Annotated in this window: 56 protein-coding genes, 3 tRNA genes, 1 pseudogene and 1 other annotated feature (1 of these 61 cut by a window edge); of the genes and pseudogenes, 26 read left to right on the forward strand and 34 right to left on the reverse strand. The window is 50.8% G+C overall.

The window, feature by feature from the left end:
* Positions 1-116: 116 nt before the first annotated feature.
* Together C0K55_RS07345 and yaaA are read left to right on the forward strand one after the other, a co-directional pair.
* A pseudogene (locus C0K55_RS07345) lies at positions 117-419 on the forward strand (alanine:cation symporter family protein); the annotation flags it as partial.
* A 69-nt stretch (positions 420-488) separates the two neighbouring features.
* Positions 489-1,265 (forward strand): peroxide stress protein YaaA, encoded by a 777-nt coding sequence (yaaA, locus tag C0K55_RS07350; protein ID WP_000906159.1) that lies wholly within the window; start codon positions 489-491, stop codon positions 1,263-1,265.
* Positions 1,266-1,429: 164 nt separating this feature from the next.
* On the opposite strand, the gene C0K55_RS07355 is transcribed toward yaaA, so the two are convergent.
* The 7 genes from C0K55_RS07355 to yjjY form a co-directional block, all read right to left on the reverse strand.
* Entirely contained in the window at positions 1,430-1,756 is a 327-nt protein-coding gene (locus C0K55_RS07355) for a DUF2502 domain-containing protein (RefSeq protein WP_032159450.1), read from the reverse strand.
* A gap of 213 nt (positions 1,757-1,969) precedes the next feature.
* Positions 1,970-3,256 (reverse strand): threonine synthase, encoded by a 1,287-nt coding sequence (thrC, locus tag C0K55_RS07360; RefSeq protein WP_000781035.1) that lies wholly within the window; start codon positions 3,254-3,256, stop codon positions 1,970-1,972.
* On the reverse strand, positions 3,257-4,189 hold the full coding sequence (gene thrB, locus C0K55_RS07365; RefSeq protein ID WP_105266919.1) for a homoserine kinase: 933 nt from the start codon (positions 4,187-4,189) through the stop codon (positions 3,257-3,259).
* 1 nt (position 4,190) lies between these two features.
* Complete coding sequence (gene thrA / locus C0K55_RS07370; protein ID WP_010378218.1) at positions 4,191-6,653, reverse strand: bifunctional aspartate kinase/homoserine dehydrogenase I; 2,463 nt, start codon at positions 6,651-6,653, stop codon at positions 4,191-4,193.
* A 25-nt stretch (positions 6,654-6,678) separates the two neighbouring features.
* Positions 6,679-6,798 (reverse strand) — a sequence feature (Thr leader region).
* On the reverse strand, positions 6,734-6,799 hold the full coding sequence (gene thrL, locus C0K55_RS07375; RefSeq protein WP_001386572.1) for a thr operon leader peptide: 66 nt from the start codon (positions 6,797-6,799) through the stop codon (positions 6,734-6,736). It overlaps the preceding feature by 65 nt.
* 213 nt (positions 6,800-7,012) lie before the next feature.
* The gene (locus C0K55_RS07380; RefSeq protein ID WP_001517710.1) at positions 7,013-7,699 is read right to left on the reverse strand and encodes a tRNA/rRNA methyltransferase; all 687 of its coding nucleotides are present in this window, start codon (positions 7,697-7,699) and stop codon (positions 7,013-7,015) included.
* Positions 7,700-8,098: 399 nt separating this feature from the next.
* A complete protein-coding gene (yjjY, locus tag C0K55_RS07385; protein WP_001303782.1) occupies positions 8,099-8,239 on the reverse strand; it encodes a protein YjjY in 141 nt (46 codons plus the stop codon).
* A gap of 95 nt (positions 8,240-8,334) precedes the next feature.
* Here yjjY and arcA point away from each other — a divergent pair, with 95 nt between their 5' ends.
* Positions 8,335-9,051 carry a two-component system response regulator ArcA gene (gene arcA, locus C0K55_RS07390; protein ID WP_001194358.1) on the forward strand — a complete coding sequence of 239 codons (717 nt, stop codon included), beginning with the start codon at positions 8,335-8,337 and terminating at the stop codon, positions 9,049-9,051.
* Positions 9,052-9,109: 58 nt separating this feature from the next.
* Here the strand turns inward: arcA and creD are convergent, their stop codons facing one another.
* The 4 genes from creD to creA are packed head-to-tail and all read right to left on the reverse strand — an operon-like array spanning position 9,110 to position 13,119.
* On the reverse strand, positions 9,110-10,462 hold the full coding sequence (gene creD, locus C0K55_RS07395; protein WP_105266920.1) for a cell envelope integrity protein CreD: 1,353 nt from the start codon (positions 10,460-10,462) through the stop codon (positions 9,110-9,112).
* A 57-nt stretch (positions 10,463-10,519) separates the two neighbouring features.
* The gene (gene creC, locus C0K55_RS07400; RefSeq protein WP_105266921.1) at positions 10,520-11,944 is read right to left on the reverse strand and encodes a two-component system sensor histidine kinase CreC; all 1,425 of its coding nucleotides are present in this window, start codon (positions 11,942-11,944) and stop codon (positions 10,520-10,522) included.
* Entirely contained in the window at positions 11,944-12,633 is a 690-nt protein-coding gene (creB, locus tag C0K55_RS07405; protein WP_001188652.1) for a two-component system response regulator CreB, read from the reverse strand. The genes creC and creB overlap by 1 nt, the downstream gene beginning before the upstream one ends.
* A 12-nt stretch (positions 12,634-12,645) precedes the next feature.
* Positions 12,646-13,119 carry a protein CreA gene (gene creA / locus C0K55_RS07410; protein ID WP_061091149.1) on the reverse strand — a complete coding sequence of 158 codons (474 nt, stop codon included), beginning with the start codon at positions 13,117-13,119 and terminating at the stop codon, positions 12,646-12,648.
* A 211-nt stretch (positions 13,120-13,330) separates the two neighbouring features.
* Between creA and robA the strand changes: the two genes are divergently transcribed.
* Positions 13,331-14,200 (forward strand): MDR efflux pump AcrAB transcriptional activator RobA, encoded by an 870-nt coding sequence (gene robA / locus C0K55_RS07415; RefSeq protein WP_000371670.1) that lies wholly within the window; start codon positions 13,331-13,333, stop codon positions 14,198-14,200.
* Here the strand turns inward: robA and gpmB are convergent.
* Positions 14,197-14,844: a 2,3-diphosphoglycerate-dependent phosphoglycerate mutase GpmB gene (gene gpmB, locus C0K55_RS07420; RefSeq protein ID WP_000942336.1), complete on the reverse strand. Its 648-nt coding sequence runs from the start codon at positions 14,842-14,844 to the stop codon at positions 14,197-14,199. The two genes, robA and gpmB, sit on opposite strands and share 4 nt — an antisense overlap.
* Positions 14,845-14,895: 51 nt before the next feature.
* Between gpmB and yjjX the strand changes: the two genes are divergently transcribed.
* The gene (gene yjjX, locus C0K55_RS07425; protein ID WP_000546619.1) at positions 14,896-15,426 is read left to right on the forward strand and encodes an inosine/xanthosine triphosphatase; all 531 of its coding nucleotides are present in this window, start codon (positions 14,896-14,898) and stop codon (positions 15,424-15,426) included.
* Positions 15,427-15,501: 75 nt separating this feature from the next.
* On the opposite strand, the gene trpR is transcribed toward yjjX, so the two are convergent.
* Positions 15,502-15,828 carry a trp operon repressor gene (trpR, locus tag C0K55_RS07430; RefSeq protein WP_000068671.1) on the reverse strand — a complete coding sequence of 109 codons (327 nt, stop codon included), beginning with the start codon at positions 15,826-15,828 and terminating at the stop codon, positions 15,502-15,504.
* Positions 15,829-15,922: 94 nt separating this feature from the next.
* A complete protein-coding gene (gene sltY, locus C0K55_RS07435; protein WP_000409422.1) occupies positions 15,923-17,860 on the reverse strand; it encodes a murein transglycosylase in 1,938 nt (645 codons plus the stop codon).
* 210 nt (positions 17,861-18,070) lie between these two features.
* Between sltY and ettA the strand changes: the two genes are divergently transcribed.
* The gene (gene ettA, locus C0K55_RS07445; RefSeq protein ID WP_000046765.1) at positions 18,071-19,738 is read left to right on the forward strand and encodes an energy-dependent translational throttle protein EttA; all 1,668 of its coding nucleotides are present in this window, start codon (positions 18,071-18,073) and stop codon (positions 19,736-19,738) included.
* Positions 19,739-19,858: 120 nt separating this feature from the next.
* Here ettA and nadR read toward each other — a convergent pair whose 3' ends face one another.
* Genes nadR through serB form a run of 3 tightly spaced genes read right to left on the reverse strand, consistent with a single transcriptional unit; the run spans position 19,859 to position 23,511 of the window.
* Positions 19,859-21,091: a multifunctional transcriptional regulator/nicotinamide-nucleotide adenylyltransferase/ribosylnicotinamide kinase NadR gene (gene nadR / locus C0K55_RS07450; RefSeq protein WP_000093824.1), complete on the reverse strand. Its 1,233-nt coding sequence runs from the start codon at positions 21,089-21,091 to the stop codon at positions 19,859-19,861.
* 20 nt (positions 21,092-21,111) lie between these two features.
* Positions 21,112-22,494, reverse strand: a complete 1,383-nt coding sequence (radA, locus tag C0K55_RS07455) for a DNA repair protein RadA (protein ID WP_001029699.1) — start codon at positions 22,492-22,494, stop codon at positions 21,112-21,114.
* Positions 22,495-22,542: 48 nt separating this feature from the next.
* Positions 22,543-23,511 (reverse strand): phosphoserine phosphatase, encoded by a 969-nt coding sequence (gene serB / locus C0K55_RS07460; protein ID WP_105266360.1) that lies wholly within the window; start codon positions 23,509-23,511, stop codon positions 22,543-22,545.
* 105 nt (positions 23,512-23,616) lie between these two features.
* Here serB and C0K55_RS07465 point away from each other — a divergent pair, with 105 nt between their 5' ends.
* From C0K55_RS07465 to C0K55_RS07475, 3 genes are read left to right on the forward strand one after another with little or no spacing between them, the layout of a single operon-like run.
* Positions 23,617-24,261 (forward strand): YtjB family periplasmic protein, encoded by a 645-nt coding sequence (locus C0K55_RS07465; RefSeq protein ID WP_000124620.1) that lies wholly within the window; start codon positions 23,617-23,619, stop codon positions 24,259-24,261.
* 27 nt (positions 24,262-24,288) lie between these two features.
* Positions 24,289-25,305, forward strand: coding sequence for a lipoate--protein ligase LplA (gene lplA / locus C0K55_RS07470; protein ID WP_105266359.1), 1,017 nt, complete (start codon positions 24,289-24,291; stop codon positions 25,303-25,305).
* 31 nt (positions 25,306-25,336) lie between these two features.
* Positions 25,337-25,600 (forward strand): helix-turn-helix domain-containing protein, encoded by a 264-nt coding sequence (locus tag C0K55_RS07475; protein WP_105266358.1) that lies wholly within the window; start codon positions 25,337-25,339, stop codon positions 25,598-25,600.
* 160 nt (positions 25,601-25,760) lie between these two features.
* Here the strand turns inward: C0K55_RS07475 and deoD are convergent, their stop codons facing one another.
* The 4 genes from deoD to deoC all read right to left on the reverse strand — a co-directional run bounded on the left by deoD (position 25,761) and on the right by deoC (position 30,139).
* Positions 25,761-26,480, reverse strand: coding sequence for a purine-nucleoside phosphorylase (deoD, locus tag C0K55_RS07480; protein ID WP_000224878.1), 720 nt, complete (start codon positions 26,478-26,480; stop codon positions 25,761-25,763).
* A gap of 56 nt (positions 26,481-26,536) precedes the next feature.
* Positions 26,537-27,760: a phosphopentomutase gene (deoB, locus tag C0K55_RS07485; RefSeq protein WP_000816460.1), complete on the reverse strand. Its 1,224-nt coding sequence runs from the start codon at positions 27,758-27,760 to the stop codon at positions 26,537-26,539.
* A 51-nt stretch (positions 27,761-27,811) separates the two neighbouring features.
* Complete coding sequence (gene deoA / locus C0K55_RS07490; RefSeq protein WP_000477830.1) at positions 27,812-29,134, reverse strand: thymidine phosphorylase; 1,323 nt, start codon at positions 29,132-29,134, stop codon at positions 27,812-27,814.
* A 225-nt stretch (positions 29,135-29,359) separates the two neighbouring features.
* The gene (gene deoC / locus C0K55_RS07495; RefSeq protein WP_001295412.1) at positions 29,360-30,139 is read right to left on the reverse strand and encodes a deoxyribose-phosphate aldolase; all 780 of its coding nucleotides are present in this window, start codon (positions 30,137-30,139) and stop codon (positions 29,360-29,362) included.
* 257 nt (positions 30,140-30,396) lie between these two features.
* Between deoC and C0K55_RS07500 the strand changes: the two genes are divergently transcribed.
* Together C0K55_RS07500 and C0K55_RS07505 are read left to right on the forward strand one after the other, a co-directional pair.
* A complete protein-coding gene (locus C0K55_RS07500) occupies positions 30,397-31,947 on the forward strand; it encodes a YjjI family glycine radical enzyme (protein WP_105266357.1) in 1,551 nt (516 codons plus the stop codon).
* On the forward strand, positions 31,919-32,782 hold the full coding sequence (locus C0K55_RS07505) for a YjjW family glycine radical enzyme activase (protein ID WP_001517705.1): 864 nt from the start codon (positions 31,919-31,921) through the stop codon (positions 32,780-32,782). The genes C0K55_RS07500 and C0K55_RS07505 overlap by 29 nt, the downstream gene beginning before the upstream one ends.
* Before the next feature lie 100 nt (positions 32,783-32,882).
* Here C0K55_RS07505 and C0K55_RS07510 read toward each other — a convergent pair whose 3' ends face one another.
* The 8 genes from C0K55_RS07510 to holD all read right to left on the reverse strand — a co-directional run bounded on the left by C0K55_RS07510 (position 32,883) and on the right by holD (position 39,351).
* The gene (locus C0K55_RS07510) at positions 32,883-33,662 is read right to left on the reverse strand and encodes a metal-dependent hydrolase (RefSeq protein WP_000563020.1); all 780 of its coding nucleotides are present in this window, start codon (positions 33,660-33,662) and stop codon (positions 32,883-32,885) included.
* On the reverse strand, positions 33,659-34,732 hold the full coding sequence (locus tag C0K55_RS07515) for a patatin-like phospholipase family protein (RefSeq protein WP_000531526.1): 1,074 nt from the start codon (positions 34,730-34,732) through the stop codon (positions 33,659-33,661). Before C0K55_RS07515 ends, C0K55_RS07510 begins: the two co-directional genes overlap by 4 nt.
* Positions 34,733-34,855: 123 nt before the next feature.
* A complete protein-coding gene (locus tag C0K55_RS07520; protein WP_000490275.1) occupies positions 34,856-35,017 on the reverse strand; it encodes a DUF1328 domain-containing protein in 162 nt (53 codons plus the stop codon).
* 126 nt (positions 35,018-35,143) lie between these two features.
* On the reverse strand, positions 35,144-35,749 hold the full coding sequence (osmY, locus tag C0K55_RS07525; RefSeq protein ID WP_000178899.1) for a molecular chaperone OsmY: 606 nt from the start codon (positions 35,747-35,749) through the stop codon (positions 35,144-35,146).
* A 401-nt stretch (positions 35,750-36,150) separates the two neighbouring features.
* Entirely contained in the window at positions 36,151-37,740 is a 1,590-nt protein-coding gene (gene prfC / locus C0K55_RS07530) for a peptide chain release factor 3 (protein ID WP_000175960.1), read from the reverse strand.
* Between the two features lie 90 nt (positions 37,741-37,830).
* Complete coding sequence (gene yjjG / locus C0K55_RS07535) at positions 37,831-38,508, reverse strand: pyrimidine 5'-nucleotidase (protein ID WP_000870712.1); 678 nt, start codon at positions 38,506-38,508, stop codon at positions 37,831-37,833.
* A gap of 14 nt (positions 38,509-38,522) precedes the next feature.
* Complete coding sequence (gene rimI / locus C0K55_RS07540) at positions 38,523-38,969, reverse strand: ribosomal protein S18-alanine N-acetyltransferase (protein ID WP_001092453.1); 447 nt, start codon at positions 38,967-38,969, stop codon at positions 38,523-38,525.
* Positions 38,938-39,351, reverse strand: a complete 414-nt coding sequence (gene holD, locus C0K55_RS07545) for a DNA polymerase III subunit psi (protein WP_000204034.1) — start codon at positions 39,349-39,351, stop codon at positions 38,938-38,940. The genes rimI and holD overlap by 32 nt, the downstream gene beginning before the upstream one ends.
* 102 nt (positions 39,352-39,453) lie before the next feature.
* On the opposite strand from holD, the gene rsmC reads away from it, so the two are divergent.
* The 4 genes from rsmC to C0K55_RS07565 all read left to right on the forward strand — a co-directional run bounded on the left by rsmC (position 39,454) and on the right by C0K55_RS07565 (position 41,117).
* Positions 39,454-40,485, forward strand: coding sequence for a 16S rRNA (guanine(1207)-N(2))-methyltransferase RsmC (gene rsmC / locus C0K55_RS07550; protein ID WP_105266356.1), 1,032 nt, complete (start codon positions 39,454-39,456; stop codon positions 40,483-40,485).
* 311 nt (positions 40,486-40,796) lie between these two features.
* Positions 40,797-40,883, forward strand: a tRNA-Leu gene (locus C0K55_RS07555).
* A 28-nt stretch (positions 40,884-40,911) separates the two neighbouring features.
* Positions 40,912-40,998, forward strand: a tRNA-Leu gene (locus C0K55_RS07560).
* A gap of 32 nt (positions 40,999-41,030) precedes the next feature.
* Positions 41,031-41,117, forward strand: a tRNA-Leu gene (locus tag C0K55_RS07565).
* Between the two features lie 38 nt (positions 41,118-41,155).
* Here the strand turns inward: C0K55_RS07565 and C0K55_RS07570 are convergent.
* Positions 41,156-41,392, reverse strand: coding sequence for a DUF1435 domain-containing protein (locus C0K55_RS07570; RefSeq protein WP_001468488.1), 237 nt, complete (start codon positions 41,390-41,392; stop codon positions 41,156-41,158).
* Between the two features lie 140 nt (positions 41,393-41,532).
* Between C0K55_RS07570 and fhuF the strand changes: the two genes are divergently transcribed.
* Positions 41,533-42,318: a siderophore-iron reductase FhuF gene (gene fhuF, locus C0K55_RS07575; RefSeq protein ID WP_016262840.1), complete on the forward strand. Its 786-nt coding sequence runs from the start codon at positions 41,533-41,535 to the stop codon at positions 42,316-42,318.
* A gap of 36 nt (positions 42,319-42,354) precedes the next feature.
* On the opposite strand, the gene bglJ is transcribed toward fhuF, so the two are convergent.
* Complete coding sequence (bglJ, locus tag C0K55_RS07580; RefSeq protein ID WP_001517702.1) at positions 42,355-43,032, reverse strand: DNA-binding transcriptional activator BglJ; 678 nt, start codon at positions 43,030-43,032, stop codon at positions 42,355-42,357.
* Positions 42,990-43,715, reverse strand: a complete 726-nt coding sequence (locus C0K55_RS07585) for a helix-turn-helix domain-containing protein (protein ID WP_000936620.1) — start codon at positions 43,713-43,715, stop codon at positions 42,990-42,992. Before C0K55_RS07585 ends, bglJ begins: the two co-directional genes overlap by 43 nt.
* A gap of 627 nt (positions 43,716-44,342) precedes the next feature.
* Between C0K55_RS07585 and C0K55_RS07590 the strand changes: the two genes are divergently transcribed.
* The 6 genes from C0K55_RS07590 to opgB all read left to right on the forward strand — a co-directional run bounded on the left by C0K55_RS07590 (position 44,343) and on the right by opgB (position 50,057).
* Positions 44,343-45,113: a threonine/serine ThrE exporter family protein gene (locus tag C0K55_RS07590; RefSeq protein ID WP_001468486.1), complete on the forward strand. Its 771-nt coding sequence runs from the start codon at positions 44,343-44,345 to the stop codon at positions 45,111-45,113.
* Entirely contained in the window at positions 45,104-45,577 is a 474-nt protein-coding gene (locus C0K55_RS07595) for a threonine/serine exporter (protein WP_000538195.1), read from the forward strand. The genes C0K55_RS07590 and C0K55_RS07595 overlap by 10 nt, the downstream gene beginning before the upstream one ends.
* 106 nt (positions 45,578-45,683) lie before the next feature.
* On the forward strand, positions 45,684-46,223 hold the full coding sequence (gene dnaT / locus C0K55_RS07600) for a primosomal protein DnaT (protein ID WP_001468485.1): 540 nt from the start codon (positions 45,684-45,686) through the stop codon (positions 46,221-46,223).
* Positions 46,224-46,225: 2 nt separating this feature from the next.
* On the forward strand, positions 46,226-46,963 hold the full coding sequence (gene dnaC / locus C0K55_RS07605; protein ID WP_001468484.1) for a DNA replication protein DnaC: 738 nt from the start codon (positions 46,226-46,228) through the stop codon (positions 46,961-46,963).
* Positions 46,964-47,011: 48 nt separating this feature from the next.
* Positions 47,012-47,506 carry a DUF2501 domain-containing protein YjjA gene (yjjA, locus tag C0K55_RS07610; RefSeq protein WP_001517700.1) on the forward strand — a complete coding sequence of 165 codons (495 nt, stop codon included), beginning with the start codon at positions 47,012-47,014 and terminating at the stop codon, positions 47,504-47,506.
* Positions 47,507-47,765: 259 nt separating this feature from the next.
* The gene (gene opgB, locus C0K55_RS07615) at positions 47,766-50,057 is read left to right on the forward strand and encodes a phosphatidylglycerol--membrane-oligosaccharide glycerophosphotransferase (protein ID WP_105224556.1); all 2,292 of its coding nucleotides are present in this window, start codon (positions 47,766-47,768) and stop codon (positions 50,055-50,057) included.
* Between the two features lie 178 nt (positions 50,058-50,235).
* Here opgB and C0K55_RS07620 read toward each other — a convergent pair whose 3' ends face one another.
* The gene (locus C0K55_RS07620; RefSeq protein WP_000106014.1) at positions 50,236-51,258 is read right to left on the reverse strand and encodes a zinc-binding alcohol dehydrogenase family protein; all 1,023 of its coding nucleotides are present in this window, start codon (positions 51,256-51,258) and stop codon (positions 50,236-50,238) included.
* Between the two features lie 138 nt (positions 51,259-51,396).
* On the opposite strand from C0K55_RS07620, the gene C0K55_RS07625 reads away from it, so the two are divergent.
* On the forward strand, positions 51,397-52,302 hold the full coding sequence (locus C0K55_RS07625) for a GntR family transcriptional regulator (protein ID WP_000091590.1): 906 nt from the start codon (positions 51,397-51,399) through the stop codon (positions 52,300-52,302).
* 122 nt (positions 52,303-52,424) lie between these two features.
* Here the strand turns inward: C0K55_RS07625 and C0K55_RS07630 are convergent, their stop codons facing one another.
* Positions 52,425-54,077, reverse strand: a complete 1,653-nt coding sequence (locus tag C0K55_RS07630; RefSeq protein WP_105266355.1) for a Na+/H+ antiporter — start codon at positions 54,075-54,077, stop codon at positions 52,425-52,427.
* A 730-nt stretch (positions 54,078-54,807) separates the two neighbouring features.
* Between C0K55_RS07630 and C0K55_RS07635 the strand changes: the two genes are divergently transcribed.
* The 3 genes from C0K55_RS07635 to C0K55_RS07645 all read left to right on the forward strand — a co-directional run.
* Positions 54,808-55,779, forward strand: coding sequence for a C4-dicarboxylate TRAP transporter substrate-binding protein (locus tag C0K55_RS07635; protein WP_001468480.1), 972 nt, complete (start codon positions 54,808-54,810; stop codon positions 55,777-55,779).
* 62 nt (positions 55,780-55,841) lie between these two features.
* Complete coding sequence (locus C0K55_RS07640; protein ID WP_001210260.1) at positions 55,842-56,315, forward strand: TRAP transporter small permease; 474 nt, start codon at positions 55,842-55,844, stop codon at positions 56,313-56,315.
* Positions 56,312-57,040 carry the 5' portion of a TRAP transporter large permease gene (locus tag C0K55_RS07645; protein WP_000118645.1) on the forward strand. Its footprint extends 543 nt past the window's final position, so the window shows 729 of its 1,272 coding nt (coding positions 1-729); it begins with the start codon at positions 56,312-56,314; its stop codon lies beyond the right edge, outside the window. Before C0K55_RS07640 ends, C0K55_RS07645 begins: the two co-directional genes overlap by 4 nt.

Below are 57,040 nucleotides of genomic sequence, written 5' to 3' on the forward strand. Positions count from 1 at the left end.
TACCCAACTCCAATCAATCAATGCGTTTTAATCGACAATACAAATAATATAAGACGCGTGAGATGTCGCCCGGTGATTCGCTTTCTGGTGTTTTTTCGATCTTTCCGGGTTTTAAATTCCTATCGATGAACAACACTAAAGCGATCTGGTGTCTGCGTATCTGCATCTTTGCCACCGTGATTGGTGGCACGCTACTTAGCCTCCCCATGATGTGGCAACTGGCTGATATTATTATGGCGTGTATGGCGATCACTAATCTGACCGCTATTTTGCTGCTCTCTCCGGTAGTGCATACCATTGCCAGTGATTATCTGCGCCAGCGTAAACTCGGCATACGCCCGATGTTTGATCCGCTGCGCTACCCGGACATCGGCCAGCAACTCGCACCTGATACGTGGGATGATGTTTCGCAGGACTAATCACAACTATCGATCAATTCATCCGCATTTTTTGCTACAGTCGCTGTAAATTTCCTGCAAGGACTGGATATGCTGATTCTGATTTCACCTGCGAAAACGCTTGATTATCAAAGCCCGTTGGCTACCACGCGCTATACGTTGCCGGAGCTGTTAGATCACTCACAGCAGCTTATTCACGAAGCGCGGAAGCTGACACCCCCGCAGATTAGCACGCTGATGCATATCAGCGACAAACTGGCGGGTATCAACGCCGCTCGCTTTCATGACTGGCAGCCAGATTTCACGCCGGAGAATGCCCGGCAGGCGATTCTGGCGTTCAAAGGCGATGTCTATACCGGTTTGCAGGCCGAAACCTTCAGCGAAGAAGATTTCGCTTTTGCCCAGCAGCATCTGCGTATGCTTTCCGGTTTGTATGGCGTACTGCGTCCACTCGATTTAATGCAGCCATACCGTCTGGAAATGGGGATCCGTCTTGAGAACGCCCGGGGCAAAGATCTGTACCAATTCTGGGGTGATGTGATCACCAACAAGCTGAACGAGGCGCTCGAAGCGCAAGGCGATCAGGTAGTAATTAACCTGGCGTCAGATGAGTATTTTAAATCAGTGAAACCGAAGAAACTGAATGCTGAGATTATCAAGCCGGTGTTCCTCGATGAGAAGAACGGCAAGTTTAAGGTTATTAGTTTCTACGCTAAGAAAGCGCGCGGCCTGATGAGTCGTTTTATTATTGAGAATCGCCTGACCAAACCAGAACAACTGACTGGCTTTAATCGTGAAGGTTACTTCTTTGATGAAGCCACCTCCAGCAATAGCGAACTGGTGTTTAAACGCTACGAGCTGCGTTAAGTTTGCAGTAAATGCCGGATACGGCGTAAACGCCTTATCCGGCCTACAAAAGCATGCAGATTCAATATATTGTAGAGATCACGTAGGCCTGATAAGTGTAGCGCATCAGGCAATTTTGCGTTTGTCATCAGTCTCAAATGCCGGAGGTCATCCGGCAGTTATGTTTACCGATGGTGTCTGTCCGGACCTGGACGATGATCGCCGCCGTGATCGTTTCGATGATCTCCGCGGTGATCATTTCGATGATCATTATACCAATTATGGTGCGGCTGCGATCCGTGTGGGTGCCAGCGATTATCTCGCCATTCGTAATTTCTATACCACCAGTTATGGTCACGCCAGTAACCGCCATCCCAGTAGTAACCGCGATGATCGCGATCGCCAATCTGTAATTTCACTGATGGTACTAGCATTATTTCCTCTGCCTGCGCTGCCATAGGAGCGACCAGAATCAGGGAAAGTGCGAGCAGGATAGATTGCATCTTTTTCACAGGTGACTCCTTTTATCATTGCCAGTTATGGGCCGATATCCGGAGCTTACGGTAAAAGAATCCCCGTTGTCATTCTCTACAATTAAAAGAGCTAAGTTACCGCATTTATTGAAAATTTCTCCTTTTTTTCTGTCGATTTTTCTCATATTTTCTCCACAAAAAAGCCGAACTGCATAAACGCAAGCCCGGCCATTTTCAGGAAATTAATGGATACTACTTATGATTCATCATCAGCTTGCGCAGCGCGGCAAAATCAGCGGGCAGATTATGAGAAAGCAGCGGTAAATCAGCACGTTCTGCCAGCTCTTTTGGCAGCTCCAGCGTTTCACCAAGAATTACCTCCACGCTCTCTTTAAATTTCGCCGGATGCGCGGTGCCGAGGAACAGACCATATTCGCCTGGGTGAAGCTGGTCACGCAGCGCACGGTAAGCCACGGCAGCATGCGGTTCTGAGGTATATCCCAGATCTTTTAATTCGCGCATCGTCTGCCGGGTCGATTCATCATCCACCGCCGCATAGCCCAACTCCTTCAATTGCCAAATTTTGCGGCGGAACAACTCTTCCACACGCGGCCAGTTATTCGGCTGGCTAACATCCATCGCATTGGATAATGTCGCCTGGGTGGCTTTTGGCGACCACTGCCCGTCGTGCAGGAAACGCGGCACTGTATCGTTAACGTTAGTGGCAGCGATAAAACGCTTCACCGGCAGACCGAGAGATTTTGCCAGCAGACCTGCAGTTAAATCACCGAAGTTACCGCTTGGCACCGAGACAACCAACTGGTTCCGCGCCTCCTGCGGCAACTGCGCCACAGCCTCAAAGTAGTAGCAAATCTGCGCCAGCAACCGGCTGATATTAATGGAGTTAGCTGAGTTCAGCCCAAGCGCCACTTTCAGCTCTTCATCATCAAACGCCTGCTTCACCAGTGCCTGACAGGCATCGAAATCGCCGTCGATAGCGACAGTTTCAATGTTGCCACCTAATGTACAGAACAGTTTTTCTTGCAGTGGGCTGATTTTGCCGCGCGGATAGAGGATAACCACTTTTACATTCGGTAAACCATAGAACGCGTGAGCCACTGCCGCCCCGGTATCGCCGGAGGTCGCGGTCAGAATAGTCACCGGTTTATCGCCCGCAATATGAGTCAGCATTTGCGCCATAAAGCGACCGCCGAAATCTTTAAATGCCAGCGTTGGCCCGTGGAACAGTTCCAGGCAACCGACATCGCTTGTAACTTTGGCAACCGGAGCCGGGAATGCAAACGCTGCACGCACGCGCTCTTCCAGTGCGTCCTGCGGGATCTCATCACCAATAAACGCTGAGAGGATCTTCGCGCTGCGGGTAACGAAATCCAGCTTCAGCATCTCATCAATTTCGGTCAGACTAAATTCCGGTAGATCGTGCGGAAAAAATAGCCCCTGATTTTTACCCAACCCCTGCGTTACGGCTTGCGCAAAGCTGACCTGTTCGTTGTGATCTTTCAGATTGTAGAGTTTCATTTAGTTTTCCAGTACTCGTGCGCCCGCCGTATCCAGCCGGCAAATATGAACAAAACCTTCCTGATTTTGCAGGTAGTTCTTACCCAACCAGTCAGCAACGCGTTGGGCGGTATCCGGCTTGTCACACAGAGCGAACAAGGTCGGGCCAGAGCCGGAGATACCGCTCGCTACTGCGCCGATTTCCGCTACCGCCTGCCGTGCCTGCCTGAAGCCCGGCAGTAAACGTTCACGGTAGGGTTCAGCGATAACATCTTTCATCAGCTTCGCGGCAAGCTCAGGCTGACGGGAATAGCAGGCGTGAATGAAGCCCGCCAGATGCCGCCCGTGAGCAATGCAATCCTGACGGCGGTACTGCGCCGGTAAAATAGCCCGAGCTTCTGCCGTCGAGACTTTAATCCCCGGATACGCCAGCACCCACAACCACTCATCAAACCCCGGCACCTGCTGGCTGATGATGCCGTTTTCTTCGATCATCAACTGCATACCGCCAAGAAAGCACGGAGCCACATTGTCGTAATGAATGCTGCCAGAAATACGCCCTTCCAGCTCGCCCATCAAGGCCAACAGGCGGGTATCGTTGAGCGGCTTGCCACAGTGCTCATTCATCGCGACCAGTGCCGCGACCACTGAACAGGCGCTGGAACCTAAGCCAGAACCGATCGGCATATTCTTTTCCAGGGTCATCGCCACTGGAATTTGCTTGCCCAGTTCCTGGCAAAAACGCTCCCAGCACTGATAAACGATATTTTCTCGCGGTTCTGACGGTAGTTTGTCGGCAAACTGTCCGAGGTTGTTGAGACTGAATGCCTCTGCCACCTCAACCGTCACCACATCCCCAAGCAATTCGCCATCAACAGGCGTTACCGCCGCGCCGAGCACATCAAACCCGACGCTCATATTGGCACTGGAAGCCGGAGCATAAACTTTAACCATTTCAGACTCCTAACTTCCATGAGAGGGTGCGTAGCAGATCGGCAAAGACACCGGCAGCCGTAACATCATTGCCCGCGCCGTAACCGCGCAAAACCAGCGGCAGCGGCTGATAATAGTGGCTATAGAAGGCTAATGCGTTTTCGCCGTTTTTCACTTTGAACAGCGGATCGTTACCATCCACTTCAGCAATCTTCACGCGGCAGACACCATCTTCATCAATGTTGCCAACATAGCGCAAAACTTTGCCTTCATCACGAGCCTTCGCCACGCGTGCGGCAAAGAGATCGTCAAGCTGTGACAGGTTCGCCATAAAAGCCGCAACATCACCCTCAGCGTTAAACCCGGCTGGCAGCACAGGTTCGATTTCAATATCCGCCAGTTCCAGTTCACGCCCGGTTTCACGGGCGAGAATCAACAGCTTACGCGCCACATCCATACCGGACAGGTCATCTCGCGGATCCGGTTCGGTATAACCCATTTCCCGCGCCAGCGTGGTCGCTTCAGAGAAGCTCATACCTTCATCTAACTTGCCGAAGATAAACGAGAGCGAGCCAGAAAGAATGCCGGAGAATTTCATCAATTCATCGCCAGCGCTGAGCAAGTTTTGCAAGTTCTCAATAACCGGCAATCCCGCACCGACATTGGTGTCGTAGAGGAATTTACGCCGTGATTTTTCCGCCGCGTAACGCAACTGATGGTAGTAATCCATCGACGAGGTGTTGGCCTTTTTATTCGGCGTCACCACGTGGAAACCTTCACGCAGGAAGTCGGCATATTGATCCGCCACCGCCTGGCTGGAGGTGCAGTCGACAATCACCGGGTTCAACAGATGATATTCTTTCACTAGGCGAATTAAACGCCCGAGATTAAACGGCTCTTTGGCTTGCGCCAGTTCTTCCTGCCAGTTTTCCAAGTTAAGGCCATGCACATTGGTCAGCAACGCCTTCGAGTTGGCAACGCCGCAGACACGTAAGTCGATATGTTTGTTCTTCAGCCAGCTTTGCTGACGCTTCAGTTGCTCCAGCAGCGCACCGCCAACGCCACCGACGCCAATCACAAAGACTTCGATAACCTGATCGGTATTGAACAGCATCTGGTGGGTTACACGCACACCCGTCGTCGCGTCATCGTTATTTACCACCACGGAGATTGAGCGTTCAGAAGACCCCTGGGCAATGGCGACAATATTGATATTGGCGCGAGCCAGCGCGGCAAAGAATTTCGCTGAGATCCCACGCAAGGTGCGCATACCATCACCCACCACCGAAATTATTGCCAGCCGTTCAGTGACCGCCAGCGGCTCCAGTAAACCTTCTTTCAGTTCAAGGTAGAACTCTTCCTGCATCGCCCGTTCAGCGCGTGCACAGTCGCTTTGTGGAACGCAGAAACTGATACTGTATTCGGAAGACGATTGGGTAATCAGCACCACCGAAATTCTGGCACGTGACATTGCAGCAAACACACGCGCCGCCATGCCAACCATCCCCTTCATTCCTGGACCGGACACGCTGAACATCGCCATATTATTCAGATTGGAAATCCCTTTTACCGGTAGTTCGTCTTCGTCACGGCTGGCGCCAATAAGCGTACCGGGCGCTTGTGGGTTTCCGGTGTTTTTAATCAGGCAAGGGATCTGGAACTGGGCGATAGGGGTAATGGTGCGAGGATGAAGAACTTTAGCGCCGAAGTAAGAAAGCTCCATCGCTTCCTGATAGGACATCGACTTCAACAACCTCGCATCGGGCACCTGACGCGGGTCGCAGGTATAAACACCGTCAACGTCCGTCCAGATCTCGCAGCAATCGGCGCGTAAACAAGCCGCCAGTACCGCAGCGGAGTAGTCGGAACCATTGCGCCCCAGCACCACCAGTTCGCCTTTTTCGTTACCGGCGGTGAAACCAGCCATCAGCACCATGTGGTCAGCCGGAATGCGGCTTGCAGCAATACGGCGGGTAGATTCGGCAATATCGACGGTAGATTCGAGGTAATGACCGACTGCCAGCAGTTTTTCGACCGGATCGATAACGGTAACGTTGTGACCGCGCGCTTCCAGTACACCGGCCATAATAGCGATCGACATTTTTTCACCACGGCAGATAAGCGCAGCGTTGATGCTGTCCGGACATTGTCCCAGCAGGCTAATACCGTGCAGGACATGCTTAATTTGGGCAAATTCTTGATCGACAAACGTTTTCAGTTGCGCCAGCGGGAATCCCGGCTGGGCGGCGGCGAGTCCAGTCAGAAGTTCGGCAAAAATACGTTCGGCATCGCTGATATTGGGTAAAGCATCCTGGCCGCTAATGGTTTTTTCAATCATCGCCACCAGATGGTTGGTAATTTTGGCGGGGGCAGAGAGGACGGTAGCCACCTGCCCCTGCCTGGCATTGCTCTCCAGAATATCGGCAACCCGCAGAAAACGTTCTGCATTTGCCACTGATGTACCGCCGAACTTCAACACTCGCATGGTTGTTACCTCGTTACCTTTGGTCGAAAAAAAAGCCCGCACTGTCAGGTGCGGGCTTTTTTCTGTGTTTCCTGTACGCGTCAGCCCGCACCGTTACCTGTGGTAATGGTGATGGTGGTGGTAATGGTGGTGCTGATGCGTTTCATGGATGTTGTGTACTCTGTAATTTTTATCTGTCTGTGCGCTATGCCTATATTGGTTAAAGTATTTAGTGACCTAAGTCAATAAAATTTTAATTTACTCACGGAAGGCTACCCGTCCATAAGCTGCTGGCAAGTGCTCTTTTTTTAATCCACACTGAGACATATTTCCCGTTGCAGTCAGAATTAAAACCTAAAGATAACATTCCCTACAGTTTTTTATTTGGTGATATTTTTTTCAATATCATGCAGCAAACGGTGCAACATTGCGGTGTCTCGTTGCTCTAAAAGTCCCAGGCGTTGTTGTAACCAGTCGATCAGTTTTGTGTCATCTGCCACCGCTAACGTCGTTAACAACGACATGACTCGTTCGCGTAAAGCACGCAGTTGATGTTGGTCTGCCGTTGCGTCACTTTTCGTCGGTTGTTGTATTAATGTTGCTAATTGATAGCAATAAACCATCACCGCCTGCCCCAGATTAAGCGAAGGGTAATCTGCCACCATCGGCACGCCAGTAAGAATATCAGCCAGCGCCAGTTCTTCGTTTGTCAGACCGGAATCTTCCCGGCCAAATACCAACGCCACATGATTCATCCACGTCGATTTTTCCTCCAACAACGGCACCAGTTCCACCGGCGTCGCATAGTAATGATATTTCGCCCGGCTACGCGCAGTGGTGGCGACAGTAAAGTCGACATCGTGTAAAGATTCAGCCAGTGTTGGGAAAACTTTAATATTATCAATAACATCACCGGAGCCATGTGCAACCCAGCGGGTGGCGGGCTCCAGATGGGCCTGGCTATCGACAATGCGCAGTTCGCTAAATCCCATTGTTTTCATTGCCCGCGCCGCTGCACCTATATTTTCTGCTCTGGCGGGTGCGACCAGAATAATCGTTATACGCATGTTGCTACTCTTCTTGACCAAATAACCGCGAACAGGGTGATGAATGTCAACTTACTGCGCGGAGAGAATTTACAAAATATTAACGCAAGTCGCAGAAAAAGCCCTTTACTTAGCTTAAAAAAAGCTAAACTATTTCCTGACTGTACTAACCGTTTAATTGTTAAAAAACGCTACATATCTTTCTGTTTACTTAGGATAATTTTATAAAAAATAAATCTCGACAATTGGATTCACCACGTTTATTAGTTGTATGATGCAACTAGTTGGATTATTAAAATAATGTGACGAAAGCTAGCATTTGGATACGATGATTTCATCAAACTGTTAACGTGCTACAATTGAACTTGATATATGTCAACGAAGCGTAGTTTTATTGGGTGTCCGGCACGTCTTAGCCTGTTATGTCGCTGTTAAAATGGTTAGGATGACAGCCGTTTTTGACACTGTCGGGTCCTGAGGGAAAGTACCCACGACCAAGCTAATGATGTTGTTGACGTTGATGGAAAGTGCATCAAGAACGCAATTACGTACTTTAGTCATGTTACGCCGATCATGTTAATTTGCAGCATGTATCAGGTAGGTCAGGGACTTTTGTACTTCCTGTTTCGATTTAGTTGGCAATTTAGGTAGCAAACATGCAGACCCCGCACATTCTTATCGTTGAAGACGAGTTGGTAACACGCAACACGTTGAAAAGTATTTTCGAAGCGGAAGGCTATGATGTTTTCGAAGCGACAGATGGCGCGGAAATGCATCAGATCCTCTCTGAATATGACATCAACCTGGTGATCATGGATATCAATCTGCCGGGTAAGAACGGTCTTCTGTTAGCGCGTGAACTGCGCGAGCAGGCGAATGTTGCGTTGATGTTCCTGACTGGCCGTGACAACGAAGTCGATAAAATTCTCGGCCTCGAAATCGGTGCAGATGACTACATCACCAAACCGTTTAACCCGCGTGAACTGACTATCCGTGCACGCAACCTGCTGTCTCGTACCATGAATCTGGGTACTGTCAGCGAAGAACGCCGTAGCGTTGAAAGCTACAAGTTCAATGGTTGGGAACTGGACATCAACAGCCGTTCGTTGATCGGCCCTGATGGCGAGCAGTACAAACTGCCGCGCAGCGAGTTCCGCGCCATGCTTCACTTCTGTGAAAACCCTGGCAAAATTCAGTCCCGTGCTGAACTGCTGAAGAAAATGACCGGCCGTGAGCTGAAACCACACGACCGTACTGTAGACGTGACGATCCGTCGTATTCGTAAACATTTCGAATCTACGCCGGATACGCCGGAAATCATCGCCACCATTCACGGTGAAGGTTATCGCTTCTGCGGTGATCTGGAAGATTAATCGGCTTTACCACCGTCAAAAAAACGGCGCTTTTTAGCGCCGTTTTTATTAGCCAACATTATTTCCAGATACGTAACTCATCGTCCGTTGTGACTTCTTTACTGATTTTCATTTTCGGCATTGAAAACGCATACCAGTCGATATTGCGAGTCACAAACATCATACCTGCCAGCGCCACCACCAGCACACTCGTCCCCAACAACAGCGCACTATCGGCAGAATTCAGCAGTCCCCACATCACACCATCCAGCAACAACAAAGCCAGGGTAAACAACATGCTGTTGCGCCAACCTTTTAATACCGCCTGCAAGTAAACACCGTTCATTAACGCCCCTATCAGGCTGGCGATTATCCAGGCCACGGTAAAACCGGTATGTTCAGAAAACGCCAGCAAGAGTAAATAAAACATCACCAATGACAACCCCACCAGCAAATATTGCATTGGGTGTAAACGTTGTGCGGTTAGCATTTCAAAAACAAAGAAGGCCATAAAAGTCAGCGCAATGAGCAAAATGGCGTATTTGGTCGCCCGGTCCGTTAATTGATACTGATCGGCTGGCGTAGTGACTGCGACGCTAAACGCCGGGAAATTGTCCCAACGGGTATTATTGCCTGAAGCAAAACGCTCACCGAGGTTATTGGCAAACCAACTACTTTGCCATTGCGCCTGAAAACCGGTCTCGCTGACCTCCCGTTTTGCGGGCAAAAAATCACCTAAAAAACTGGGGTGCGGCCAGTTACTGGTTAAGGTCAATTCGCTATTACGCCCCGTCGGCACCACGGAAAGGCTCCCTGTTCCGCTTAAATTCAGCGCCATATTCAGCTTCAGGTTCTGCTTCAGCCAGTTCCCTTCGGTTAAAGGAATATGCACGCCCTGCCCGCCTTGCTCTAACCCTGTTCCGGGTTCAATGGCCAGCGTCATTCCGTTAAGTTCAGGTGCTTTCACCACCCCAATGCCACGCGCATCACCTACACTAATCACAATAAACGGCTTGCCTAAGGTGATATTGGGCGCGTTGAGTTCGCTAAGACGCGAAACGTCAAAATCGGCTTTTAGCGTTAAATCACTGTGCCAGACCTGACCGGTATAAATGCCTATCTTCCGTTCTTCCACGTTCTGATTGCCATCAACCATCAACGACTCAGGTAACCAAAAATGGATAAAACTTCGTTTCCGCTCCACGGTTTTTTCTTCTTCCTGCACCGTATAAAGCTCAGTTACAGGGATAGCGATGAGCGGCCCGACCAACTTTTGCGACCCACTGGTGCTTTGACGAATTGCATCCTCAACATCACTACGGTAATCGGCACGTTCGACAATCACCTGCCGAATCAACATTAATGGAATTAACAGCAGCAACACGGCACCAAACAAAGTGGCCATTTTCCAGAACAGGGGGGATTTCAACATAGTCTTCTCCTTTGCAATGGCTGCAGTGTATGAAGGCTATGTGGGAAGAATTTGAAGTTATGTGAAGTGACGGTGAAGTCGGAGCGAGGCCAGCACGCCGCCTTGCGGCACGTTGCGCAGTGTGACTTCACCATTAAGCAAACGGGCAACTTCGCTGACAAACGCCAGTCCCAACCCACTGCTTTTTTGTCCATTCTCGCGCGGCAAAGAGTAAAAGCGTTCAAAAATACGCGACAGCGCGTAGTCAGGAATGCCGCTACCGGTATCCTGCACGTTAAGCGTAACTTGCTCCTGATCCACCCCAGCACTAAGCGTTATACAGCCATGCTCGGGGGTAAAATCGATGGCGTTATCCAGTAAATTCCCCAGCGCCTGTTCCAGCAACGCCGGTTCAGCAACAACGTTAACCTCGATGGGCATAACATTCAGAGTGATATTTTTTTCTGCCAACTGTACGGTGCGCGCTTCGCTGACGCGGAGAAATAATGCCGCCACATCAACCGCAGAAAGAACGACCTCCTGACGATTTTCCAGTCTTGCCTGGCGTAGTAGCGTTTCAACCAGCGCCTGCATTCTCGCGTTTTGTGTCAAAATATTGTCGGTAAAACGGGCTACCACTTCCGGTGGCGGTCCTTCGCGTAAGATTTCCGCCGCGCCACGAATTGCCGCCAACGGACTTTTCAGCTCATGGGTTAACGCGTAGACATACTGCTCAATATAGTTTTTCCCTTCCAGCTTCACGCGCATACTTTCCAACGCCTGCGCTAACTTACGCAACTCGCTGCTGCCAAGATCAGGGAGCGGAACGGGTTTATTATCGGTGACGGAATCAGCATAACGGGTGAGTCGGGCAATGGAGCGGTTGATCCACCAAACCATTCCGGCACCAATCACCAGTGCAATTCCCAGCAAAATGCCGCTCGCCCATAATATTCGCCGCTCGCTGCGTTTAATCACCGGCGCCATCGCCGCGTTCGGTTTGCCTACGCTCAAAACACCAATAAGCCGCGAGCCGTCCATAATGGGGGCAGCAACATACATCACAGAACTTTCGGGATCGGCGGGATTTTGCAACGTACTGCGCGCGCCATACTGACCGCGCAACGTTAGCCAGACATCATTCCAGCGTGAGTAATCCTGCCCAACGGCTTTATTTGCCGAGTCGAACAAAACTTTGCCCTGTGCATCAGTCATATAAACATGGTATTCGTTGCGCACTTTGTGAATGCCGCCGATATTGGCGCGAAACGGGCGATTTTGTAGTTGGTCAAACGCCTGTGCCAATTGCCCATGCGCAGGATCGCCAGAGAGCAAATCAGGGCGCGCCAGCTCCGCCAGCAACGTTGCGGTGTCGATCAACGTCCCTTCCGTCGCCCTTCGCACGCCCGGTTTAACTTCTTTGACAAAAATAGCCAGCACGAACCAGGCAGCCACTGCTACCAGTAAAAAATAGCCCAGCAACAGTCGCATGCCGATGCGCATTACAGACTCCTCAGGCTGTATCCCATGCCGCGGTGGGTATTAATCGGTGAAAGCTCGGGATTGATGCAGCGCAGCTTGGCACGCAGCGTTTTAATGTGGGTATCGACGGTGCGATCGTAAGTGTCCTGCGCGTCTTCCCAGACACTATCCATCAATTGCTGGCGTGACCAGACGCGGCCTGGCGACTTGAGTAACGTTTTCAGCAATAAAAACTCGTATCGCGTCAGCGTTAATGGCGTGTCAAACCAGCTTATCTGCGCCGCAGGTTCATTCAGTTCAAAATGACCAATACGGATGACGGGAGGCGGCGTAGAAAATTTCTTCACCCGACGCAGCAAGGTGCGCACTCTGGCGCACACTTCGCGAGGTGAAAACGGTTTAGCCACGTAGTCGTCAGCACCAATTTCCAGCCCAAGCAGACGATCGACCTCTTCACTACGGGCCGTCAGGAACAGCACAGGCAACGCCGGATGGATCGCCAGCAACTGGCGGCATAATTCAAAGCCGCTGATATCAGGCAGACCAACATCGAGAATAATAACGTCGGGAACCCGCTGGCGCGCTTTATCGAGCACCGGCAAGCCCCGCTCAAAAACGTCGACGGCAAAACCTTCCTGCTGCAACATGTAGACCAGCGTGTCGGCTATCCCTTGCTCGTCTTCTACTAACCAGACCGTTTCCCGTTGCATAAATCGCCTCTGTTATTGTCGCCACGGCATGACAGGGACGGCGCTGATGGCATTTTTCGGTGAACCATCGACAACTTTGTCGGAGTAAGCCAGATAGGCGAGCGCATTGCGTTTGGCATCATAGAAGCGCACGACCTGTAACGACTTAAAGACCAGCGATGTACGTTTCTTGAATACCACTTCGCCCTGGGCTTTGCCTTTTTTAATGCGTTCTGACAGTTCAATCGGTCCGACTTGCTGGCAGGAAATAGCCGCGTCGGAAGTATCTTCCGCCAGCCCCAATCCGCCTTTAATACCGCCCGTTTTCGCCCGGCTCACATAGCAGGTGACATTTTTTACATCGGGATCGTCGAAGGCTTCTACGACAATTTTGTGATCCGGGCCGATCATTTTAAATACGGTATCAACCGAACCAATTTCTTCCGCATGTGCCAACGGCCCCAGCATTATCAGGCTTAAAGATAGGATCAAATGCTTGTATTTCATATTGTTACCATTTTTATAAGTTACATTAAGCAATTAGTTCGTCACGGTAAATAACATATTGATTAAGAACAAAATCTCAATACTTTTATTCCCGTAAAGACCTGAAACATACTCTACTAAGAAAAAAACACTGAATGCTAAAACAACAAAAAATGCTATTATCCAATTACCTGATGTCAGGTGCTCGTTGTTGAAAGGATGAGGAAATTTTATGGATCAGGCCGGCATTATTCGCGACCTTTTAATCTGGCTGGAAGGTCATCTGGATCAGCCCCTGTCGCTCGACAATGTAGCGGCGAAAGCAGGTTATTCCAAGTGGCACTTACAGAGAATGTTTAAAGATGTCACTGGCCATGCTATTGGCGCGTATATTCGTGCTCGTCGTTTGTCGAAATCAGCGGTAGCACTACGCCTGACCGCGCGCCCGATTCTGGATATTGCGCTGCAGTACCGCTTCGACTCTCAACAGACATTTACCCGCGCATTTAAAAAGCAATTTGCTCAAACACCTGCGCTGTACCGTCGTTCCCCGGAATGGAGTGCTTTTGGCATTCGCCCACCGCTACGTCTGGGTGAATTCACTATGCCAGAACACAAATTTGTCACCCTGGAAGATACGCCGCTGATTGGTGTTACCCAGAGCTACTCCTGCTCGCTGGAGCAAATCTCTGATTTCCGCCACGAAATGCGCTACCAGTTCTGGCATGATTTTCTCGGCAACTCGCCTTCTATTCCGCCAGTACTTTACGGTCTGAATGAAACGCGCCCAAGCCAGGATAAAGACGACGAACAAGAGGTGTTCTACACCACTGCGTTAGCCCAGGATCAGGCTGACGGCTATGTATTAACCGGGCATCCAGTGATGTTGCAAGGCGGCGAATATGTGATGTTTACCTACGAAGGTCTGGGAACAGGCGTGCAGGAGTTTATCCTGACGGTATACGGAACATGCATGCCAATGCTCAACCTGACACGCCGTAAAGGTCAGGATATTGAGCGATACTACCCGGCAGAAGATGCCAAAGCGGGAGATCGCCCAATTAATCTGCGCTGCGAACTGCTGATTCCAGTGCGTCGTTAACGCTGTAACTCATCTAATGCAGGGGCGTCCAGATGCGAGATGTCCCCTGCAGTTTCAACAACCCAGCCAGACGCCAGCCACAGGCTTTCCTGATAATCCACGCGCGAAATAGAACAGTTACGCAGGCGTAAACGGCGTTCTGCCCACGCCGGTAAGCCCAGAATGGTACTCACCAGACACCCCAGCGCGATACCGTGACTCACCAGCAGCGGTCGACTTCCCTGCGGTAAATCCCGACAAGATTCCAGTGCGGCATTGACGCGATCGCTCAGTTCCTGCATTGACTCGCCTTCAGGAATACGCCCGTCAACGGTGCCATTCACTAACTGGCGACGCCAGTTCTCTTCTTCTTCGGTCAGAGAATCAATATGTCTTTTTTCCAGCACCCCCATATTTAACTCACGCAGGCGGGGATCAAGGATGATGTCACAACCGCAAGCCTGGGCGATGATTTCCGCTGTACGCCGGGTGCGACCTAAATCGCTACTGATAATGTGGGTGATGCCAAGTTCTTTGGCACGGCTCGCCACCTGCATTGCCTGTTGCTCACCTTTTGCGGTTAGCGGGCTGTCAGACTGGCCCTGAATACGCCGCTCGGCGTTCCACTGCGTTTCGCCGTGGCGGACAAGGTATACCTGTAACATGCTTTTTTTCCGTATACTGCTTTAACGTTAATTTTTTGAGTAATCCTGATTATGCACCATGTTGTCTGTGCGACCACTAACCCCGCTAAGATTCAGGCCATTCTGCAGGCATTTCACGAGATCTTCGACGAAGGATCCTGCCATATTGAATCCGTTGTCGTCGAGAGCGGCGTACCGGAACAGCCTTTTGGTAGTGAGGAAACGCGCGCTGGCGCACGAAATCGGGTAGCAAATGCCCGCCGTTTACGTCCAGAGGCTGATTTTTGGGTGGCCATTGAAGCGGGTATAGATGGTGACAGCACCTTCAGTTGGGTGGTAATTGAAAACGCCAGCCAGCGTGGTGAAGCACGTTCGGCAACCTTGCCGTTGCCTGAGGTGATTCTGGAAAAAGTGCGTGAGGGCGAGGCGCTTGGGCCAGTAATGTCGCGCTATACCGGCATTGATGAGATTGGTCGTAAAGAAGGGGCGATCGGCGTGTTTACCGCCGGGAAACTCACCCGCGCCAGTGTCTATCACCAGGCGGTGATCCTGGCGCTAAGTCCGTTTCATAATGCCGTGTATCAGCCATTGCAGGACGGATAAGGCGTTCACGCCGCATCCGGCATTCGGTGCACGATGCCTGATGCGACGCTGATGCGTCTTATCAGGCCTACAAAATCAATCGCTTTTCAGCAACACGCCTTCCAGCCACTGACGTAGCTCGACGGGTGCCGCTTTCAGGCTGTTAGATCCACGCGTAATCGTCGCGATGCCCGCACCGAGTTCATTTTTTAACTCGCGCTGACTCATTTCACCGCGCAATAACTCTTCGACAATACGCACACGAGTCCCTAACGCTTCGCGCTCATCCGGCGTCAGCATCAGGTTTAACAACGGTAAATGGAGATCGTTTTCGTAGGCATTCTTAAGCAGGTCGACAAAACGTAACCACTCCTGGTGACGCTGTTCTGCCATCGCTGCTGAATAGGGTGATTGTTGGGCCATAGTGTGTCGCCATTGTTAGCGGGGGAAGCCTGATGCCTCCCCCGGTTGTACTCGCTAAAGAGTACGATAGCATATCATAAACGTGCAGATCAGTTCAGTAACGACGCCCCCATTCCGTGGCGCTCATCAACGTCGGTTTATCGCCCATGAAATAGCGATAGTACGCGTCATAAGCCAATACGTTCTTCACATAACCACGCGTCTCGGAGAATGGGATACTCTCGACAAATGCCACCGCATCGATACGCCCGGCGCTGTTACCAAGCCAGGTGCGCACCCGCCCCGGCCCGGCGTTGTATGCTGCGGATGAGAAAATACGGTTATTGCCGAACTGTTGATAAACATATTGCAGATAGCTGGTGCCAATGTTGATGTTCGTTTCCGGATCAAGCAATTGTGCCGGGCTGCTGTAACCAGGAATAGAGAACATCTTCACCGTATGAGTCGCCGTACCAGGCATAATCTGCATCAGCCCGCTGGCCCCTACCGGTGATTTCACTTTCGGATTCCAGGCGCTCTCCTGACGGGCAATCGCCATTGCATAGCTTTGCGGGATATCTTTGTCGTTAGTGTAACGTGCGAAGAGATCGTTATAGGCCAGTGGGAATCGTTCTTCCAGATGATCCCAAAGTTTCCCGGCAATCGTCGCCTGAACGCTGAGATCCCACCAGTGGTTGTTAAAAGCATAACGCGCCAGTTGCGCTTGCTCTGCTTTCGACTTGCTCTTCACCAGATTGGCCCACTCGCTACGGGCGGTATTATCGAGGTTCCAGTACATCAACTCGCGCACGCGCGCCATTTCCGCCCCCTGAGTCAGGGCGCTATCGACGTTCTGTGGCACTTTATCAATCTTCAGTTGATACTCTTCGCCTATGCGCTGCGCAGCAACCATTGGGTAGAAGCCACGCTGTTGCATGAGTTGATGCAAAATCTCTTTTGCTTCAGCTTCACGCCCACGTTCCAGCAGCAAATCCGCCTGCCAGTAGCGCCATTCATCTTTCTCTTTCGCTTCCATCGGCAAGCGCGCCAGCCATGTATTCAGCCCCGAACGGTCGCCGGTGCCAAGTGCCATCCTTATACGGCGTTCAATCAACGACGTGGATTGCGAACGCATAATTGCATCATCACGCCACTTCGCCTGTTCGTCGGTGACATCGTTGCCCATCAAACGCCAGGCAACGATATCACGTAGCTCCTGAATCTGATCTTCATTAAGCTGTTGTGCCTGGGCAAGTGAAGGGATCATCAGTCGTGCGTTTTCTACATCCTGCCGCGCCACACTGGCAAACGCCACCGCGGCCATCTGACGGGTAAAATCAGTCGCGCCGGTCGTTCGTGCAAAAGTCAGCACCGTATTGGGATTGTTTGCCAGTGAAATAATTGCCGTAGAAATAGTCTGGTAATCGGCGGGCATCTGCCCTGCCAGCACCGTCACCAGGCCGGTATTACCCGCCTTCATCGCCAGGCGGATACGCTCTAAATACGCCCGCGGATCTTGTTTGCCGGACGCGCGCCAGACGCTAAATAACTTGTCACAAGCGTTAGGCTGGCTCTTTCCTGTCAGCCACAGCTCTTTCGCCCCCTGCCAGGCTTCTTCGCTCTGCCCGGTATTCCATTTTGCATAGTAGTAATTACATTGCGCTTCGGTTGTGCCTGGCTTTTCCGGACTAAAAGCTAACAGGCCGCGCCAGTCTTCACGTCGCGCCAGTTCATTGACGAAACGAGATTGCAGCGTGCGAGCCGGAGGAAGCGTGGGGTTAGCGCGAACAAAGTTAGTGACCGTGACCGCCGGTTGATTCATCAGGTCATCGGTAATCTGGCGGTATTCCAGGTAGGGATAAAGAGGATAATCCTTCAGGGATGGCATCATCTGCTCAACCACATCCATTTGTCGATTATCCCAGGCCTGCTTGATTTGCGCGTAGCGGCTACGCTGCTCATCCAGTGAGTCGGCTCGCGCCACGCTGCTGACCGTCAGCAGACAGACACCGGCAGCCAACAGCCGCCAGGTAACGTGTTTGGCTTTTTCCACAAGCGCTTCCTCTAAGTGTAAATACATCAATGCAGCGTCATGCCGCGTAATAGATTTATGCTAACCAGTCATTGCCGTTTCCGCCACGTTATGGACACTTTTTTACTTTTACTGCGAGGGTGATCGACCGGCTGGGATTAGGCAGGGAAACAGGCTACACTTCGCCTTTGAAAACTCATCATCACGATAAACATAGAGGCGAAGTCCAACGTGGCTCAATTCGTTTATACCATGCATCGTGTCGGCAAAGTTGTTCCGCCGAAACGTCATATTTTGAAAAACATCTCTCTGAGTTTCTTCCCCGGAGCAAAAATCGGCGTTCTGGGTCTGAACGGCGCGGGTAAGTCTACCCTGCTACGCATTATGGCGGGCATTGATAAAGACATCGAAGGTGAAGCGCGTCCACAACCAGATATCAAGATTGGCTATCTGCCGCAGGAACCGCAGCTAAACCCGGAACACACTGTACGTGAGTCCGTTGAAGAAGCGGTTTCCGAAGTAGTTAATGCCCTGAAACGTCTGGACGAAGTGTATGCGCTGTACGCCGATCCAGATGCAGACTTTGACAAGCTGGCCGCAGAGCAAGGCCGTCTGGAAGAGATCATCCAGGCTCACGACGGTCACAACCTGAATGTTCAGTTGGAGCGTGCGGCGGATGCGCTGCGTCTGCCGGACTGGGACGCGAAAATTGCTAACCTCTCCGGTGGTGAGCGTCGTCGCGTAGCGTTGTGCCGCCTGCTGCTGGAAAAACCAGACATGCTGCTGCTCGACGAACCGACCAACCACCTGGATGCGGAATCCGTAGCGTGGCTGGAACGCTTCCTGCATGACTTCGAAGGGACCGTTGTGGCGATTACCCACGACCGTTACTTCCTCGATAACGTCGCGGGCTGGATCCTCGAACTTGACCGCGGTGAAGGTATTCCGTGGGAAGGTAACTACTCCTCCTGGCTGGAGCAAAAAGATCAGCGTCTGGCGCAGGAAGCTTCGCAAGAAGCGGCGCGTCGTAAGTCGATTGAAAAAGAGCTGGAGTGGGTACGTCAGGGCACGAAAGGCCGTCAGTCGAAAGGTAAAGCACGTCTGGCACGCTTTGAAGAGCTGAACAGCACCGAATACCAGAAACGTAACGAAACCAACGAACTGTTTATTCCACCTGGACCACGTCTGGGCGATAAAGTGTTGGAAGTCAGCAATCTGCGTAAATCCTACGGCGATCGCCTGCTGATTGATGATCTGACCTTCTCGATCCCGAAAGGGGCGATCGTCGGGATCATCGGGCCGAACGGCGCGGGTAAATCGACCCTGTTCCGCATGATCTCCGGTCAGGAACAGCCGGACAGCGGCACCATCACTTTAGGTGAAACGGTGAAACTGGCGTCGGTTGATCAATTCCGTGACTCAATGGATAACAGCAAAACCGTTTGGGAAGAAGTTTCCGGCGGGCTGGATATCATGAAGATCGGTAACACCGAGATGCCAAGCCGCGCCTACGTTGGCCGCTTTAACTTTAAAGGGGTTGATCAGGGTAAACGTGTTGGCGAACTCTCCGGCGGTGAGCGTGGTCGTCTGCATCTGGCGAAGCTGCTGCAGGTTGGCGGCAACATGTTGCTGCTCGACGAACCGACCAACGATCTGGATATCGAAACCCTGCGCGCGCTGGAAAACGCCCTGCTGGAGTTCCCTGGCTGCGCGATGGTTATCTCGCACGACCGTTGGTTCCTCGACCGTATTGCCACGCACATTCTGGATTACCAGGATGAAGGTAAGGTTGAGTTCTTCGAAGGTAACTTTACCGAGTACGAAGAGTACAAGAAACGCACGCTGGGCGCAGACGCGCTGGAGCCGAAGCGTATCAAGTACAAGCGTATTGCGAAGTAATGCGTAAAATGCCGGGTGCGGCGTGAACGCCTTATCCGGCCTACAAACACAGCGATTTCAATACGTTGTGAAACTCCAGGCCTGATAAGACGCGGTAAGCGTCTCATCAGGCATTGGGTCTTATCCCTGCTCCCCCATCATCTCCCGCACCAGCTCCACACAACGCAGGAAACGGCTGTCGTAATCGTCCTCTTCGACCCGCACGAATTCGATATTGTTCTCTTCGAGCATCTCCACCAGCAGGTTCTGGAACTCTTTGCGATCCACCGAACTGCCAAGGCTACGTAAACCATCCGCCACCCACGGGGTGTTATTCTCAAGCAGGATCACCAGATCAAAACGGTATTCATCAATCAGCGCCTGCACGAACGGATGCTCACGCCCTTCGTACTTTTTGCAGAACGCCTGAGTAGTGACAAAATCGGTGTCGATAAACGCCACTTTATTAGCGTATTTTACTGCAAAATCAATATATTGTGCGTGTCCCAGCGCGATTTTATCGTAGTCAGAATACTGTAACGCAATCTCGTCACCGCCAAGATGCGAAAAAACATAATCACGACCAAACTCCCACGCACTGGTGGTGTTGAAAATGTTAGCGAGTTTATTTACCAGAGTGGATTTACCGCTCGACTCGCCACCGAGGATCGCTACAGTACGCACAAAGAACGGCTTCACTTCGGTAGGAATATATTCCCAGTAGCGGAACGGGTTTTCGCGGATCTGCGCACCACTGATACTCATAAAGGTGCGTTTCGGATCGATCAGCACCGTTTCGATCCCCAGATGTTCCATATACTGCGGCGCGTCGGCTTCTTCCGAGGTGTAGATCAGATCCGGCTGAATGCCCTTTTCGGCCATAAACTTTTTGATGCCGTTGCTCCACACATCCCATCCGTGCGGATACGGTTCCATGCCCTCTTCATTGAAGGAATGAATGCGGATATTTTTCTGATATTTAAAAGTCTGCAATAACCAGCGCAGACGATCCGGCACCGTTGGTTGCTGCGACATGGCGCTATCTTCAAACAACGCGCGGTCACGGGTGTCGTCAAACCCCATAATGATATGCAGCTCATCAACCTGACTACAGGCACGCTGGATAAGATAGATATGTCCGGTATGTAGCGGATAAAATTTACCGAATACGACACCGATGGTTTTCTTCTGCCGGGGAAATTCCAGCCCGAGGAAACGGTGCAACGCCTCCAGCTTTTGCGCGCTGGGGCTTTTAATTTTGGCATTCAGTAACTGGCTTAAATACCCTTTGGTCATACCGCTGGCATCGGCCACCTGCTGTAGCGTGCAGCCCTGTTGCTTGATGGCAGTTTTCAGGTAATCAAATGACGACATATCTCCCTCCGTATCTCTCATTATAAGTCGTCGAACACGCTAAGCGCGTCGGAGAGTTTTTTAACGCCAAAAATCTGCATCCCTTCCGGCACTTTTTTCGGTACGTTGGCCGCCGGTACAATCGCCCGCCGAAAGCCGTGTTTCGCCGCTTCTGAAATTCGCTCCTGACCGCTGGGCACCGGGCGGATCTCTCCTGCCAGCCCAACTTCACCAAACACAACCAGATCCTGCGGCAGCGGTCTGTCACGCAGGCTGGAAACCATCGCCAGCAGTAACGCTAAGTCGGCGCTGGTTTCAGTCACCTTCACGCCGCCGACCACGTTTACAAACACATCCTGATCGGCCATTTGCAGACCACCGTGACGGTGCAGCACCGCCAGCAGGATTGCCAGACGGTTTTGTTCCAGCCCCACCGCCACGCGGCGTGGATTCGCCATCATCGAGTGATCGACCAGCGCCTGAATCTCCACCAGCAGCGGACGCGTTCCTTCCCACACAACCATCACTGAACTGCCGGACGTCACTTCATCGCCACGACTTAAGAAGATTGCTGAAGGGTTGCTGACTTCGCGTAGCCCCTGTTCAGTCATCGCGAATACGCCCAGCTCATTTACCGCGCCGAAGCGGTTTTTATGGCTGCGTAAGGTGCGAAAACGGGAATCAGCATCGCCGTCCAGCAGCACCGAACAGTCAATACAGTGTTCCAGCACTTTAGGGCCAGCCAGCGAACCATCTTTGGTTACGTGACCAACCATGACGATTGCCACCCCGCGCGTTTTGGCGAAGCGCGTCAGGTAAGCTGCCGTTTCACGCACCTGCGCCACGCTGCCAGGCGATGACTGTACATCCGCCATATGCATCACCTGGATGGAGTCAATTACCATCAGCTTCGGTTGCTCTTCTTCGGCAATCAGGCAGATCTGCTCGATGCTGGTTTCCGACAACATATTGAGATTGTCAGTCGGCAGGCCAAGGCGATGAGCGCGCATTGCCACCTGTTGCAGCGACTCTTCGCCGGTGACATACAGCGTTTTCATCTGCTGGGCCAGTTTGCACAGCGTTTGCAGCAACAGCGTGGATTTCCCGGCACCTGGGTTACCGCCAATCAGAATAGCGCTTCCCGGCACCACGCCGCCGCCTAATACGCGGTCAAACTCTTTAAATCCGGTTGAAAAACGCGGCAGCTCTTCAAGGCTGATATCGGAGAGTTTCTGGACTTTTGCCACCCCGGCGCTACCGGCATAGCCACTGAGACGCTCGTTACGCGCCACCGTTGGCGACGCAGCAAGACGCACCTCGGTGATGGTGTTCCAGGCATGACAGGCACTGCACTGCCCCTGCCAGCGCGGATAATCGGCCCCGCATTCATTACAAACAAAGGCGCGTTTTGGAGCTTTTGCCACGGTGTACCTCGTTAATGCTGTGCCGCCCGCAGGATGACGGGCGGGCAATTACTTCTGATTCAGGCTGCCAGAGAGGATGCAGAACACTCCCATCAGATCAGCGTGACGGATGGTGACTTCCGTCTTTTCATTCACTTTTGGTTTGGCATGGTAGGCAATCCCCAGCCCTGCCGCTTTGATCATCGGCAGGTCGTTGGCACCATCGCCAATCGCCACGGTCTGCGCCAGTGGGATTTCATACTCCTGCGCCAGACGGATCAGGGTTTTCGCTTTGTACTGTGCATCGACGATGTCACCGATCACATTGCCGGTAAATTTACCGTCCATGATCTCCAGTTCATTGGCTACCACAGCAGTGAGTCGCAGTTTGTCACGCAGATATTCGGCAAAGAAGGTAAAGCCACCGGAGGCAATTGCCACTTTCCAGCCCAGCGTTTCCAGCTTCAGCACCAGTTGCGTTAAGCCTGGCATCAACGGTAGATTTTCCCGTACCTGAAGCAAAATGTTCGCATCAGCGCCTTTCAGCGTCGCCACGCGGCTACGCAGGCTGGCGGTAAAATCGAGTTCTCCGCGCATCGCCCGTTCGGTCACTTCCGCCACCATCTCACCTGTCCCGGCCAGTTTGGCGATCTCATCAATACATTCAATCTGGATGGCTGTAGAGTCCATGTCCATTACCAGCAGCCCCGGCGTACGCAAATGTGGAATTTTCCCCAGTGGCGCGACATCCAGTTGTGCTTCATGGGCCAGGCGCGTAGCACGCGCGGTGAGCGAACCTGCCAGACGAATCACCTGATAATCTTCCACGCACCAGGCGGCAACAATCACCATCGCCGCGCCCAGTTTGCTCTGATACTGGGTCAGTCGTTGTTTATCCAGCCCACGACCATACAGCAGCCAGCCGCTACGACCTGCGTGGTAATCCAGTGGCATCACTTCATCACCACTTAATGAAAGAGGCAGACCTGGCCATAAAGAGACATCTTCAGGCAGGTCGCACCAGGTAATGTTAGGCATTAAGGCTCCTGTAAAATCGTTCGAAGCAGGGAAAATAACGCATGAGGCTACCTTGTATCCATTGCTTCTGGCAACATTAAGTCTCAAATTTTCAACGGGTGGAATATGGCTCGCACAAAACTAAAATTCCGGCTGCATCGGGCAGTGATTGTCCTGTTCTGTCTCGCTTTGTTGGTCGCGTTGATGCAAGGTGCTTCCTGGTTCAGTCAAAACCACCAGCGCCAGCGTAATCCGCAGCTTGAAGAGCTGGCCCGCACCCTGGCACGTCAGGTGACGCTGAACGTTGCGCCGCTGATGCGTACCGACTCGCCGGATGAAAAGCGCATTCAGTCAATACTCAACCAGTTAACAGATGAAAGCCGCATCCTTGACGCAGGCGTATATGACGAACAAGGCGATCTTATTGCCCGCGCAGGCGAAAGCGTAGAAGTACGCGACCGTCTGGCACTCGACGGTAAAAAAGCAGGTGGCTATTTTAACCAGCAAATTGTCGAACCCATTGCGGGGAAAAATGGTCCGCTCGGCTATCTGCGCCTGACGCTCGACACCCACACACTCGCCACCGAAGCCAAACAGGTGGATAACACCACCAACATTTTACGCCTGATGCTGCTGCTCTCGCTGGCAATCGGCGTGGTGCTGACCCGCACGCTATTACAGGGTAAACGCACCCGCTGGCAACAATCGCCCTTCCTGCTAACCGCCAGCAAACCGGTGCCGGAAGAGGAAGAAGGCGAGAAAAAAGAGTGACCCATTACAACAAGAAAGGAAATCGTTATGAATACATTACGCCTGCTTATCTCTGACTCTTACGACCCGTGGTTTAACCTGGCGGTGGAAGAGTGTATTTTTCGCCAGATGCCCGCCACGCAGCGCGTTCTGTTTCTCTGGCGTAACGCCGACACGGTAGTGATTGGCCGCGCACAAAACCCGTGGAAAGAGTGTAATACCCGGCGGATGGAAGAAGATAATGTCCGCCTGGCGCGGCGCAGTAGTGGCGGCGGCGCGGTGTTCCACGATCTCGGTAATACCTGCTTTACCTTTATGGCTGGCAAGCCGGAGTACGATAAAACCATCTCTACGTCAATTGTACTCAATGCACTGAACGCGCTCGGCGTCAGCGCCGAAGCCTCCGGACGTAACGATCTGGTGGTGAAAACAACCGAGGGAGACCGTAAAGTCTCTGGCTCGGCCTATCGCGAAACCAAAGATCGCGGCTTCCACCACGGCACTTTGCTGCTCAATGCCGACCTGAGTCGCCTGGCAAACTACCTCAACCCGGATAAAAAGAAACTGGCGGCGAAAGGCATCACATCGGTACGTTCCCGCGTGACCAATCTGACCGAATTGCTACCGGGAATTACCCATGAGCATGTTTGCGAGGCCATAACCGAGGCCTTTTTCGCCCATTATGGCGAGCGCGTAGCAGCGGAAATCATCTCCCCGGACAAAACGCCAGACTTGCCAAACTTCATCGAAACCTTTGCCCGCCAGAGTAGCTGGGAGTGGAACTTCGGTCAGGCTCCGGCGTTTTCGCATCTGCTGGATGAACGCTTCACCTGGGGCGGCGTGGAACTGCACTTCGACGTCGAAAAAGGCCATATCACCCGTGCCCAGGTGTTTACCGACAGCCTCACCCCTGCGCCGCTGGAAGCCCTCGCCGGACGTCTGCAAGGCTGTCTGTACCGCGCGGACATGCTGCAACAGGAGTGCGAAGCACTGTTGATCGACTTTCCTGAGCAGGAAAAAGAGCTACGGGAGTTGTCGGCGTGGATAGCGGGAGCGGTACGGTAGCTCGTTGATTAAAATACCCAAGGAAGGGAATATGATCGATCTGGAAAACCAGGAACGGGAGATTATCAACTTAATGTTCAGCCAGCGTATTTCCTGGCTAGCCGCCGTGCGTATCAGGCATAAATTATCGCTTGCTGAAGTAAGTAAAATGTTAGGTATCTCGATTAATACTCTAAAACGAATCGAAAAGACGGAACGGCTTAGCTCAAACATCAAAAGCAAAATGGCAAGAATTTATGGTTGTCCACCAGAGTTGCTGATATGCCCTTCCTGGATGACGGCTGAACATAAATGAATAGATTCGTGAATAGATACTTGAATGGATTTTATTTTCTATCCATATGAAAAATAATAGTAAATCTATAAATCAGTTGCTATTGATGAATAAATACTAAAAAGCCGGAGCAGTCTCCCACTCCGGCTTCACACGACAATCGCCTTTCAGCGAAACACAATTACTCTTTATCGCCCAGCAGAACAGATTCCAGTGCGATTTTGATCATGTCGTTGAAGGTGGTCTGACGCTCTTCGGCAGTGGTCTGCTCGTGAGTGCGGATGTGGTCAGACACGGTGCAGATAGCCAGTGCTTTCGCACCAAATTCTGCAGCCACACCGTAGATACCTGCCGCTTCCATTTCCACGCCGAGGATGCCGTATTTTTCCATCACGTCGAACATTTCGCCGTCCGGAGAGTAGAACAGGTCAGCGGAGAACAGGTTACCAACACGTGCATCAACGCCCAGTGCTTTAGCTGCGTCTACTGCGTTACGCACCATGTCGAAATCAGCGATAGCTGCAAAATCATGGTCTTTAAAACGGATGCGGTTAACTTTGGAATCGGTGCAGGCACCCATACCGATAACTACATCACGCAGTTTTACGTGCGGCAGAACTGCACCACAGGAACCTACGCGGATAATTTTCTTCACGCCGAAATCGGTGATCAGTTCTTTGGTGTAGATGGAGCAGGACGGGATACCCATACCGTGTCCCATTACGGAAATTTTGCGGCCTTTGTAAGTACCGGTGAAGCCCAGCATACCGCGAACGTTGTTCACTTCACGGGCATCTTCAAGGAAAGTTTCAGCAATATACTTCGCACGCAGCGGGTCGCCTGGCATCAAAACTACGTCAGCAAAATCGCCCATTTCTGCATTAATGTGTGGAGTAGCCATCGTTTTATCCTTTTTGTGACATATTAAAGGCGGAGTCACTGCTCCGCCCAAATCCATCAGAACATGGCTTTGCCATATTCCATATCAGAAGTACCAAAATATTTTGCCAGAGTCTGACCGATATCTGCGAAGGTTTCGCGGTGCCCCAGCGAACCCGGTTTCACTTTCGGGCCGTAAACCAGTACCGGAATGTGTTCACGCGTGTGGTCAGTACCAGTCCAGGTCGGGTCACAACCGTGGTCGGCGGTGAGGATCAGGATGTCGTCGTCGCGCAGCAGAGACATCAGTTCCGGCAGACGGCGGTCGAACAGTTCCAGACCCGCGGCATAGCCTGCGACGTCGCGACGGTGGCCCCAGGAAGAGTCAAAGTCAACAAAGTTGGTGAAGACGATGGTGTTATCACCCGCTTCCTTCATCTCTTTGATGGTGGCGTCAAACAGCGCGTCCAGGCCGGTCGCTTTCACTTTTTTGGTGATACCGCAGTTGGCATAGATGTCTGCAATTTTACCGACCGAAACCACCTGGCCGTGTTTTTCATCAACCAGTTTTTGCAGCACGGTCGGTGCTGGCGGTTCAACTGCCAGGTCGTGGCGGTTGCCAGTACGCTGGAAGTTACCGGCTTTGTCACCGATAAACGGACGGGCAATAACGCGACCGATGTTGTAGCCGCCGTTGGTCAGCTCTTCACGGGCGATTTCGCACAGTTCGTAGAGTTTATCCAGACCAAACGTTTCTTCGTGGCAGGCAATCTGGAACACTGAGTCAGCGGAGGTATAGAAAATCGGCTTGCCGGTTTTCATGTGCTCTTCGCCCAGTTGATCCAGAATGACCGTACCAGAAGAGTGGCAGTTACCGAGGTAACCCGGCAGGTTAGCGCGTTCAACCAGTTTATCCAGCAGTTCTTGCGGGAAGCTGTTTTCGTGATCGGAGAAGTATCCCCACTCAAACAGAACCGGTACACCGGCGATTTCCCAGTGCCCCGACGGGGTATCTTTACCGGATGACATTTCGTGCGCCCATGCATACGCGCCAATAACTTCAGCGTTGCCGTCCATTCCTGCCGGAATGAAACCGGTAGAACCTTCGTGTGCTTTCGCCAGCCCCAGACGGGTCAGATTTGGCAGATTGAGCGGACCTTTACGACCGTGGTCAGCTTCGCCTTTGGCACAAGCTTCTGCGATATGACCCAGGGTGTCAGCCCCGACGTCACCAAAGCGTTCTGCATCTTCTGTAGCGCCGATGCCGAATGAGTCCAGCACCATAATAAATGCACGTTTCATATGTTCTCCGTACTCAGTGCTTCAAATTTAAATGATCAGATCAGTATACCGTTATTCACTGATACGACGATAGACAGTTGGAGTGCTTTCCGGGGCTTTATCGGCAAGTTTAATTGCCGCTTTCACCGCTTTCGCCGCTTCCTGCCAGGTGGTTTCGTCTTTCGCGTGGATCACCGCCAGTGGGCGCTGACCGTCAACCTGGTCGCCCAGACGCGCCATATCAGTAAAGCCGACGCTGTAATCAATGGTGTCAGATGCCTGACGGCGACCACCGCCCATCGCAACCACTGCCATCCCCAGCGCACGGGTATCCATTTCACTGACAAAACCTTCGGTATCAGCATAGACTGCTTTCGTCAGCATCGCTGTCGGCAGATACTTCGCGTAGTTCTCAACGAAGTCGGTCGGGCCTTTTTGTGCCGCTACCATACGTCCGAAGACTTCTGCCGCTTTACCGTTGTCCAGCACAGCCTGCAATTTCGCGCGCGCTTCGGCATCATCTTTCGCCAGTTTGCCGGAGGTAAGCATCTCCACGCACAGCGCCATTGTGACGTCAAACAGTCGCGGGTTACGGTATTCACCTGTCAGGAACTGTACCGCTTCACGCACTTCGACCGCGTTACCAGCGCTGGATGCCAGCACCTGGTTCATGTCGGTCAGCAGCGCGGTGGTGCGTACGCCTGCGCCATTTGCCACGCCAACAATCGCTTCGGCAAGGGCTTCAGAGAGTTCATAGGTCGGCATAAACGCGCCGCTACCCACTTTCACGTCCATCACCAGTGCGTCCAGACCTTCCGCCAGTTTCTTCGCCAGGATCGAGGCAGTGATCAGCGGGATTGAGTCAACAGTAGCGGTAATGTCGCGGGTCGCGTAGAAACGTTTATCCGCCGGAGCCAGTGAGCTGGTCTGGCCGATAATTGCTACGCCAACATCTTTAATGATTTCGCGGAAACGGTTGTCATCCGGGAAGATATCGAAGCCAGGGATTGACTCCAGTTTGTCGAGCGTGCCGCCAGTATGACCGAGGCCACGACCGGAGATCATCGGAATGTAGCCGCCGCAGGCAGCGACCATTGGCCCAAGCATCAGCGAAGTGACATCACCGACGCCACCGGTGGAGTGTTTATCAACAATCGGGCCATTCAGATGCAGGCTTTTCCAGTCGAGAACGGTTCCTGAATCTCGCATCGCCATGGTCAGCGAGACACGCTCCGGCATTGTCATATCGTGGAAGAAAATGGTCATCGCGAGGGCGGCAATCTGCCCTTCGGAGATAGTGTTGTCGCGAATGCCGTTGATAAAGAAACGAATTTCTTCATCGCTCAGCGCATGACCATCACGTTTTTTACGAATAATTTCTTGTGCGAGAAACAAGGTAACCTCCCGTGGAATAAGTTTGAAGGCGTTGTTGCCAGATGGCGGATGTTGTTATTGCCTGATGCTGGCAGCTTCTTATCAAGCCTGCATGGCACTCGCCCCGTAGGCCGGATAAGGCGTTCACGCCGCATCCGGCATCACTGCTGACAGCCTGATGCGACGCTGGCGCGTCTTATCAGGCCTACAGGGGCATCCGGCATCCACCCTCTGGCACAAGGCAGCTTAGTAGCTGCTGGCGCTCTTACCGTCGCCGTGACCCAGCGCTTTCAGCAGGCTTGCCAGCAGGCTGGAAGCGCCAAAGCGATAGTGACGCGCATCTGCCCAGTCAGCACCGAACAGTTCATCGGCAATCGCGAGATATTTCTGCGCATCTTCCGCAGTACGCACGCCGCCCGCCGGTTTGAAACCAACGGTTTTCTCTACGCCCATATCACGGATCACTTCCATCATGATGCGCGCGCTTTCCGGCGTCGCGTTCACTGCCACTTTACCGGTAGAGGTTTTGATGAAGTCAGCACCCGCTTTAATGGAGATTTCAGACGCTTTGCGGATCAGCGCTTCGTCTTTCAGTTCACCGGTTTCGATGATCACTTTCAGCAGCACATTCGCCGCTGCGCAAGCCTCTTTACAGGCTTTCACCAGGTCAAAACCAACCTGCTCGTTACCCGCCATCAGCGCGCGGTACGGGAACACCACGTCAACTTCATCGGCACCGTAAGCAATTGCCGCACGGGTTTCTGCCAGTGCGATTTCGATGTCGTCGTTACCGTGTGGGAAGTTGGTTACCGTAGCAATACGGATTTCCGGGGTACCCTGCTCTTTCAGCGTTTTGCGAGCAATTGGGATAAAGCGAGGATAGATACAGATAGCGGCGGTATTGCCGACCGGAGTTTTGGCCTGATGACACAGGGCGATCACTTTCTCGTCGGTGTCGTCGTCATTCAGGGTAGTCAGGTCCATCAATTTCAGTGCACGCAGGCTGCTTGCTTTCAGATCAGTCATTTCATTCTCCTGGCTTGTCGCCAATAAAATTCACCTTGCGAGTTTGTTAGTATTCTAACATCGACTTCGCAACGCACTTCGATATACATCACAATTAAGAAAATCTACTTACAAATTTGCATTACGGTAATGCGATCTGGTTCAAATAATTCACTTTCAAATGAATGCGTCAGTGGCGGCAAACGCATCAGGATCAAAGTGAACATCACGAAACGTCTTACAATGGCGCATCACCTTCGGCATAAAAGGAAAAGAAGATGCCCACTTCTCATGAAATTGCACTGCAACAACGTTGCCAGCAAATTGTCACCAGCCCGGTACTTAGCCCGGAGCAGAAGCGCCATTTTCTGGCGCTGGAAGCAGAAAACAATCTGCCTTACCCGGAGCTGCCTGCCGAAGCCCGCCGTGCGCTAGATGAAGGTATAATCTGCGATATGTTTGAAGGTCATGCGCCGTACAAACCGCGCTATGTCTTACCCGATTACGCCCGTTTTCTGGCCAACGGTTCTGAATGGCTGGAGCTGGAAGGCGCCAAAGATCTTGATGATGCGCTCTCCCTGCTGACCATTCTTTATCACCATGTCCCGTCAGTCACATCGATGCCGGTCTACCTTGGGCAATTGGATGCGTTGTTGCAACCATATGTGAAAATTCTAACACAGGACGAGATTGATATTCGAATAAAACGTTTCTGGCGTTATCTCGACAGAACCCTGCCAGACGCCTTTATGCACGCCAATATCGGCCCGTTCGATTCCCCCATCACTCGTGCAATACTGCGCGCAGATGCCGATTTGAAGCAGGTTTCACCGAATCTGACCTTTATCTACGATCCCGAAATCACTCCTGATGACCTGCTGCTGGAAGTGGCGAAGAACATCTGTGAATGTAGCAAACCGCACATCGCCAACGGTCCGGTACATGATAAAATTTTCACAAAAGGGGGCTACGGGATTGTGAGCTGCTACAACTCACTGCCGCTGGCCGGTGGTGGCAGCACGCTGGCGCGCCTTAACCTGAAGGCCATTGCTGAACGTAGTGAGTCGCTGGATGACTTTTTTACGCGCACTCTACCGCACTACTGCCAGCAGCAGATCGCCATCATCGATGCACGGTGTGAATTCCTCTATCAACAATCACACTTCTTTGAGAATAGCTTCCTGGTGAAAGAAGGGTTGATTGATCCTGAACGTTTTGTGCCGATGTTTGGCATGTACGGGCTGGCAGAAGCGGTTAACTTGCTGTGCGAGAAAGAAGGGATTGCCGCGCGCTACGGTAAAGAAGCCGCCGCAAATGAAGTGGGTTATCGCATCAGCGCGCAACTGGCGGAGTTTGTCGCCAATACTCCCGTAAAATATGGCTGGCAAAAACGCGCCATGTTACACGCACAGTCGGGGATCAGTTCTGATGTTGGCACCACACCGGGGGCGCGCTTGCCGTATGGCGATGAGCCAGATCCGATCACCCATCTGCAAACCGTCGCTCCACATCATGCATATTACTACTCCGGGATCAGCGACATTCTGACGCTCGACGAAACCATCAAGCGTAATCCGCAGGCACTGGTGCAGCTTTGCCTCGGTGCCTTTAAAGCCGGAATGCGCGAATTTACTGCCAACGTCAGCGGTAACGATTTGGTTCGTGTTACCGGTTATATGGTGCGTTTGTCAGATTTAGAAAAATATCGCGCCGAAGGCTCACGTACCAACACCACATGGCTGGGCGAAGAAGCTGCACGTAACACTCGTATTCTGGAACGCCAACCGCGCGTGATAAGCCATGAACAGCAGATGCGCTTTAGTCAGTAAGATCATCCCCTTCTCCTGCGTTGACGGGCCAGGCAGTCGTCTGGCTCTGTTTTTACAGGGCTGTAATCTGCGCTGCAAAAATTGCCACAATCCGTGGACGATGGGGCGCTGTAATGATTGCGGGGAGTGCGTGCCGCAGTGTCCACATCAGGCGTTGCAGATTGTCGACAGCAAAGTGGTGTGGAGCGTTGCGGTCTGTGAGCAGTGCGATACCTGCCTGAAGATGTGCCCACAACACGCCACGCCGATGGCACAATCGATGAGTGTGGACGAAGTGCTTAGTCATATCCGCAAAGTGGTGCTGTTTATCGAAGGGATAACGGTGAGCGGCGGCGAAGCCACGACCCAGCTCCCGTTTATGGTGGCACTGTTTACTGCCATCAAAAGCGATCCACAACTGCACCACCTTACCTGTCTGGTGGACAGCAACGGCATGTTGAGCGAAACCGGCTGGGAAAAATTACTCCCGGTGTGCGACGGCGCGATGCTCGATCTTAAAGCGTGGGATAGCGCCTGCCATCAACAGTTAACCGGACGCGATAATCAACAGATTAAGCACAGCATCTGTTTGCTTGCAGAGCGCGGTAAGCTGGCGGAACTGCGTTTGCTGGTAATCCCCAATCAGGTGGATTATTTGCAGCATATTGATGAATTGGCAGCGTTTATCAGGCAACTTGGTGACGTTCCTGTACGGCTGAACGCGTTTCATGCGCACGGTGTGTATGGAGAAGCGCAAAACTGGCCGAGCGCCACGCCGGAAGATGTTGAGCAGTTGGCTGGCGCGTTAAAGGAGCGTGAGGTGAGTCGATTGATATTTCCGGCGCTGTATTTGTGACATGCCGGTGGCACAGGCCAGTAGGCATGACAAGACGCGTCAGCGTCGCATCCGGCATTGTGCGCCAACTGCCAGATACGGCGTGAACGCCTTACCCGTCCTACGGCACGTTAAACATCGCATATGTGTTATTACGCAACGCTTCAGCAATCTCATCTTCTGCTTCCGGACGTAACTCGCACAGCACGGCAAACACCCGGGCGGCCTGTTCCGGGCGGTTGGGCTGCCCCTGAAAACCGTTGAGCGGCATATCCGGCGCGTCGGTTTCCAGTAACAACGACGCCAGTGGCAGTTTCGCTATTACATCGCGAGTTTTACTGGCGCGTGGATAAGTAATGGTGCCGCCTACACCGATTTTGTAGTTCAATTGTACAAACCGTTCGGCCTGTTGCAGGCTGCCGGAAAAACCGTGGACTACGCCAGTGCGTGGCAAATCGTGGCGTTTAAGGTGCATCGCCAGTTTGTCATGAGTACGGCGCGAATGGAGGATCACCGGCAGATCATAGCGTTTCGCCAGTTTCAGTTGTTCGTCGAGCAACCACTGTTGGTGATCGAATTGTGGATCATCGCCAAAGAGATCCAGACCGATCTCCCCCACTGCCACCACCTTTGCGGGACGTCTTTCCAGCGCCTGCTGTAACTGTTCCAGCGACTCATCGGTGTGTTGATCCAACATCCCTGGGTGTAGCCCTAACGCGGCGTACAGCGGTTGATAATTTTCCGCCAGCGCCAACACGCGGGCAAAGTTTGCCGCCTCGGTTGCCGGAACAATGATCTTGCCTACGCCCGCTTGTGCCGCGCGTTGCAGGCTGGACTCTTCATCGCCACGAAACGGCGGAAAATCAAAATGACAGTGGGTATCGATAAAACGGCAAATCAAGCCAGATCCTCATTATTAAATGTCGGGTCATTCGCCTGCGGAGCGTCACTCACCCCGGCAACCAGCGTATCGTTGGCGACTGGCGCAGGCGGAATGACGATCGATTCAGGCGTCGCCGCGGGCACCAGATGGCGGGTAAGCGGCGCTTTTTCGGTTAGCATTTTACCGACGGTTGCCAGAAAATAACGACCGCATAAACGCCCGAGTTTATAGTCATCGCGCAGCGCCGGAAGCCGACTTCCCAGGGCGATACTATGCAGCGGCTTCGGCGGATAAATTTCGAATATCCGCAGCTTGCCCGGTGGTTTTTCAATAAATTGCTGGATGTCACGATAACTGGTTTCATGGTGCTGCACCAAATTCACCAGCGGTTGCAGGCTACTGTCGCCCAGCCAGCGTTCCATGCGTTTAAACCACTGCGGTGTGTAATACATTTGCGACGGCACAGTGCGGATCACCACCAGCGTTTTCGCTCCTTGTCTTGCCGCTTCCTTAACCGGGATCGCATCGCTGACGCCACCATCAAAATAGTTAATTCCATCAAGTGAAACTCCGGTGCGATAAAAACCAGGAATCGCACTTGAGGCGCGAATCAAATCCAGCCAGTTTTGTTTGGTCGGCAAAAAGTAGTTCGGCGTGTAATCGTCCTGACGACAGGCACACATATAAAACGATTTGCCGCTCTCAAACAGCCGCGCGGCGGTATCCATCTGCAACGGCATCTGGCTGGCCGTCGCCTCTATCAGCCAGTCCAGATCGATAAGATTTCCGCCACGCACAAAACGCACTGGATCGAAAAATTCGCGTTTTGTGGTATAGCGCATGATGACTTTGCGGGCGTAACCAGGCTGGTTACAAATATACGCCGAAAGGTTCTGCGCCCCGGCAGACGTGCCAAAATAAAGATCGAAAGGATTAAACTGCGCGCGCATAAACTCATCCAGCACGCCAGCCGTGAAGATTCCGCGTTGCCCACCGCCTTCGCACACCAGCGCAATACGCCCGGGCTGGAACGGCCTTAGCGACAACGGCGCAATATTACCAAGCGTTACAGGTATTCGCTGCCCCACCTCTGCCTTCCTGTTTTTTTAATGTGAAAGACTGACAAAGTAACGCAATTTATTATTCGCTAAAACCGTAAAAGCCAGTCCGCTGGACTGGCTTTGTATAAAATTTTCTTAATGGTCTGAAATCTAGGGTCGTTTTCGGCCCATGAACAAACTCACCAGGAACAGAATAATCCCGACGACAAAGACAATTTTTGCTGCACCTGCAGCAGTACCGGCCAGACCACCAAACCCAAGTGCGGCGGCGATTAACGCGATAACCAGAAATATGATGCCCCAACGAAACATAAGCGTCTCCTTTACCATAGTTAATGTCACCGCTTGATATGAGCGTGCAAATCACTCAATGCGATATTTTTAGTGTGGTGCACATCGCGCCTCCCGACAAAGTTCGGGAGGACGAATTACGACGAATTACTTAGTTTTCAGATCATTTTTAACGCTTTTCACACCATCTACCGCTTTAGCGATACTTTCAGCACGGTCGCTTTGTGCCTGGGAATCAACAGTACCGGAGAGCTGAACCACGCCGTCGGTGGTTTCAACTTTCACATGACGGGAAGGGACGATATCGTCTGCCAGCAGTTTGGCTTTGATTTCACTGGTGGTGGCGGTATCACCTGCGTAACCCTTCACAGAGCCTTCTTTAGCGTCGCGAACGTGCAGTTTGTCGCTGACAGAGGTCACACCCTCAACTCCTTTAGCCACTTTCACGGCCTCTTCAGCCTGTGCCTGGCTTTCAACAAATCCGCTCAGAGTCACGACTTTTTGATCGGTTTTAACAGAGATATCGGTGCTTTTGATGTTGTCATGATCCACCAGAGCCGCCTTCACTTTCGCAGTGATGGCGCTGTCATCCATGAAATTACCGACTTTATTCATAGAGCTATCGACTTTTTGCCCTGCGGTTTCGTTGGTGGTCTGCGCGTTGTTTTCCGCAAAAGCAGAGCCTGTCGCCACGGCAGAGGTCAACATTACGGCCAGCAGCGTTTTCGAAATCTTCAGTTTTGTCATAGTCATCGATGTATTCCTGTATGTTTGCTCATAATTTGAGCCTGGCAACACGAGGTTGCATTGCTGAAAGGGAGAGACTTCACCCTGTACAGAAGTCAATGGTCGCCATCACAAAAGCGATGAGTGATGAATAACGACCATCACAGCCTCTGGATCAGTTATTAATATCAATCGAATGACATTTAACGGTTTTAAATACTGATATCCACGAATTGAACGGTATTTAAAGCCGTCACAAATGTCATCACTTTGTTAAATATAGATCACAATTTTGAAACCGCTCGCCGCATCGGCTAAAAAACGCGCAAACATGAGCAAAAGCGAATGTTTTAAGAACATTCCGCAAGCGGCTAATAAGGAAGGGAAAGTGACAGGGCGCAGCGGTTGCCGCGCCCTTGAGGCAAGAATTAATGTTCGCGAGTCTGGTGGAACTGAACATCCGGGTAACGCTCTTGCGCTAAGCGCAAGTTCACCATGCTGGTAGCGATGTAAGCGAGGTTGTCGCCGCCATCAAGCGCCAGTTGGCTTTCGTTCTTACGCTTGAACTCTTCGAATTTCTTCGCGTCCGCACATTCTACCCAACGGGCGGTGGCAACGTTGACCGACTCGTACACGGCTTCAACGTTGTATTCGCTCTTCAGGCGCGATACCACCACATCAAACTGCAGCACACCAACCGCACCTACGATCAGGTCGTTGTTGGAGAGCGGACGGAACACCTGTACCGCGCCCTCTTCGGAAAGCTGTACCAGCCCTTTGAGCAGTTGTTTTTGCTTCAGCGGATCTTTCAGGCGGATACGGCGGAACAGTTCTGGTGCGAAGTTCGGAATACCGGTGAACTTCATCATCTCGCCCTGGGTAAAGGTGTCGCCAATCTGAATAGTGCCGTGGTTGTGCAGACCAAGGATATCGCCCGGATAAGCTTCTTCAACGTGCGAACGGTCGCCCGCCATAAAGGTCAATGCGTCGGAAATCACCACGTCTTTCGCGGTACGCACCTGGCGCAGTTTCATGCCTTTTTCATATTTACCGGACACGACTCGCATAAACGCCACGCGGTCGCGGTGTTTCGGGTCCATGTTGGCCTGAATTTTAAATACGAAGCCGGTAAATTTGTCTTCGCTCGCCTCTACAGTGCGAGTATCTGTCTGACGCGACATCGGCGCAGGCGCCCACTCCACCAGCCCGTCCAGCATATGATCCACGCCGAAGTTACCCAGCGCAGTACCAAAAAATACCGGGGTGATTTCACCTGCAAGGAACAGCTCTTTGTCGAACTCGTTAGATGCGCCTTTCACCAGTTCCAGTTCATCACGCAGTTGTTGCGCCAGATCTTCACCAACAGCAGCATCGAGATCCGGGTTGTTCAACCCTTTAACAATGCGCACTTCCTGAATGGTGTGACCTTTACCGCTCTGATAGAGATACGTTTCATCTTTATAAAGATGGTAAACGCCTTTAAACAGCTTGCCGCAGCCAATCGGCCAGGTGATCGGCGCACAACCGATTTTCAGCTCGTTTTCAACTTCATCGAGCAATTCCATCGGGTCGCGGATATCACGGTCAAGTTTGTTCATAAAGGTGAGGATCGGCGTATCGCGCAGACGGGTAACTTCCATCAGCTTGCGGGTACGATCTTCTACACCTTTTGCGGCGTCGATCACCATCAGGCAGCAGTCCACTGCAGTCAGTGTACGATAGGTATCTTCCGAGAAGTCTTCGTGCCCCGGGGTGTCGAGCAGGTTAACCAGGCAATCCTTATAAGGGAACTGCATCACAGAAGTGGTAATAGAGATACCACGCTGCTTTTCCATCTCCATCCAGTCCGACTTCGCGTGCTGGTTAGAGCCACGGCCTTTTACTGTACCGGCGGTCTGAATGGCCTGTCCGAACAGCAACACCTTCTCGGTAATAGTGGTCTTACCTGCGTCCGGGTGAGAAATAATGGCAAAAGTGCGGCGCTTCGCCACCTCTTGCAAATAAGGAGACAACGTCATAATTCTTTCTTCTTGAGTAAGCGGCATCGCGCCGCGCTTGTTGAAAACGAAAAATTGCGGCTATTTTACCCATCAACGGGGGGGAGGCAATCAGTGTTTACACAGGAGTTGCTCCAGTTCATGCAACGATGAAACGGTCCAGGTGGGTGCGATACCTTCTGGTTGCTCACGGTTGTGCGCATTCAGCCAGCAGGTCGCAAGCCCGGCATTGATACCACCGAGAATATCGGACTCAGCAGTATCACCGACCATCAGCACTCGTGAACGGTCAGGATTGCCCGCCTGTTCCAGGGCATAATCGAAAATTTTCTTATTCGGCTTGGCGACACCAACTTCTTCGGAAATCACCAGCAAATCGAAATAATCACGCAGGCCCGTGCGTTCCAGACGCACCTGCTGCAAGGCGCTAAAGCCGTTGGTGATGATGCCGATTTTGGCGTTGCCGCGAATGGCGTTAAGCAGGGAAACCGCGCCCGGCAGCGGCGTGCAGATTTCCGCCATCGCATTTATAAAGGCCTCGTTGAGTTTACCTGGCTCGACGTTCAGTCGTTCGGCCCAGCTTTCAAAACGCCCGTGCTGAAGCTGTAATGAAGTGATCGCGCCGTTTTGATAATCCACCCACAGTGGCTTGTTAACGGCCTGATAGTCCTGAAAATCTTCAGCGGTAAAGGTGACGCTGTAGTCAAGAAACATCCGCTGCAGGCCGGTGAACGAGTCAAAAGTAAACAGCGTTTCATCGGCATCAAAGAAAATCCAGTCCCACTTCATTATTCCACCTTGTCTTACATACTGATTGGCAACGCCATGATGATGGCGTCTTCGCGACCGTCCGTGGTGGGGTAGTAATTGCGGCGAATCGTCGCCTCGTTAAAACCTAAACTTTCATACAGGGCAATGGCGGCAGCGTTTGAGGCGCGGACCTCCAGCCATAGCGTTGCCACGCCGCGTTTTTCCAGTTCGTCGATCAGATGCTCCAGTAGCGCCCTTCCCAATCCCTGACGCTGATAGTCGGGATCGACAGCAATATTGAACAATGTAGCTTCATCCAGCACCACTTGCGTAATCGCAAACGCCGCCATTTTGCCGTTTTGCGTTAACTGAAAGTTGAGATAGCGTTCGCCCTGGTTGCTGGCAAAGGTTTTTTCGCTCCACGGAAAGGCGTGGGCGCGTTGTTCAATGTTAAAAGCCGCTGGTAAATCAGTCGTTTCGAGGGAAGAAATCGTGTTCATATGTGCAAATTTGTTGCCATAACGCGGCGCGTGCCGTTGGGTTTGCCCGTAATTCAGTGAGCGTCGGGGATGCTATCTGGGCACCTTCCAGTGACAGCGGTTCATCAGTGCCCAGCCGCCAACTGTTGCAGCGACTACCTTGCGGTAGCATCGCGATCCTTTCGGGCGTCAATTGCAGTACCTGCTCGGGGCTAACGGTTAATGCGCGCAAAACGTCACTCACCAGCGGATCGGTCAGGGCGGGAATATCGTTTGCCACCATCACCAGACGAACGTGTGCCGGGATCGCAATGGCTACCTCTCCCTGCAACGCGCCAGGGCGACGCAGCGACCACTGGGTAATGCCCAGTTGCTGTAACTGCCAGTCTCGTCGGGATGTCATAGCGAATCGCTCCTGTTGTCAGGGGCGCAAATATAGCAAATTCGTCGATACCGCGCCAACATATGGCTATAATCGCCGCCAGTATCAATTGAGGAGCATTCCATGTCTGCATTTACCCCGGCAAGTGAAGTCTTGCTGCGCCACAGTGATGATTTCGAACAAAGCCGTATTCTGTTTGCCGGTGACTTACAGGATGACCTGCCCGCGCGTTTAGATACCGCGGCCAGTCGTGCTCATACCCAGCAATTCCACCATTGGCAGGTGTTAAGTCGCCAGATGGGTGATAACGCCCGTTTTAGCCTGATCGCTACGGCGGACGACGTCGCAGATTGCGATACGCTGATCTACTACTGGCCGAAGAACAAACCAGAAGCGCAATTCCAACTGATGAACCTACTGTCACTGCTGCCGGTAGGGACAGATATTTTCATCGTGGGCGAAAACCGCAGCGGTGTGCGCAGCGCCGAGCAGATGTTGGCGGACTACGCACCACTGAATAAGGTAGACAGCGCCCGCCGCTGCGGCCTCTATTTTGGTCGTCTGGAAAAGCAGCCGGAGTTTGATGCTGATAAATTCTGGGGCGAATACAACGTTGATGGCCTGACGGTCAAAACGTTGCCGGGCGTGTTTAGTCGTGACGGCCTGGATGTCGGTAGCCAGTTGCTGCTTTCGACATTTACTCCGCACACGAAAGGCAAAGTGCTGGATGTCGGCTGCGGTGCAGGCGTGCTTTCGGTTGCTTTTGCGCACCATTCACCGAAAATTCGCCTCACCTTGTGCGATGTCTCCGCACCGGCAGTAGAAGCCAGTCGCGCGACACTTTCCGCTAACGGTGTTGAAGGTGAAGTCTTTGCCAGCAACGTCTTTTCCGAGGTGAAAGGTCGTTTTGACATGATTATCTCCAACCCACCGTTCCACGATGGAATGCAAACCAGCCTTGATGCTGCGCAAACGTTGATTCGCGGCGCGGTACGTCATCTTAATAGCGGCGGCGAGTTGCGGATTGTAGCGAATGCGTTCCTGCCTTATCCGGATCTGCTGGATGAAACATTTGGCTTCCATGAAGTCATCGCACAAACCGGGCGTTTCAAGGTGTATCGCGCCATTATGACCCGCCAGGCGAAGAAAGGTTAAGTCTCTGGCACCTGTCGCCGCATGCCGTGTCGGATGCGGCGTAAACGCCTTATCCAACCAACAAAACCTGTACGTTAGCCCTCCGTAGGCCAGATAAGACGCGTCAGCGTCGCATCTGGCATATACAGCCACAAGCCATGTCGGATGCGACGTGAACGCCTGATCTGACCGACAAACGAATTATCCACAATTCACTGATGGCCATTTTTCCAGCAATCACACATCAGGCGACAATTAACTATTGACGAAAAACTGAAAACCACTAGAATGCGCCTCCGTGGTAGCAATTCTTTTTTAAGAATTGATGGTATGCGAAGGTGGCGGAATTGGTAGACGCGCTAGCTTCAGGTGTTAGTGTCCTTACGGACGTGGGGGTTCAAGTCCCCCCCCTCGCACCAAAAACCACGTTGATATTGCTCGCACTGGGCGAAGGTGGCGGAATTGGTAGACGCGCTAGCTTCAGGTGTTAGTGTTCTTACGGACGTGGGGGTTCAAGTCCCCCCCCTCGCACCAACGAGGCGATATCAAAAAAGTAAGATGACTGTGCGAAGGTGGCGGAATTGGTAGACGCGCTAGCTTCAGGTGTTAGTGTCCTTACGGACGTGGGGGTTCAAGTCCCCCCCATCGCACCAATTATCTTTACTTCCTTTCTTGTTTCTTCCCTGTTTTATCATCCTTGATCCCAGCTCGTTATCATCAGTATGACGCTCGCAATTAGCGCCAGGCACGATGGCAACAAAACATAATGCCGTAACTGTTTGTGATACAGCATCAGCGGTGTCACCAATAATCCCATCAGCATGACAATCCGCCACAGTTCCGGCGATAAATCCACATACGTCAGTCCTGCAATCAGCAATCCCGGCAGCAACACTCCCCAACCACTGCCCAGTGTACGTTGCAACATGGTTTCATCTCTTTTATTGATAATGATAAGCAATATCATATGATAATTTTTATCGTTTGCAAGCTAGCAAAATCCCTTGCTATCGTTTAAACCTATCGCTAGGATTAGCAATCATTATCATTTAGATTACTATCACGATTATGGCCTATCGTTCCGCACCGCTTCTTGAAGATGTTATCTGGCGAACGCATCTCCAGCCGCAAGATCCAACACTTGCGGAAACAGTACGTGCGACGATCGCAGAACATCGTGAACATTTGCTGGAGTTTATCCGTCTGGATGAACCCGCCCCACTTAGCGCCCTGACGCTGGCGCAATGGTCTTCTCCAACGGCCCTGCGTTCCCTGTTGGCTGTTTATTCCGATCATATCTACCGCAATCAACCATTGATGCTCCGCGAGAATAAGCCGCTGATCTCACTGTGGGCGCAATGGTATATCGGTCTGATGATGCCGCCATTAATGCTGGCGCTGTTAACACAGGAAAAAGCGTTAGATCTTTCCCCGGAACATTTTCACGTTGAGTTTCACGAAACCGGGCGTGCCGCCTGTTTCTGGATCGACGTGTGTGAGGACAAGAACGCTCCGCATTTGCCACAGCAGCGAATGGAAAAGTTAATCAGTCAGGCGATCGCCCCGGTTGTGCAGGCATTAGAAGCCACCGGCGAAATCAATGGCAAACTTATCTGGAGTAATACCGGCTATCTGATCAACTGGTATTTGACTGAGATGAAGCAGTTACTTGGTGATGCGACAGTTGAATCACTTCGCCATGCTCTCTTTTTTGAGAAAACACTCTCCACGGGTGAAGATAATCCTCTTTGGCGTACGGTGGTGCTGCGCGACGGCCTGTTGGTGCGCCGTACCTGCTGCCAACGTTATCGCTTGCCGGATGTACAGCAATGCGGCGACTGTACGCTGAAATGAAAAACTCTGCCGGGGTGATAACCCGGCATTAGCGTATTAAAAGGAATGCAACACATTGCTTGTTTCTGAAACCCGCATACATAACAGAATGTCTGCAGCCTCCAACAACCCAGCATCGGAACTGACGCCCAGTTTCGACATCACATTAAATTTATGCGCGCGGATCGTTTTAATATTTCGTTTAAGCTGCTCGGCAATTTGTGTCATTGAGTAGCCACGCGACATAAAACGCAATATTTCTCTCTCCGTTGGGCTTAGCGTCCGGCTTTGATTAATGTACCACTGATTGTTCAGGCGATCGGTAGCCTGACGCACGCCATTTAATGACAGAAACAGCTCCTGATAAAAAATGTCCAGCGTCGATGCTTTACTTAATACACCGTCCAACGGTGATGGCGATAATGATCCGATTAATCGTGCTTCAATATCATCATCCGCAATAACTAAACGCCGGGTACGCGGAAATTTAATAGCCAGCTCAGTCAAATAAGATAATCCCTCTCTGCGCTCACTTCTCATGGCAGAAAAAGAAAAAATAACCGCCGCAAATGAGACCCGCGACATCGCATCCTGAAACGCCTCCTGGCTTCTATAGATATGGAGTGTATAAGGGTTACCCGCAAACTTTCTGAATAAGCTTTCAATACCGATACTACTCATGACGCACTTCTCTATGAGTGCGACATTTCTCTTCTTAATTCGGCTGTGTTCCATTCTGCGGCATCTCCATAAACCGAAGGCAAGTTAAGTTCTCTTGCCCCCTGCGCGCTATTTATCCATGCATACATCTCAGCGTTGCTGTGAATTGCCAGCCGACGCATCGCACTGTTTTTTTGTGCGCTGATGGTTTTATTGCTTTTCTTAAGCAATGAAGCTATCTGGTTGATGCCCCATCCTTTGCCTAACAACCGCAGTACCTTGCGCTCTGAAAGTGTCAGAATGACGGTGCGATAGCTAAAATCCTGAGTTTCAGTCATTGCCGGGGAGGTCAGCATGGCGCTGATACGCTCTGCATGCGCATTACCGGAACGAACCGTCTTAACCAGATTCTCAATGGGTTCGATATCGGACAGTAACGTCGCTGCCGGGCACATAAGCAGTTCTACCGCCTGAGAGTACCAGGCACGCGAAACCATGAAAACCCAATGAATTTCCCTGTATTGTGAGATCAATGAATAATAATGTTCACAAACGGAATGTGGATTGTCATTTTCGCCGGTTAAATCGGCAATGACTAATCCGGAGCGACGTAATTGTAATAAGGTAAGATCCTCCGCGGAGGCTCTGGATATTATTTCATATTCAGGGAAGTGAGTCCTCATGACCTCTTTTAACCCTGCTTGCATAACCGGTATTTTACTGATAACAATTCCATTTTTGCAGCATCCTGGCAACATATTTCCTCCACATCCACTGTCTAAAAATCATGATGGTTTATTCAGGATATTCATTCCTTAAATGCTTCCAGCAAATTAATAGATTAAGCGAATAAATTATCCTTAGCATTCACTTTCATATCAGCATACTCCTGCTGCACAATAACTCCACGGCATGTGTCAGAAGGTTAGCATCAAATGATAACCTGGTGAAATAGCCTGGAGACATTTAAAATAACTAAATTAACTTGTTAGAAATACTTAATGGAAACCCTGGAATTCCATTAGTTTAAGATATAATTAAAACACCGCCTTCCCATCGAACAAAAAACATCTCGTCAGCATTTATACAAAAAAAATCAGTAAAATCTGATGATTTTATCTGTTTAAAATTCAAAAGTACGAACGGCCATCCATTACTCTAATCCGTAAGAGACAAATTATAAATTCATTATAATTATAATATTCATATGATAATTTTTTTGCAGCGATAAAAAATTCGCTTTTCGCCACTGAACTTCACCCGCCAACCAGGACTAATCAGCGCAATTTTGATCTTAACCTACCCCAAAACAACCGCTCTTCATGATACAAATGGGGTCTCATTATTTGAACAATACGCAGCACGTCTATGACAAAGGACGAGTTATGCAGACTGAGCAACAGCGGGCCGTAACACGGCTTTGTATCCAGTGTGGATTATTTCTTTTGCAACATGGAGCGGAAAGCGCGTTAGTTGATGAGCTTTCCTCGCGACTGGGTCGGGCGTTGGGAATGGACTGCGTCGAAAGTTCTATCTCTTCGAACGCCATTGTGCTTACTACCATTAAAGATGGGCAATGCCTGACATCTACGCGCAAAAATCACGATCGCGGCATTAATATGCATGTAGTGACGGAAGTTCAGCATATTGTGATTCTGGCGGAGCATCACCTGCTGGATTACAAAGGCGTGGAGAAACGTTTTAGCCAGATTCAACCCTTACGTTACCCGAGATGGCTGGTCGCCTTGATGGTTGGTCTGTCATGCGCCTGTTTCTGCAAGCTCAATAAAGGTGGCTGGGATGGTGCCGTCATCACCTTCTTTGCCAGCACGGTCGCAATGTATATCCGTCAGCTACTGGCGCAACGTCATCTCCACCCTCAGATAAACTTTTGCATCACCGCATTTGCCGCCACCACGATTTCTGGTTTGCTTTTACAACTCCCTGCCTTCAGCAATACGCCAACAATCGCGATGGCTGCCAGCGTTCTGCTGCTGGTGCCGGGCTTTCCGTTGATTAATGCCGTCGCTGATATGTTTAAAGGGCACATCAATACCGGGCTGGCACGCTGGGCGATTGCCAGCCTATTGACGTTGGCTACCTGCGTTGGCGTGGTGATGGCACTCACGATTTGGGGACTACGCGGATGGGTGTGATCGAATTTCTCTTAGCACTAGTGCAGGATATGATCCTCGCGGCAATTCCTGCAGTCGGCTTTGCGATGGTATTCAATGTGCCGGTTCGGGCGTTACGCTGGTGTGCACTGCTTGGCGCGATTGGTCATGGCTCTCGAATGATCTTAATGAATACCGGGCTGAATATTGAATGGTCAACCTTTATGGCATCCATGCTGGTCGGCACCATTGGTATTCAATGGTCACGCTGGTATCTGGCGCATCCGAAAGTCTTTACCGTGGCAGCCGTTATCCCTATGTTTCCCGGTATCTCTGCTTATACAGCAATGATTTCAGCCGTAAAAATCAGCCAGTTAGGTTACAGCGAGCCGTTGATGATTACCCTGTTAACCAACTTTCTTACGGCATCATCAATTGTTGGCGCGTTATCCATCGGCCTTTCCATTCCTGGATTATGGTTGTACCGCAAGCGCCCTCGCGTATAAAATTGCCTCGCTTAAAGCACACGGATGAGAGACAGCCTCCTTTCATCCGTGTGTTACTATAAAAGTAATCTCCCTTCTCGTTCATCGTTCCATATTGAGAAACAGTATGTCTTCCAGAGTTTTGACCCCGGACGTCGTTGGTATTGACGCCCTGGTACACGATCACCAGACCGTTCTGGCAAAAGCTGAAGGCGGTATGGTTGCCGTATTTGCTAACAACGCTCCGGCGTTTTATGCCGTCACGCCCTCACGTCTTGCTGAACTGCTGGCGCTGGAAGAAAAGCTGACACGTCCAGGAAGCGATGTCGCTCTGGACGATCAACTCTATCAGGAACCGCAAACTCCCCCCGTTGCCGTACCGATGGGAAAATTCGCCATGTACCCGGACTGGCGGCCAGATGCTGATTTTACTCGCCTGGCCGCATTATGGGGCGTGGCGCTAAGAGAACCCGCCACCGCCGAAGAACTGGCCTCATTCATTGCCTACTGGCAGGCGGAAGGCAAAGTCTTTCATCATGTGCAATGGCAACAAAAACTGGCGCGCAGTCTGCAAATTGGTCGTGCCAGCAATGGCGGACTGCCGAAACGAGATGTGAACACAGTCAGCGAACCTGACAGCCAAATTCCACCGGGATTCAGAGGGTAACGATGAAAAACGTTGGCGACCTGATGCAACGTCTGCAAAAAATGATGCCTGCCCATATCAAACCCGCCTTCAAAACGGGTGAAGAGCTTCTGGCGTGGCAGAAAGAACAAGGAGCGCTCCGCGCCGCCGCTCTGGAGCGCGAGAACCGGGCAATGAAAATGCAGCGCACCTTTAACCGCTCCGGCATTCGTCCGCTGCATCAGAACTGCTCCTTTGAGAACTATCGTGTTGAATGCGAAGGGCAGATGAATGCGTTGAGCAAAGCGCGCCAGTATGTCGACGAGTTCGACGGCAACATCGCCAGCTTTATCTTTTCTGGCAAGCCTGGAACCGGTAAAAACCACCTGGCGGCAGCGATCTGCAACGAACTACTGCTACGCGGCAAATCGGTATTGATTATTACTGTTGCCGATATTATGTCAGCGATGAAAGATACTTTCAGAAATAGCGGCACCAGCGAAGAGCAACTGCTCAACGATCTGAGCAACGTTGATCTGCTGGTGATCGACGAGATCGGTGTACAGACCGAATCGAAATACGAAAAAGTGATCATCAACCAGATCGTCGATCGTCGTTCTTCTTCCAAACGCCCGACCGGGATGCTGACCAACAGCAATATGGAGGAGATGACGAAATTGCTGGGCGAACGCGTTATGGATCGTATGCGCCTGGGCAACAGCCTGTGGGTGATCTTCAACTGGGACAGTTATCGTAGTCGGGTAACGGGTAAAGAGTATTAATCCCCATTTCCGGCGTTATACTGCGACAAAATTCCATTATGAGTAATGATGATGAAAACTGTTAAACACCTTCTGTGCTGTGCAATTGTCACCACCGCATTCATTTCCGCCGGGACACATGCCGCTTCCTGGAAAGATGCGCTTTCCAGCGCCGCCAGCGAGTTAAGCAACCAGAGCAGCACCACACAGGAAGGTGGTTGGTCGCTCTCTTCATTAACGAGTCTGCTTAGCAGCGGCAACCAGGCGTTAAGCGCAGACAATATGAACAATGCCGCAGGTATTCTGCAATATTGCGCGAAACAAAAGCTGGCTTCAGTGACCGACGCGGAAAACATCAAAAATCAGGTACTGGAGAAGCTGGGCCTGAACAGCGAAGAACAGAAAGAAGACACCAACTATCTGGATGGCATTCAGGGTTTGCTGAAAACCAAAGATGGTCAGCAGCTTAATCTGGATAACATCGGCACCACTCCGCTGGCGGAGAAAGTGAAAACCAAAGCCTGCGATCTGGTATTAAAGCAAGGCCTGAACTTTATCTCCTGATCTGTTCTGTATAATGCCGCGTTTTAACTGTTAATCGGCTGGCGCGGCTCTCCCCTTCTCTTTTTCCCGCTTCTCACGCCTTCATCCCCCGCTATGCGGGACGCGACCTTGAATAAAAAAGCCTGTTTATAAACTAATTCCTAACAACATCGCATTTTTTTGACACTAGAATTGCAGCAATATGGCAGCGCCATTACATTGTGTTTCTCAAAAAATCTTAAACATCGGCTACACGGCCTGGTTTAGTGAGGATCGCCCGTTGTCAGAACTACTCTCTTTCGCCCTGTTTCTCGCCTCTGTGCTGATCTACGCATGGAAAGCGGGACGTAACACCTGGTGGTTTGCAGCCACGTTAACGGTGCTGGGGCTATTTGTCGTTTTAAATATTACCCTGTTTGCCAGCGACTATTTTACTGGCGATGGTATTAACGACGCGGTGCTCTATACCTTAACCAACAGCCTGACCGGTGCAGGCGTCAGCAAATATATCCTGCCAGGCATCGGCATTGTGCTGGCACTGACGGCGGTGTTCGGCGCGCTGGGATGGATCCTTCGCCGCCGCCGACATCATCCTCACCATTTTGGCTACAGCCTTTTGGCACTCTTGCTGGCGCTGGGTTCAGTGGATGCCAGCCCGGCATTTCGTCAGATAACGGAACTGGTGAAATCCCAATCGCGCGACGGCGATCCGGACTTTGCGGCTTATTATAAAGAGCCGTCAAAAACCATCCCCTCCCCCAAACTCAACCTGGTTTATATCTACGGAGAAAGCCTCGAACGAACTTATTTTGACAACGACGCTTTCCCGGATCTCACGCCAGAACTGGGGGCGCTAAAAAATGAAGGGCTGGATTTCAGCCATACGCAGCAACTGCCGGGAACCGATTACACAATTGCTGGCATGGTAGCCTCCCAGTGTGGCATTCCGCTGTTTGCCCCGTTTGAAGGCAACGCCTCTGCATCCGTTTCCAGCTTCTTCCCACAGAACATCTGTCTGGGCGATATCCTGAAAAATTCCGGTTATCAGAACTATTTCGTGCAGGGAGCCAACCTGCGTTTTGCGGGTAAAGATGTGTTCCTGAAATCACACGGCTTCGACCATTTGTACGGTTCGGAAGAACTGAAAAGCGTGGTGGCAGACCCGCATTATCGCAACGACTGGGGATTCTACGACGATACGGTGCTGGACGAAGCATGGAAAAAATTTGAAGAACTGTCTCGCTCCGGCCAACGGTTTTCGCTGTTTACTCTGACGGTCGATACCCATCACCCGGATGGTTTTATCTCACGTACCTGTAACCGCAAAAAATATGATTTTGACGGAAAACCGAACCAGTCATTCAGCGCGGTAAGTTGCAGCCAGGAGAACATCGCGACGTTTATCAATAAAATCAAAGCCTCTCCGTGGTTTAAAGATACCGTTATAGTGGTCTCTTCCGACCATCTGGCGATGAACAACACCGCGTGGAAATACCTGAACAAACAGGATCGCAACAACCTGTTTTTTGTCATCCGTGGCGACAAACCGCAGCAAGAGACGCTGGCAGTGAAGCGTAACACGATGGATAACGGCGCTACCGTGCTGGATATTCTCGGAGGCGATAACTTCCTCGGTCTCGGACGCAGCAGTCTGTCTGGTCAGTCAATATCAGAAGTGTTCCTCAACATTAAAGAGAAAGTGCTGGCGTGGAAGCCGGATATCATCCGCTTGTGGAAATTCCCTACCGAGATGAAAACGTTCACCATTGATCAGAACAAAAACATGATCGCATTCTCAGGAAGCCACTTCCGCCTGCCACTGCTGTTACGCGTGTCAGATAAACGCGTGGAGCCTCTGCCAGAAAGTGAATACTCCGCACCTCTGCGTTTCCAGTTAGCTGATTTCGCCCCACGAGACAATTTCGTCTGGGTTGACCGCTGTTACAAGATGGCGCAACTGTGGGCACCGGAACTGGCGCTCTCTACCGACTGGTGCGTCTCACAAGGTCAACTTGGCGGACAACAAATTGTGCAGCATGTTGATAAGCCTGAATGGAAAGGCAAAACAGCGTTTAAAGACACGGTCATCGACATGAAACGCTACAAAGAGAATGTTGATACGCTGAAAATTGTCGATAACGATATTCGCTACAAAGCAGACAGTTTCATCTTTAACGTCGCTGGTGCGCCGGAAGAGGTGAAACAGTTCAGTGGAATTTCCCGCCCGGAATCCTGGGGACGCTGGTCAAACGCGCAGTTAGGCGATGAAGTGAAAATCGAGTACAAACATCCGCTGCCGAAGAAATTTGACCTGGTGATCACCGCCAAAGCCTATGGTAATAACGCCGGCCGCCCCATTCCGGTACGCGTAGGCAATGAAGAACAAACCATCGTGCTGGGTAATGAAGTGACCACCAATACGCTGCATTTCGATAACCCAACCGATGCCGATACGCTGGTGATTGTTCCACCGGAACCTGTCGCAACCAACGAAGGGAACATTCTCGGCCACTCGCCGCGTAAGCTCGGCATTGGTATGGTGGAAATCAAAGTGGTTGAGCGTGAAGGGTAATAATATTGCCTGGTTGTAGTTCGGATAAGACGCGCAAGCGTCGCATCAGGCGTCGGCACACAACTGCCGGATGCGCCGTGAACGCCTTATCCGTCCTGCGGTATAATATTGAAACGTAAAAAAACAGCGCCCAACACGTCCCCGAGCGCTGCATGGCAACTTTACCAATATCCGATTATCAGAAAGTAATAACGCCCTTAATCAACTCAGGATTGTTAATTACATCGCGCTCATAGATTTCCGCCAGCGTGGCGAACGGATAGCGATGGGTTAACATCATGTCAGCCGTGATTTTCCCTTCCGCCATCAATCTCCCGACTTTCGCGAAATCTTCCGGCGTGGCGTTGCGGCTACCCATCATTGTGGTTTCTTTTTTATGGAACTCCGGGTCAGAGAATTGCAACTCGCCTTTAAACAGGCCGACAAATACCACCGTGCCGCCGTGGCGAATCAGATTCACTGTGTTATTCATCGCATGTTGATTACCCGTCGCGTCGATCACTTTCTGCGCCAAAGAACCACCAAATTGCGCCCGCAACTGGTCATCAAAATCCTCTGCTGAAGGATCCAGCACCGGCAGTTCCAGACGCGTTGCTACATGCTCACGGCGAGTCGGACTGGTATCTGCCACTACCACCTGTGCACCATCAGCTTTAGCGATTGCCGCCGCGCCCAGACCGATTGGCCCCGCACCGACCACCAGCACCTGCTCGCCGGGCGCAACTGCCGCACGACGTACCGCATGAGCGCTAATGGCGAAAGGTTCAATCAACGCAGCCGCCTGCGGGTCAATGCCGTCTGCGGGTAGCAAATTAGCCGCAGGCACTGCCAGATACTCACTAAAACCACCATCCTGATGCACACCAATGACTGAAATTCTTTCACAGCAGTTGGTGCGACCACTTTTACACGCAGGACACTGCTGACAAGAGATATACGGAATTACTGCAACTTGCTGCCCAATATTAAAATTGTGAATATTTTTCCCTGCATCAATAATCTCCCCACATATTTCATGACCTAAAACACGTGGGTAGCTAAAAAATGGCTGATTACCCGCCCAGGCATGAATATCTGTACCACAAATTCCGACAGCTTTAATTTTAATTAATGCTTCATCGTCGCCTGCCACCGGCCTTTCCCGGATTTTCCAGACTAAACTCTTTATTTTCTGACAAATTAAGACTTTCATTGTAGACATGATTCACTGCTCCTTTTATTTTATTACTCCCAGATATCGTCGAATTTATAAGAGCGACTGAATTTGCCCATGAAATATGCGGATGATCACGCATAAAAATGTTTTAAATCGGTTTTTAATACCGTACTGGAGGGAACAATGAGTCGTTCACAGAATTTACGTCATAACGTCATAAACCAGGTGATTGAAGATATGGCGCGGGGAAATATTCCATCCCCACTCCCTTCACAAAGTGGACTGGCAGAAATGTATAACATTAGCCGCACCACGGTACGCCACATACTCCAGCATTTAAGCGCATGCGGCGTGCTCACCCAGGTGGGAAAGGATTATGTTGTCGCCCGCAAACCCGAACAGAACGATGGTTTCGATTGCATCACAGTCTCGCTGACAGAGCAAAACTACATTTTTGAGCAGGCATTTTTCACCATGATTAACCAGCGTCAGCTACGCGCCGGAGAGAGTTTTTCCGAGCTGCAACTGGCGCGGACGGCAGGCGTCAGCCCGGTCGTGGTTCGAGAATACCTTTTAAAATTTGGCCGCTATGGTCTGATTCAGAGCGAAAAACGCGGGCAGTGGAGCATGAAGCAGTTCGATCAGTCTTATGCCGAACAACTGTTTGAACTGCGGGAGATGCTGGAAACACACGCGTTACAGCACTTTCTGAATTTGCCAGATGATGATTCACGCTGGTTACAGGCAAAAACACTGCTCGAACGCCACCGGACACTGCGTGACAGCATTGGCAGTAATTTTCGTATGTTTTCGCAGTTAGACCGCGATTTTCATGCCATGCTGCTATCTGCTGCTGACAACATCTTTTTTAATCAAACACTTGAAATTATATCGGTGATTTTTCACTGTCATTATCAGTGGGATGAAAGCGATCTGAAACAACGTAATATTATTGCCATTGATGAGCATATGACGATTCTTAGCGCGCTAATTTGCCGCAGTGATTTAGATGCCGTACTCGCGCTGCGTAATCATCTCGATACCGCCAGGCAATCGATGATTCGCTCAGTCAAACAACATCATCGTTAAATTAAGTACAGATTAAAAACTACTATTCCGAGTTTATATCACGGCATAAAAATCAAGCCAATAATAAACGATGCTGAGTTAACAACACTCAGCCATCATTTATTGATTAAACAACAATAAAATTATTGGCTGTCCATAATTAATGCTTCCAGTACATCTAATTCACTGACAATTTTAGCCAGTGTTTCATCACACACTTCTTGCCTTGCTCGCATTTGATAAATAGCTGCACGTTTGGCATTCAGCGCCGCCAGATTAAATGTTCTTTCCAGTTTTGTCCGTTGCATATGCAACGAATTATCGTTTGCCGACATATCATCATCATTACGCCGCATATAATCGATAATTCTGGCCCCGGTTTCCATAATTAATTCATTATCGAGGTTTTCCGTGCTGGCACCAAGCAAACGTTGCTGAGTTTTTTGCACGCTCAGGATAGCCATTTTAGACATAAACAAATCGGCGGCGATCTCTTCTTTCTGCCGGTTATCGCTAAACAGGCTAACATTTTTCCCCAATAACAGCGGCAGAATGATAATGCCGCACAGCAACGAAAAGAGGATCACCCCGGTAGCGAGAAACACCAGCAAATAGCGCCCAGGGAACGGTTCACCATCGGACAGTAATAACGGTATAGAAAGCACCCCCGCAAGAGTTATAGCCCCACGAACGCCAGCAAAAGTCGCTAACAACAAGTGGCGTGTTTTGTATCCGGCAAACAGCATTGGATGATTACTTTTCCGCCTGCGGCTGTACAGACGCATCAACCATAGCCAACCAAAGCGCATAACCATCAATGCAAGGTAGATCCACACAATATCCAGCACCAGCGACCAGGTTTGCACTAAGGGATCGTGTTGTGCGCGGGTCAGTGATTCCGAAATGATGGCCGGAAGCTGCAAGCCCAGAATCAAAAATACCATGCCGTTGAAGACATATTCCAGCATTGACCAGGAGCTTTTCGCCTTAATTCTCAGTCGTATAGGCGCATGATGCACGACGCCAATACGGCTGGTCGTTAGCCCTGCGGCAACAGCGGCGAGGATGCCGGATAAACCAAAATGCTCCGCCACCAGATAAACAATAAACGGCAGCAGCAACATCAACACGATCTGGATTGAAGGCTCATCGTGAGCGTAACGGCTGATCAACAACAGTCCTTTACCATATAACCAGGTAACGGCGATCCCAACGGCAATACCGCCCACTGCCACGACAAAAAAGGCGATAGTCGCACCATACACGCTAAATTCCATCGTCCCCATAGTCACTGCGACAGCAAACTTCAACGCCACCAAACCGGAGGCATCATTCATTAATGCTTCGCCTTCAAGCACTTCCTGAATGCTTTTGTTGATTCGTCCTTTACCGACGATCCCCAACAATGCGACAGCATCCGTTGGCGACAACACCGCAGCCAATGCAAACGCCGCAATAAGCGGAACATTCGGTAACAGTAAATGAATAACGTAGCCGACGGCAAAAATAGTGATTAAGACCAGGATCAGCGCCAGACCTACGATTTCCCGACTGTGTTTGATCAACTCTTTAGGTTGTATTTTTGAACTTTCAGCAAACAACAACGGTGGAATAAACAATAACAGGAAAAGTTCAGGATTAAATTCCACATGTAAACCAAAAATGGGCTGAGCCAGTAATGCACCGGCAGCAATCTGGATTAAAGGAAGTGGAATCTGGATGGGAGACAGACGTGTCAGCACACTGGTTAATGAAACAACCAGAGTAAGAATTAAAATCGTTAAAAGTATTTCCATATAATTACTCCGCATCCTCATGCATAAATAATGGATATAACTAACCTAACTTCATAAGAATAACATCCAATCTATTACTTACAATTAATCGTTAATCGCAACATTTACTCACGAGAGTATATTAAGAAATGCAACTTATTATTTTTCTTTTGTTTATTCATAGTGTGAATGGTTATGATCTACCCTCCTCATGCATACGCAACAGAAAAACTTTTTTACTCAAACATTTCAACCAGATATGAATAACCTCTCATTTTTAATACCCGGAGATAACATAACTGACAAAAATGAATCAATTCAGCATTTAACAAATTTAAAGGATATCGCTATACACCGTCAACCGAAAATTTATTCTGTTTATATTATCAATTTAAATAATTATCAGTAGATTATAAAATAAAAACAATCACTCCTTATGTGAAATAGCCTGTCGCCGCCTTATAAAATCGCAACAAATACGCTAACTACACGCATCCTAAAAAAATGCTTATCTATCTGAAAACAGACCATTACTCATCAGACATTGCATAACTTAAGGATATACAATAAAAATCATATTAAAAACCGATTAAAAGCAGCAAAGTCATACCAGGAGCACGAATTCACGAAACATTTGCAGCAGTCAGTCTATTCGCTGATTATTTTCGCACAGACGACAACTTTTTCATGATGTTTCTCTCCAGATAGTAATGTTGGAGTTATTTATTCTATAACATGGAGTACGTGGAAGATGAGTAAAATAATAGCAATGCTAATTACTGTCAGCACCCTTTTTCTGCCGACAATAATTCAGGCAAAACCGATTTCGATAAAAGTTGCCTATGAAAATAACCCCGGCGAACCACTGGATGTTGTCATGCGCCACTGGGCGGATCTGTTGAATAAAAAAAGTGGTGGTGAAATAACACTGGCGCTTTACCCCAGTTCCCAATTGGGATCAAAACAGGATGTGACTGAACAAGCCATGATGGGGATGAATGTTATTACCCTGAGTGATGTCGCATTCCTCGCTGATTATGAACCAGATTTGGGCATTCTGTTTGGCCCCTATTTAACCGACGATCCGCAAAAACTGTTCAAAATATATGAAAGTGACTGGTTCAAGCAGAAAAATGAAAGCCTGAAGAAAAAAGGTATTCATGTGGTTATGAATAATTATCTTTATGGCACCCGGCAGATCATTTCTAAAAAACCTATCCGCACAGTTGAAGACCTCGCGGGATTAAAAATCCGTGTGCCTAATAATGTCATGCAGATAAAAGCGATTCAGGCGATGGGAGCAACCCCAACGCCAATGCCATTAGGTGAAGTTTATCCTGCGTTAACCCAGGGCGTTATTGACGGAGTGGAAAACCCGATTTCTGTTCTGCAAGGACAAAAACTCTATGAGCAGGCGAAATACCTGACGATGGTGAATTACCTTACCAACACCTCCGTCTGGATTGGTGGCGAAGCTTTCTTTAGCACCCTCTCCCCGGAACAACTGGAAATGATTCACCAGACTGGTTATGAAGCTGGGCTCTATAGCCAGAAGCTCACTCTTGAGCGCGATGCTGAAATGCTGAAAGCCATGCAAGCTGAAGGTGTAGAGGTTATCTATCCTGATACCGAACCATTCCGTAAGAAAGCCCGCGAAGTTTACTCACAGTTCCCGGAGTGGACACCTGGCCTCTATGAAACCATTCAACAACAACTGAAATAAGTATCGATGCTAATCGTCCTGCTTTTTTCACAAAAGCAGGACAAGCCCTTACAGGAGGTTTCATGCGTTTTTTCGGCAAACTGGCAGAGTTTAGCGCTGCCTTTGCGCTGTTTGTTCTGGTTGTGATGACAATTGGAGCAGTATTTATGCGCTATTTCATCGGCCAACCGATTCAGTGGACAGAAGAGATGTCCGGGATGCTGATGATTTGGGTGGTGATGCTAGGTGGTATCGTGGCAGAGCGCGACCGGGCACATCTGACCATCCCTTTTGTAATGGATATGCTGCCAGCCACCATCAGACGAGTGATTGCTGTTCTGGTCGCCCTTCTCTCCCTCTGCGTGTTGCTTTATATGGCCTGGCTGGGCTACCGGCTGGCGGAAATGGCGCAGTTTAAAGTGACACAAATACTGAAAGTTTCCTGGTTCTGGATCGATCTGGCGGTCCCCGTCGGCGCGCTGGCAACTGCTCTCTATACCCTTTACTGGTTAATCACCGATATAAAGCAACCCCATAGCGGAGACGAAAAACAATGAGTTGGTTATTGATTATCCCGCTAATGATCGTCTGTTTATTTCTTAACATTCGGGTCTATCTGGCGATGTTTATTGGCATCATCGCTTACTTTTTATTCTTCTCCAGCGTGCCGATCGAAATTGCCGTCCAGAGGCTAATCGCCCCGACGCAAAGTCCTTCACTACTGGCTATTCCGTTTTTTATTTTGCTGGGTACGCTAATGAGCTACACCGGCATTGCAGAACGCATTTTACAAATTGCCAACGTCCTGGTGGGGAAAATGCGCGGTGGTCTGGGCGTAGCGAATATTCTCGTCAGCACCATGATGGGCGGTGTCAGTGCCTCTAACCTTGCAGATGCAGCAATGTTATCGCGCATGATGGTGCCGGAAATGGAACGCAAAGGTTACAACCGTGCCTTTGCCGCCGCCATTACCGCTGGTGGTTCGTTAGTCACGCCAATCATACCGCCGGGAATTGCCCTGATTATTTACGGTCTGGTTGCGGATGTCTCTATCGGCAAAATGTTTATCGCCGGACTGGTGCCTGGTTTGCTGTGTGCGGTCGTGCTGATGTTTACCGTCTACCTCGTCGCCCGCAGAACAAACGCCAAACCCTCGCGTGAAAGCTGGCCAACGGGCAAAGAAGTGGTGTTCTCTCTCGGTCAGGCGTGGCCAGCGCTGTTTCTGATTTTTGCCGTAGTCGGCGGCATTCGGGCGAATATCTTCACCCCGACGGAAGCAGGT

The organism is Escherichia sp. MOD1-EC6098 (genome assembly GCF_002965865.1).
GTDB classification, from domain to species: Bacteria; Pseudomonadota; Gammaproteobacteria; order Enterobacterales; family Enterobacteriaceae; genus Escherichia; species Escherichia marmotae.

What these genes read in the sequence shown, in the direction of transcription:
- creC (WP_105266921.1), bottom strand. Translation starts at nt 11,944, where the DNA reads ATGCGCATCGGCATGCGACTGTTGCTGGGCTATTTTTTACTGGTAGCA.
- thrC (WP_000781035.1), bottom strand. Translation starts at nt 3,256, where the DNA reads ATGAAACTCTACAATCTGAAAGATCACAACGAACAGGTCAGCTTTGCG.
- thrB (WP_105266919.1), bottom strand. Translation starts at nt 4,189, where the DNA reads ATGGTTAAAGTTTATGCTCCGGCTTCCAGTGCCAATATGAGCGTCGGG.
- C0K55_RS07590 (WP_001468486.1), top strand. Translation starts at nt 44,343, where the DNA reads ATGCAGACTGAGCAACAGCGGGCCGTAACACGGCTTTGTATCCAGTGT.
- gpmB (WP_000942336.1), bottom strand. Translation starts at nt 14,844, where the DNA reads ATGTTACAGGTATACCTTGTCCGCCACGGCGAAACGCAGTGGAACGCC.
- C0K55_RS07620 (WP_000106014.1), bottom strand. Translation starts at nt 51,258, where the DNA reads ATGTCTACAATGAAAGTCTTAATTTGTCAGAAAATAAAGAGTTTAGTC.
- C0K55_RS07475 (WP_105266358.1), top strand. Translation starts at nt 25,337, where the DNA reads ATGATCGATCTGGAAAACCAGGAACGGGAGATTATCAACTTAATGTTC.
- dnaC (WP_001468484.1), top strand. Translation starts at nt 46,226, where the DNA reads ATGAAAAACGTTGGCGACCTGATGCAACGTCTGCAAAAAATGATGCCT.
- C0K55_RS07570 (WP_001468488.1), bottom strand. Translation starts at nt 41,392, where the DNA reads ATGTTGCAACGTACACTGGGCAGTGGTTGGGGAGTGTTGCTGCCGGGA.
- osmY (WP_000178899.1), bottom strand. Translation starts at nt 35,749, where the DNA reads ATGACTATGACAAAACTGAAGATTTCGAAAACGCTGCTGGCCGTAATG.
- robA (WP_000371670.1), top strand. Translation starts at nt 13,331, where the DNA reads ATGGATCAGGCCGGCATTATTCGCGACCTTTTAATCTGGCTGGAAGGT.
- trpR (WP_000068671.1), bottom strand. Translation starts at nt 15,828, where the DNA reads ATGGCCCAACAATCACCCTATTCAGCAGCGATGGCAGAACAGCGTCAC.
- arcA (WP_001194358.1), top strand. Translation starts at nt 8,335, where the DNA reads ATGCAGACCCCGCACATTCTTATCGTTGAAGACGAGTTGGTAACACGC.
- C0K55_RS07585 (WP_000936620.1), bottom strand. Translation starts at nt 43,715, where the DNA reads ATGTTGCCAGGATGCTGCAAAAATGGAATTGTTATCAGTAAAATACCG.
- C0K55_RS07520 (WP_000490275.1), bottom strand. Translation starts at nt 35,017, where the DNA reads ATGTTTCGTTGGGGCATCATATTTCTGGTTATCGCGTTAATCGCCGCC.
- nadR (WP_000093824.1), bottom strand. Translation starts at nt 21,091, where the DNA reads ATGTCGTCATTTGATTACCTGAAAACTGCCATCAAGCAACAGGGCTGC.
- lplA (WP_105266359.1), top strand. Translation starts at nt 24,289, where the DNA reads ATGAATACATTACGCCTGCTTATCTCTGACTCTTACGACCCGTGGTTT.
- holD (WP_000204034.1), bottom strand. Translation starts at nt 39,351, where the DNA reads ATGACATCCCGACGAGACTGGCAGTTACAGCAACTGGGCATTACCCAG.
- C0K55_RS07630 (WP_105266355.1), bottom strand. Translation starts at nt 54,077, where the DNA reads ATGGAAATACTTTTAACGATTTTAATTCTTACTCTGGTTGTTTCATTA.
- yjjG (WP_000870712.1), bottom strand. Translation starts at nt 38,508, where the DNA reads ATGAAGTGGGACTGGATTTTCTTTGATGCCGATGAAACGCTGTTTACT.
- C0K55_RS07640 (WP_001210260.1), top strand. Translation starts at nt 55,842, where the DNA reads ATGCGTTTTTTCGGCAAACTGGCAGAGTTTAGCGCTGCCTTTGCGCTG.
- creA (WP_061091149.1), bottom strand. Translation starts at nt 13,119, where the DNA reads ATGAAATACAAGCATTTGATCCTATCTTTAAGCCTGATAATGCTGGGG.
- prfC (WP_000175960.1), bottom strand. Translation starts at nt 37,740, where the DNA reads ATGACGTTGTCTCCTTATTTGCAAGAGGTGGCGAAGCGCCGCACTTTT.
- deoB (WP_000816460.1), bottom strand. Translation starts at nt 27,760, where the DNA reads ATGAAACGTGCATTTATTATGGTGCTGGACTCATTCGGCATCGGCGCT.
- C0K55_RS07380 (WP_001517710.1), bottom strand. Translation starts at nt 7,699, where the DNA reads ATGCGTATAACGATTATTCTGGTCGCACCCGCCAGAGCAGAAAATATA.
- bglJ (WP_001517702.1), bottom strand. Translation starts at nt 43,032, where the DNA reads ATGGAACACAGCCGAATTAAGAAGAGAAATGTCGCACTCATAGAGAAG.
- C0K55_RS07505 (WP_001517705.1), top strand. Translation starts at nt 31,919, where the DNA reads ATGAACAGCAGATGCGCTTTAGTCAGTAAGATCATCCCCTTCTCCTGC.
- C0K55_RS07500 (WP_105266357.1), top strand. Translation starts at nt 30,397, where the DNA reads ATGCCCACTTCTCATGAAATTGCACTGCAACAACGTTGCCAGCAAATT.
- yjjY (WP_001303782.1), bottom strand. Translation starts at nt 8,239, where the DNA reads ATGACTAAAGTACGTAATTGCGTTCTTGATGCACTTTCCATCAACGTC.
- yjjX (WP_000546619.1), top strand. Translation starts at nt 14,896, where the DNA reads ATGCACCATGTTGTCTGTGCGACCACTAACCCCGCTAAGATTCAGGCC.
- C0K55_RS07635 (WP_001468480.1), top strand. Translation starts at nt 54,808, where the DNA reads ATGAGTAAAATAATAGCAATGCTAATTACTGTCAGCACCCTTTTTCTG.
- creB (WP_001188652.1), bottom strand. Translation starts at nt 12,633, where the DNA reads ATGCAACGGGAAACGGTCTGGTTAGTAGAAGACGAGCAAGGGATAGCC.
- C0K55_RS07625 (WP_000091590.1), top strand. Translation starts at nt 51,397, where the DNA reads ATGAGTCGTTCACAGAATTTACGTCATAACGTCATAAACCAGGTGATT.
- serB (WP_105266360.1), bottom strand. Translation starts at nt 23,511, where the DNA reads ATGCCTAACATTACCTGGTGCGACCTGCCTGAAGATGTCTCTTTATGG.
- dnaT (WP_001468485.1), top strand. Translation starts at nt 45,684, where the DNA reads ATGTCTTCCAGAGTTTTGACCCCGGACGTCGTTGGTATTGACGCCCTG.
- yjjA (WP_001517700.1), top strand. Translation starts at nt 47,012, where the DNA reads ATGATGAAAACTGTTAAACACCTTCTGTGCTGTGCAATTGTCACCACC.
- deoC (WP_001295412.1), bottom strand. Translation starts at nt 30,139, where the DNA reads ATGACTGATCTGAAAGCAAGCAGCCTGCGTGCACTGAAATTGATGGAC.
- rimI (WP_001092453.1), bottom strand. Translation starts at nt 38,969, where the DNA reads ATGAACACGATTTCTTCCCTCGAAACGACTGATTTACCAGCGGCTTTT.
- C0K55_RS07465 (WP_000124620.1), top strand. Translation starts at nt 23,617, where the DNA reads ATGGCTCGCACAAAACTAAAATTCCGGCTGCATCGGGCAGTGATTGTC.
- creD (WP_105266920.1), bottom strand. Translation starts at nt 10,462, where the DNA reads ATGTTGAAATCCCCCCTGTTCTGGAAAATGGCCACTTTGTTTGGTGCC.
- fhuF (WP_016262840.1), top strand. Translation starts at nt 41,533, where the DNA reads ATGGCCTATCGTTCCGCACCGCTTCTTGAAGATGTTATCTGGCGAACG.
- deoD (WP_000224878.1), bottom strand. Translation starts at nt 26,480, where the DNA reads ATGGCTACTCCACACATTAATGCAGAAATGGGCGATTTTGCTGACGTA.
- yaaA (WP_000906159.1), top strand. Translation starts at nt 489, where the DNA reads ATGCTGATTCTGATTTCACCTGCGAAAACGCTTGATTATCAAAGCCCG.
- rsmC (WP_105266356.1), top strand. Translation starts at nt 39,454, where the DNA reads ATGTCTGCATTTACCCCGGCAAGTGAAGTCTTGCTGCGCCACAGTGAT.
- C0K55_RS07595 (WP_000538195.1), top strand. Translation starts at nt 45,104, where the DNA reads ATGGGTGTGATCGAATTTCTCTTAGCACTAGTGCAGGATATGATCCTC.
- thrA (WP_010378218.1), bottom strand. Translation starts at nt 6,653, where the DNA reads ATGCGAGTGTTGAAGTTCGGCGGTACATCAGTGGCAAATGCAGAACGT.